The organism is Mesorhizobium sp. B2-4-6 (assembly GCF_006442775.1).
Lineage (GTDB): Bacteria > Pseudomonadota > Alphaproteobacteria > Rhizobiales > Rhizobiaceae > Mesorhizobium.
The window spans coordinates 1-56,809 of sequence record NZ_VFVI01000004.1; the positions used below are offsets into that span (position 1 = coordinate 1).

General features: G+C 64.9%; 51 protein-coding genes (1 of these 51 cut by a window edge). 17 read left to right on the top strand and 34 right to left on the bottom strand.

What is annotated here, in order from left to right:
- Positions 1-105: 105 nt before the first annotated feature.
- The 6 genes from FJ957_RS13015 to FJ957_RS13040 all read right to left on the bottom strand — a co-directional run bounded on the left by FJ957_RS13015 (position 106) and on the right by FJ957_RS13040 (position 6,526).
- Complete coding sequence (locus FJ957_RS13015; protein ID WP_140659687.1) at positions 106-1,104, bottom strand: ABC transporter ATP-binding protein; 999 nt, start codon at positions 1,102-1,104, stop codon at positions 106-108.
- 15 nt (positions 1,105-1,119) lie between these two features.
- Positions 1,120-2,181 carry a Gfo/Idh/MocA family oxidoreductase gene (locus tag FJ957_RS13020; RefSeq protein ID WP_140831923.1) on the bottom strand — a complete coding sequence of 354 codons (1,062 nt, stop codon included), beginning with the start codon at positions 2,179-2,181 and terminating at the stop codon, positions 1,120-1,122.
- Positions 2,178-3,017: a carbohydrate ABC transporter permease gene (locus tag FJ957_RS13025; protein WP_140659689.1), complete on the bottom strand. Its 840-nt coding sequence runs from the start codon at positions 3,015-3,017 to the stop codon at positions 2,178-2,180. Before FJ957_RS13025 ends, FJ957_RS13020 begins: the two co-directional genes overlap by 4 nt.
- An 8-nt stretch (positions 3,018-3,025) precedes the next feature.
- Positions 3,026-3,955, bottom strand: a complete 930-nt coding sequence (locus FJ957_RS13030) for a sugar ABC transporter permease (protein WP_140659703.1) — start codon at positions 3,953-3,955, stop codon at positions 3,026-3,028.
- 243 nt (positions 3,956-4,198) lie between these two features.
- The gene (locus FJ957_RS13035; RefSeq protein WP_140659690.1) at positions 4,199-5,458 is read right to left on the bottom strand and encodes an ABC transporter substrate-binding protein; all 1,260 of its coding nucleotides are present in this window, start codon (positions 5,456-5,458) and stop codon (positions 4,199-4,201) included.
- Positions 5,459-5,575: 117 nt separating this feature from the next.
- Positions 5,576-6,526 carry an N-acetylmuramic acid 6-phosphate etherase gene (locus FJ957_RS13040; protein ID WP_140831925.1) on the bottom strand — a complete coding sequence of 317 codons (951 nt, stop codon included), beginning with the start codon at positions 6,524-6,526 and terminating at the stop codon, positions 5,576-5,578.
- 200 nt (positions 6,527-6,726) lie between these two features.
- On the opposite strand from FJ957_RS13040, the gene FJ957_RS13045 reads away from it, so the two are divergent.
- From FJ957_RS13045 to nagA, 4 genes are read left to right on the top strand one after another with little or no spacing between them, the layout of a single operon-like run.
- A complete protein-coding gene (locus FJ957_RS13045; protein WP_140659692.1) occupies positions 6,727-7,608 on the top strand; it encodes an N-acetylglucosamine kinase in 882 nt (293 codons plus the stop codon).
- Between the two features lie 43 nt (positions 7,609-7,651).
- Positions 7,652-8,431, top strand: a complete 780-nt coding sequence (locus FJ957_RS13050; RefSeq protein WP_128259892.1) for a GntR family transcriptional regulator — start codon at positions 7,652-7,654, stop codon at positions 8,429-8,431.
- Positions 8,428-9,459, top strand: a complete 1,032-nt coding sequence (locus FJ957_RS13055) for an SIS domain-containing protein (protein WP_140831927.1) — start codon at positions 8,428-8,430, stop codon at positions 9,457-9,459. Before FJ957_RS13050 ends, FJ957_RS13055 begins: the two co-directional genes overlap by 4 nt.
- Positions 9,456-10,616 carry an N-acetylglucosamine-6-phosphate deacetylase gene (gene nagA, locus FJ957_RS13060; protein WP_140831929.1) on the top strand — a complete coding sequence of 387 codons (1,161 nt, stop codon included), beginning with the start codon at positions 9,456-9,458 and terminating at the stop codon, positions 10,614-10,616. Before FJ957_RS13055 ends, nagA begins: the two co-directional genes overlap by 4 nt.
- A 65-nt stretch (positions 10,617-10,681) precedes the next feature.
- Here nagA and FJ957_RS13065 read toward each other — a convergent pair whose 3' ends face one another.
- From FJ957_RS13065 to FJ957_RS13130, 12 genes are all read right to left on the bottom strand, one after another.
- Positions 10,682-12,208, bottom strand: a complete 1,527-nt coding sequence (locus tag FJ957_RS13065; protein WP_140831930.1) for a malonyl-CoA synthase — start codon at positions 12,206-12,208, stop codon at positions 10,682-10,684.
- 155 nt (positions 12,209-12,363) lie between these two features.
- Positions 12,364-13,101: a GntR family transcriptional regulator gene (locus FJ957_RS13070; RefSeq protein WP_246685837.1), complete on the bottom strand. Its 738-nt coding sequence runs from the start codon at positions 13,099-13,101 to the stop codon at positions 12,364-12,366.
- A 258-nt stretch (positions 13,102-13,359) separates the two neighbouring features.
- The gene (gene rpe, locus FJ957_RS13075) at positions 13,360-14,037 is read right to left on the bottom strand and encodes a ribulose-phosphate 3-epimerase (protein ID WP_140831933.1); all 678 of its coding nucleotides are present in this window, start codon (positions 14,035-14,037) and stop codon (positions 13,360-13,362) included.
- Positions 14,038-14,426: 389 nt separating this feature from the next.
- Positions 14,427-18,302, bottom strand: a complete 3,876-nt coding sequence (locus FJ957_RS13085; protein WP_140831935.1) for a DUF11 domain-containing protein — start codon at positions 18,300-18,302, stop codon at positions 14,427-14,429.
- 11 nt (positions 18,303-18,313) lie between these two features.
- Positions 18,314-20,275, bottom strand: coding sequence for a hypothetical protein (locus FJ957_RS13090; RefSeq protein ID WP_140831937.1), 1,962 nt, complete (start codon positions 20,273-20,275; stop codon positions 18,314-18,316).
- Between the two features lie 365 nt (positions 20,276-20,640).
- On the bottom strand, positions 20,641-21,573 hold the full coding sequence (locus FJ957_RS13095) for an alpha/beta hydrolase (RefSeq protein ID WP_140831939.1): 933 nt from the start codon (positions 21,571-21,573) through the stop codon (positions 20,641-20,643).
- 214 nt (positions 21,574-21,787) lie between these two features.
- Positions 21,788-22,570 (bottom strand): carnitinyl-CoA dehydratase, encoded by a 783-nt coding sequence (locus FJ957_RS13105; protein ID WP_140831942.1) that lies wholly within the window; start codon positions 22,568-22,570, stop codon positions 21,788-21,790.
- On the bottom strand, positions 22,563-24,641 hold the full coding sequence (locus tag FJ957_RS13110) for an acetate--CoA ligase family protein (RefSeq protein ID WP_140831944.1): 2,079 nt from the start codon (positions 24,639-24,641) through the stop codon (positions 22,563-22,565). Before FJ957_RS13110 ends, FJ957_RS13105 begins: the two co-directional genes overlap by 8 nt.
- A 64-nt stretch (positions 24,642-24,705) precedes the next feature.
- Complete coding sequence (locus tag FJ957_RS13115) at positions 24,706-25,869, bottom strand: acyl-CoA dehydrogenase (protein WP_140702167.1); 1,164 nt, start codon at positions 25,867-25,869, stop codon at positions 24,706-24,708.
- A gap of 4 nt (positions 25,870-25,873) precedes the next feature.
- A complete protein-coding gene (locus tag FJ957_RS13120) occupies positions 25,874-27,022 on the bottom strand; it encodes a carnitine 3-dehydrogenase (protein ID WP_246685838.1) in 1,149 nt (382 codons plus the stop codon).
- 5 nt (positions 27,023-27,027) lie between these two features.
- A complete protein-coding gene (locus FJ957_RS13125) occupies positions 27,028-27,654 on the bottom strand; it encodes an HD domain-containing protein (protein WP_140831946.1) in 627 nt (208 codons plus the stop codon).
- A 14-nt stretch (positions 27,655-27,668) separates the two neighbouring features.
- Positions 27,669-28,592 (bottom strand): 3-keto-5-aminohexanoate cleavage protein, encoded by a 924-nt coding sequence (locus tag FJ957_RS13130; RefSeq protein WP_140831948.1) that lies wholly within the window; start codon positions 28,590-28,592, stop codon positions 27,669-27,671.
- 131 nt (positions 28,593-28,723) lie between these two features.
- Between FJ957_RS13130 and FJ957_RS13135 the strand changes: the two genes are divergently transcribed.
- Positions 28,724-29,704 (top strand): GlxA family transcriptional regulator, encoded by a 981-nt coding sequence (locus FJ957_RS13135; RefSeq protein ID WP_140659951.1) that lies wholly within the window; start codon positions 28,724-28,726, stop codon positions 29,702-29,704.
- 123 nt (positions 29,705-29,827) lie between these two features.
- Here FJ957_RS13135 and FJ957_RS13140 read toward each other — a convergent pair whose 3' ends face one another.
- Both FJ957_RS13140 and xylA read right to left on the bottom strand, forming a co-directional pair.
- A complete protein-coding gene (locus FJ957_RS13140) occupies positions 29,828-30,031 on the bottom strand; it encodes a hypothetical protein (RefSeq protein ID WP_140702175.1) in 204 nt (67 codons plus the stop codon).
- A 170-nt stretch (positions 30,032-30,201) separates the two neighbouring features.
- Positions 30,202-31,527, bottom strand: a complete 1,326-nt coding sequence (xylA, locus tag FJ957_RS13145; RefSeq protein ID WP_140831950.1) for a xylose isomerase — start codon at positions 31,525-31,527, stop codon at positions 30,202-30,204.
- Positions 31,528-31,640: 113 nt separating this feature from the next.
- Here xylA and FJ957_RS13150 point away from each other — a divergent pair, with 113 nt between their 5' ends.
- On the top strand, positions 31,641-32,003 hold the full coding sequence (locus tag FJ957_RS13150) for a nuclear transport factor 2 family protein (RefSeq protein WP_140831952.1): 363 nt from the start codon (positions 31,641-31,643) through the stop codon (positions 32,001-32,003).
- A 227-nt stretch (positions 32,004-32,230) separates the two neighbouring features.
- Here the strand turns inward: FJ957_RS13150 and xylB are convergent, their stop codons facing one another.
- The 3 genes from xylB to FJ957_RS13170 all read right to left on the bottom strand — a co-directional run bounded on the left by xylB (position 32,231) and on the right by FJ957_RS13170 (position 35,819).
- Positions 32,231-33,685: a xylulokinase gene (gene xylB / locus FJ957_RS13160; protein ID WP_140831954.1), complete on the bottom strand. Its 1,455-nt coding sequence runs from the start codon at positions 33,683-33,685 to the stop codon at positions 32,231-32,233.
- A gap of 82 nt (positions 33,686-33,767) precedes the next feature.
- Positions 33,768-35,087 (bottom strand): tetratricopeptide repeat protein, encoded by a 1,320-nt coding sequence (locus FJ957_RS13165; RefSeq protein ID WP_181180571.1) that lies wholly within the window; start codon positions 35,085-35,087, stop codon positions 33,768-33,770.
- Positions 35,088-35,195: 108 nt separating this feature from the next.
- Entirely contained in the window at positions 35,196-35,819 is a 624-nt protein-coding gene (locus tag FJ957_RS13170; RefSeq protein ID WP_140831957.1) for a LysE family translocator, read from the bottom strand.
- A gap of 332 nt (positions 35,820-36,151) precedes the next feature.
- On the opposite strand from FJ957_RS13170, the gene FJ957_RS13175 reads away from it, so the two are divergent.
- From FJ957_RS13175 to FJ957_RS13200, 6 genes are all read left to right on the top strand, one after another.
- Positions 36,152-36,820, top strand: coding sequence for a L,D-transpeptidase (locus FJ957_RS13175; protein WP_246685848.1), 669 nt, complete (start codon positions 36,152-36,154; stop codon positions 36,818-36,820).
- 164 nt (positions 36,821-36,984) lie between these two features.
- Positions 36,985-38,151, top strand: coding sequence for a diphosphate--fructose-6-phosphate 1-phosphotransferase (locus FJ957_RS13180; RefSeq protein ID WP_140831961.1), 1,167 nt, complete (start codon positions 36,985-36,987; stop codon positions 38,149-38,151).
- 14 nt (positions 38,152-38,165) lie between these two features.
- The gene (locus FJ957_RS13185) at positions 38,166-38,912 is read left to right on the top strand and encodes an MBL fold metallo-hydrolase (RefSeq protein WP_140831963.1); all 747 of its coding nucleotides are present in this window, start codon (positions 38,166-38,168) and stop codon (positions 38,910-38,912) included.
- Positions 38,913-39,098: 186 nt separating this feature from the next.
- Complete coding sequence (locus FJ957_RS13190; protein ID WP_140831966.1) at positions 39,099-40,637, top strand: DegQ family serine endoprotease; 1,539 nt, start codon at positions 39,099-39,101, stop codon at positions 40,635-40,637.
- 111 nt (positions 40,638-40,748) lie between these two features.
- Positions 40,749-41,360, top strand: a complete 612-nt coding sequence (locus FJ957_RS13195; protein ID WP_140831968.1) for a molybdopterin-dependent oxidoreductase — start codon at positions 40,749-40,751, stop codon at positions 41,358-41,360.
- A 23-nt stretch (positions 41,361-41,383) separates the two neighbouring features.
- Positions 41,384-42,130 (top strand): ferredoxin reductase, encoded by a 747-nt coding sequence (locus FJ957_RS13200; protein WP_140831970.1) that lies wholly within the window; start codon positions 41,384-41,386, stop codon positions 42,128-42,130.
- 13 nt (positions 42,131-42,143) lie between these two features.
- Here the strand turns inward: FJ957_RS13200 and FJ957_RS13205 are convergent, their stop codons facing one another.
- The 5 genes from FJ957_RS13205 to FJ957_RS13225 are packed head-to-tail and all read right to left on the bottom strand — an operon-like array spanning position 42,144 to position 46,646.
- Positions 42,144-43,616, bottom strand: a complete 1,473-nt coding sequence (locus tag FJ957_RS13205; RefSeq protein ID WP_140831972.1) for a nucleotidyltransferase family protein — start codon at positions 43,614-43,616, stop codon at positions 42,144-42,146.
- Complete coding sequence (locus FJ957_RS13210; protein ID WP_140831974.1) at positions 43,616-44,293, bottom strand: glycosyltransferase family A protein; 678 nt, start codon at positions 44,291-44,293, stop codon at positions 43,616-43,618. Before FJ957_RS13210 ends, FJ957_RS13205 begins: the two co-directional genes overlap by 1 nt.
- The gene (locus tag FJ957_RS13215; protein ID WP_140831976.1) at positions 44,293-45,045 is read right to left on the bottom strand and encodes a glycosyltransferase family A protein; all 753 of its coding nucleotides are present in this window, start codon (positions 45,043-45,045) and stop codon (positions 44,293-44,295) included. Before FJ957_RS13215 ends, FJ957_RS13210 begins: the two co-directional genes overlap by 1 nt.
- A gap of 46 nt (positions 45,046-45,091) precedes the next feature.
- Entirely contained in the window at positions 45,092-45,844 is a 753-nt protein-coding gene (locus FJ957_RS13220) for a glycosyltransferase (protein ID WP_181180563.1), read from the bottom strand.
- The gene (locus FJ957_RS13225; RefSeq protein WP_246685839.1) at positions 45,813-46,646 is read right to left on the bottom strand and encodes a serine kinase; all 834 of its coding nucleotides are present in this window, start codon (positions 46,644-46,646) and stop codon (positions 45,813-45,815) included. Before FJ957_RS13225 ends, FJ957_RS13220 begins: the two co-directional genes overlap by 32 nt.
- Before the next feature lie 15 nt (positions 46,647-46,661).
- On the opposite strand from FJ957_RS13225, the gene FJ957_RS32225 reads away from it, so the two are divergent.
- Entirely contained in the window at positions 46,662-46,865 is a 204-nt protein-coding gene (locus tag FJ957_RS32225; protein WP_246674204.1) for a hypothetical protein, read from the top strand.
- Positions 46,866-46,926: 61 nt separating this feature from the next.
- On the opposite strand, the gene FJ957_RS13230 is transcribed toward FJ957_RS32225, so the two are convergent.
- Positions 46,927-47,436: a PqqD family protein gene (locus FJ957_RS13230; protein ID WP_246685840.1), complete on the bottom strand. Its 510-nt coding sequence runs from the start codon at positions 47,434-47,436 to the stop codon at positions 46,927-46,929.
- Between the two features lie 534 nt (positions 47,437-47,970).
- Between FJ957_RS13230 and FJ957_RS13235 the strand changes: the two genes are divergently transcribed.
- Together FJ957_RS13235 and FJ957_RS13240 are read left to right on the top strand one after the other, a co-directional pair.
- Positions 47,971-48,177, top strand: a complete 207-nt coding sequence (locus tag FJ957_RS13235) for a DUF680 domain-containing protein (RefSeq protein WP_140831980.1) — start codon at positions 47,971-47,973, stop codon at positions 48,175-48,177.
- Positions 48,178-48,247: 70 nt separating this feature from the next.
- Complete coding sequence (locus tag FJ957_RS13240) at positions 48,248-48,481, top strand: DUF680 domain-containing protein (protein ID WP_140831982.1); 234 nt, start codon at positions 48,248-48,250, stop codon at positions 48,479-48,481.
- 94 nt (positions 48,482-48,575) lie between these two features.
- Here the strand turns inward: FJ957_RS13240 and ugpC are convergent, their stop codons facing one another.
- From ugpC to FJ957_RS13265, 5 genes are all read right to left on the bottom strand, one after another.
- A complete protein-coding gene (gene ugpC / locus FJ957_RS13245; RefSeq protein ID WP_140650743.1) occupies positions 48,576-49,688 on the bottom strand; it encodes a sn-glycerol-3-phosphate ABC transporter ATP-binding protein UgpC in 1,113 nt (370 codons plus the stop codon).
- A 33-nt stretch (positions 49,689-49,721) separates the two neighbouring features.
- Complete coding sequence (locus FJ957_RS13250; protein ID WP_140831984.1) at positions 49,722-51,386, bottom strand: alpha-glucosidase; 1,665 nt, start codon at positions 51,384-51,386, stop codon at positions 49,722-49,724.
- Positions 51,387-51,390: 4 nt separating this feature from the next.
- On the bottom strand, positions 51,391-52,545 hold the full coding sequence (locus FJ957_RS13255) for a carbohydrate ABC transporter permease (protein WP_140831986.1): 1,155 nt from the start codon (positions 52,543-52,545) through the stop codon (positions 51,391-51,393).
- A 1-nt stretch (position 52,546) separates the two neighbouring features.
- The gene (locus FJ957_RS13260) at positions 52,547-53,560 is read right to left on the bottom strand and encodes a sugar ABC transporter permease (protein ID WP_140831988.1); all 1,014 of its coding nucleotides are present in this window, start codon (positions 53,558-53,560) and stop codon (positions 52,547-52,549) included.
- A gap of 166 nt (positions 53,561-53,726) precedes the next feature.
- Complete coding sequence (locus FJ957_RS13265) at positions 53,727-55,082, bottom strand: ABC transporter substrate-binding protein (protein WP_140831990.1); 1,356 nt, start codon at positions 55,080-55,082, stop codon at positions 53,727-53,729.
- Between the two features lie 360 nt (positions 55,083-55,442).
- On the opposite strand from FJ957_RS13265, the gene FJ957_RS13270 reads away from it, so the two are divergent.
- Both FJ957_RS13270 and FJ957_RS13275 read left to right on the top strand, forming a co-directional pair.
- A complete protein-coding gene (locus FJ957_RS13270) occupies positions 55,443-56,465 on the top strand; it encodes a substrate-binding domain-containing protein (protein WP_140831991.1) in 1,023 nt (340 codons plus the stop codon).
- Positions 56,466-56,779: 314 nt separating this feature from the next.
- Positions 56,780-56,809: the 5' end (the start) of a DUF417 family protein gene (locus FJ957_RS13275; protein ID WP_140831993.1), read on the top strand. The gene runs 459 nt beyond the window's last position; 30 of the gene's 489 nt are visible here — the first part of the coding sequence; its start codon is at positions 56,780-56,782; the stop codon falls past the right edge of the window.

The following is a 56,809-nucleotide window of genomic DNA, read 5'->3' on the forward strand; positions in this document are numbered from 1 at the left end:
CAGCCATCGCATCAAGAAATGCGCCTGGAACGACGACTATCTCATCAATGCGATCACTCATATGCGATAGCCCTGCCCTCCGGAGGGAGAGGAAAGAAACTCCGCCTACTTCAACACCTTCCCACCCGCCCCGAACCGATACGTCTTCGCCGCATCCGGCGTCGCATAGAGCGTCGCGCCCGGCTCGGCGTTGTAGACGCCGAAGATGCGCACCGTGATCAGCCCGGCCTTCTCGCAGTCGAGATAGAGGTTGGTGTCGGCGCCGAGATGCTCGGCATGCACGACCGTGCCTTTCCAGGCGCCGGACTTCGTATCGACCGTCAGATGCTCCGGCCGCACGCCGACGGTCTTGGCCGTCTCGCCGAGCCTGGCGCCGTCGATGAAATTCATCTTCGGCGAGCCGATGAAGCCGGCGACGAATTCGTTGGCCGGCGAATTGTAGAGCTCCATCGGGCTGCCGATCTGCTCGATGCGGCCGGCATTGAGCACGACGATCTTGTCGGCCAGCGTCATCGCCTCGACCTGGTCGTGGGTGACGTAGATCATCGTCGCCTTCAGCCGCCGGTGCAGCTGCGCGATCTCCAGGCGGGTGTTGACGCGAAGCGCGGCGTCGAGGTTCGACAGCGGCTCGTCGAAGAGAAAAAGCTTCGGCTCGCGCACCACGGCGCGGCCGATGGCGACGCGCTGGCGCTGGCCGCCCGACAGTTCCGCCGGCCGGCGCTCGAGATAGGGCTCTAGCGACAGCATCGCGGAAGCGATCTTGATGCGCCGCTCGATCTCGGCCGCCGGCGTGCCGGCCTGCTTCAGGCCCAGCGCCATGTTGTTCTTCACCGTCAGATGCGGGTAGAGCGCGTAGGTCTGGAACACCATGGCGATGCCGCGTTTCGCGGGCGGCGTGACGGAAACGTCCGCGCCGTCGATCAGCACACGGCCGGAGGTCGAGTCCTCGAGCCCGGCGATGACGCGCAACAGCGTCGATTTTCCGCACCCGGACGGGCCGACGAAGACGACGAACTCGCCGTCCGTCACCTCGAGGTCGATGCCCTTCAGAACCTCGACCGGCCCGAAAGCCTTCTTCACATTCTCGATCTTCAGCGAGCCCACGGCTTCGTTCCTGTTCTAGAGTTTGACGACGTTGCCGCTGCGCACGCTCTCGTCGGCGGCGAGGCAGACGGCGAGCGATTTCACGGCATCATCCATGTGGCGGGTGAGGTCGATATTTTCGCGGATGGCCTTGAGCAGGAAGGCTTGCTCCAGATCGCAGAGCTCCTGATGCCCCGGCTCGCCTTCCATCGACAGCAGCTGGTCTTCCCTGGCGAATTTACCGTCCGGTCCGGTCTCGGCGCTGTGCAGCCGGATCGTCGAGGTCTTGGTGTGGGTGTCGATGTCGTCGGACTTGACGCCCTCCTTCATCACGATCGACACACAGCCCTTGGGCGACATCACGTCCTTCACGAAGAAGGCCGTCTCCGAGACCATCGGGCCCCAGCCGGCCTCGTACCAGCCGACCGAGCCGTCCTCGAACAGAACCTGCAGGTGGCCGTAATTGTACATCGACGGCGCCACCTCGTCGCTCAGCCGCACCCCCATGCCGCGCACTTCGACGGGCTTCGCATCGGCGATCTGCAGCATCACGTCGAGATAGTGCACGCCGCAGTCGACGATCGGCGAGGTCGTCTGCATCAATTGCTTGTGCGTCCCCCAGGTATGGCCGGAGGATTGCTGGTTGAGGTTCATGCGGAAGACATATGGCCCGCCGAGCTTGCGCGCCTCGGCGATCAGCCGCACCCAGGACGGATGGTGACGCAGGATATAGCCGATCACCAGTTTCCTGCCGTTGGCCTTGGCGGCGTCGACGACGCGCTTCGCGTCGGCAACCGTCGTCGCCAGCGGCTTCTCGACGAAGACATGGCAGCCGGCCTCGAAGGCCCTGACCGCATAATCGGCATGGCTGTCGGAATAGGTGGCGATCGCCGCGACGTCTGGCTTCTCGTCGCGCAGCGCGTCCACGAAGGAGCGTCTGATGCCGTAGCTCCCGAGCCCCTCCGGCAGCGGCACGTCGGAACGGTTGACGAGTGCGGCGATCTGGAAGCCTGGATTGGTGTGGTAGGCGAGCGCATGGCTGCGGCCCATATTGCCGAGTCCGGCGACGACGACGCGAAGGGGTTCTTCCGAGCTCACTTGACGGCCCCCGACGTGATGCCGCGGATCAGCTGCCGCGAGAAGATGACATAGAGGATCAGCACCGGCAGGATCGCCAGCGACAGCGCCGCCAGGATCGCGTTCCAGTTGGTGACGAACTGGCCGAGAAAGAGCTGCGCGCCGAGCGTCACGGTCTTGGTCTCTTCCGAAGGTGCCAGGATCAGCGGGAACCACAGATCGTTCCAGATCGGGATCATTGTGAAGACGGCGACGGTCGCCATCGCCGGCCGCACCAGCGGCAGCACAAGGCGGAAGAAGATCGTGTATTCCGAGAGCCCGTCTATGCGGCCTGCGTTCTTCAGGTCGCTGGACACCTGCTTCATGAATTCGGACAGGATGAAGATCGCCAGCGGCAGCCCTTGCGCCGTGTAGACCAGGATCAGCGCCGTCAGCGTGTTGACCAGCCCGCTCGCCACCATCAATTGCAGGATGGCGACGGTGCCGAGCCTGATCGGGATCATGATGCCGAGCGCCAGGTAAAGACCCATCAGCGTGTTGCCGCGGAAGCGGTATTCCGACAGCGCGAAGGCGGCCATCGCCCCGAACAGCAGCACGAAAAACAGCGAGGCGACGGTGACGATGAGGCTGTTCTGGAAATAGTGGAAGAAATCGCCCTGGCCGAACACCGTGGTGTAGCCGATCAGGTCGAAGGTCTTCGTCGTCGGCGGCGTCAGCGGCGCGCCGAAAATGCCCGCGCGAGACTTGAACGAATTCATCACCACCAGGATCACCGGGAACAGCGCGATCGCCGTGTAGGTCAGCAGGATCGCATGCGCGCCGATGGTGCGGGGAAGCGAACGGGTGGCTGTGCTCATGGCGCGCCTCAGAACTGGTAGCGACGCAGGCGCGTCTGCACGAGGAACAGGTAGACGCAGACGCCGGCGAGGATGATCAGGAACATGATCGTGGCGATCGCGGCGCCCATGTTGGGGTCGCCGACCTGCAGCTGGAAGCCGAAGAAGGCGCGGTAGAGGAAGGTGCCGAGGATGTCGGTCGAATAGTTCGGTCCGGCGAGCGCGCCTTGCGCGGTGTAGATCAGGTCGAAGGCGTTGAAATTGCCGACGAAGGTCAGGATCGAAATGATGCCGATCGAGGGCAGGATCAGCGGCAGCTTGATCTTCCAGAACTGCGCCATGCCGGTGACGCCGTCGCATTCGGCCGCCTCGATCACCTCTTCGGGGATCGACAGCAGCGCCGCGTAGATCAGCATCATCGGGATGCCGACAAATTGCCAGACCGACACCAGGCTGAGCGCGGTAAGCGCATATTGCTCCTTGCCGAGCCATGGCGTGAACAGGCTCTTCAGGCCGACGAAATCGAGCAGATGCGGCGCCACGCCCCACAGCGGCGACAGGATCAGCTTCCAGGCGAAGCCGACGATGACGAAGGACAGGATCGTCGGCACGAAGATCGCCGTGCGGTAGAAGGCGGTGAAGCGCAGCCTGGGGCTGGAAAGCAGCGCCGCGAGCAGGATGCCGATCGGGTTCTGCACCAGCATGTGGATGATGAAGAACCAGACATTGTTCCGCAGCGCGTTCCAGAAATTCACCGACCAGTTCGGATCGCCGAACAGCGTGCGGAAGTTGCCCAGTCCGACAAAGACCTGGGACTGGTCTATGTTGCGGAATAGCGAGAGCTGCAGCGTGCCGAACAGCGGCAGGATCATGAATGCGGTGTAGACCAGCACCGCCGGCGCCAGGAAGACGCCGACATGCCAGCGGATCGGTCTTTTCGGTCGCGTTTCTGCAGCCATGAGTTCGGTAGCCATGAGTTCGGTTCCCCGCCGTCTCTGGGTTCCAGTTCAGGTGATGCTAGCTGATGCCCCGATGCACGGCTTGGCTGTCCCCTTCGAGGAGAAAGACAAGGCCAGCGACAGATCGGCTCCGTCTTCCCCGCAAGGTGAGGGTAAGACCGGGAGGCTGCGCCGACAATCGCTATCTGGAACTGTTTGAATGCCGGCCGGGCTCGCGCCCGGCCGGCATCGCAATCGATGCTCCTACTTCGCCGGCTTGTACCAGCTGTCGAGGCCGTCCTGCAGCTTCTTGGCCGCGGCTTCCGGCGTGTCGGTGCCGTTGATCACATTGGCCGATTCCACCCAGGTCTCGTTCTCGAGGTTCGGCGTGCCGCGCGACAGGATCTGGTAGGTCGAGCGGATCGTCGACTTGCACTTGTCGCGCCAGGAAACGAACTCCTGCGCCAGCGGGTCTTCCATCTTCACCGGCGAGGAGTTCAGGCTGAAGAAGCCCGGCAGCGCGTTGGCGTAGATGGTGGCGAAATCCGGCGAGGCCACCCAGGACAGGAACGTCTTTGCCGCGTCCGCGTGCTTGGAAGCAGCGTTCAGGCCCATGCCGATGTCGGTATGGTCGGAGATGTAGCAGGTGTCGCCGGCCTTCTCGACCGGCGGCGGGAAGGCACCCATCTTGAACTGAGCCTGGGTGTTGAACAGGCCGATTTCCCAGGATCCGGCCGGGTAGATGGCTGCGCGGCCGAGCGTGAACAGGTTCTGGCTGTCCGGATAGGTCTGCGCCTCGAAGCCGTCGCCGAGATACGGCTTCCACTTGGCCAGTTCCTCATACGGCGCGACCCAGTCCTTGTCGGTCAGCTTCTGCTCGCCCTTGATCAGGGCCGCGCGGCCGTCCTCGCCCTTCCAGTAGTTCGGGCCGATGTTCTGGTAGCCCATGGTCGCGGCTTCCCAGAGGTCCTTGGTGCCCATCGCCATCGGGATGTAGGTGCCGTCGGCCTTGATCTTGTCGAGCACGGCGAAGAACTCGTCGCGGGTCGTCGGCACCTTGAGGCCGAGCTTTTCGAAGGCGTCCTTGTTGTAGATGAAGCCGTGGATGACCGAGGCCATCGGCACGCAGAAGCTCGACTTGCCGTCGTCGGTCTGCCAGGCGGACTTGGCGACGGGCGAGAAGTTCTCCATGCCCGGCAACGAGCTAAGGTCGGCGAGGTTGCCCTTCTTGAACAGCTCGAGCGACTTGTCGAAGGGGCGGCAGGTGATCAGGTCGCCCGCCGAGCCGGCGGCGAGCTTGGCGCCGAGGGCCGCGTCATACTCGGTCGGGGCCGAAGGCGCAAACACCACCTTGATGCCGGGGTTCTTGGCCTCGAACGCCGGGATCAGCTTGTCCTTCCAGATGGTCAGGTCGTCGCCGCGCCAGCTTTCGATGTTGAGCGTCACGTCCTCGGCCAGCGCCATCCCGGTCGTGCCGAGGATGCTTGTGCCGAGCAGAAGGGCTGTCAGTAGTTTGGTCTTCATCTTCAGTCTCCCTGTTGACCTTTTTCAGGTTCCGTTTTGATGAGAACAGAGGCTCAGCGCCCCTTGCTCCCCTCGCAAGCCCGTTTCACCCCGATGGAAATCGGGATGAAACAGGCCCTACTTCTTTGTTAGGGCATGATCTTTTCCGAAAAGCGGGTTCCACTTTTCGGGATCATGCCCCAGCGCGGAAAGCGCCGGCCGAAGTTTCTGGCCGGTTCCTTCCAGTATCTTCTCGGCCGCGTCGGCGTTGGCGGCGCCGGCGGCGAGCAGAATGGCGGTCTTGACGACGCCACCGCTTTCCTCGAGCAGGCGGGCCGCGTCGTCGCGGCTCTTGCCGCTGATGGCGGCGACCATGCGCACGGCGCGGTCGCGCAGCTTGATGTTGTCGGCGGTCAGGTTGACCATGTAGCCGTCATGGACATGGCCGAGATGGATGGCGGTCAGAGTCGACAGCATGTTGAGCGCGATCTTCTGCGCGGTGCCCGCGCCCATGCGCGTCGAGCCGGCGATCAGCTCCGGAGGCGTTTCGAGCAGGATGGCGACGTCGGCTTGCTTGAACAGCGCGGCGCCCCGGTTGTTGGCGATGGCGATGGTGGCAGCGCCCCGGCGCCGCGCGTCCTGCAGCGCCTGGACTGCATAAGGGGTCGAGCCGCTGGCGGAAATGGCGATCAGGCAGTCGCCCTTGCCAATATCGGCCGCTGCGACGGCCGCCGCCGCTTCCCCGGTGTCGTCCTCCGGGCCGCCGGCCAGCGTGCGGAAGGCCTCGTCGCCGCCGGCGATCAGGATGGCGATGCGGTCGCGCGCAATGCCGAACGTGCCGGGCAGTTCCAGCGCATCGGCCAGCGCCATAAGGCCAGAGCTGCCGGCCGCCGCATAGGCGAGCCTGCCGCCGCTCTTCAACTGCTTCGCGATGAGTTCGGCGGCAACGGCGATTGCCGGAATGGCGCCGTGCACGGCCTTGCTGGCCTCGATCTGGGCATTGGCCAGGAACGCCAGAATGGCTTCCGGAGCCTGGACATCCAGCCCCTCGGCATTCTGGTGGAGCGCTTCCGTGCGCGTCTCGGCCATCCGTTTTCCTCCCAACTGAGCGAACAATACCAAAAAAATACCACTTGTCCACACGCATTAACGAATTTCAGGCAAAGGAAGTCGCTTGCCGGCAAATTACCGTGGGTTTTCAATAAAATACGCCTTAATCTTTTTGAACCGAAATTAACTCTTGGCTATTGGTATTTTATTGGTATTATCCCGGCCGAGGAGAAAATCGCGTGAAATTCGTGCTTGGCATCGATGGCGGCGGCACCAGCTGTAGGGCTGCCCTTGCGACCGTCGACGGCGCTGTCGTCGGCCGCGCCAAAAGCGGCGCCGCCAACATCCGCACCGACCTCACCGGCGCCCGCGCCAACATCGTCGAGGCGGCCAGGCAGGCTTTCCTCGCCGCTGGCCACGATCCGGAGCTGATCCCGCGGACACCTGCCATCCTTGGTCTGGCCGGCGCCAATGTCGGCACCTACCGGCAGCAGCTCGAGGCGATCCTGCCTTTCAGCCAAAGCCGTGTCGAAACCGATGCCGAGATCGCGCTCGAAGGCGCGGTCGGTTCCGGCGACGGCGCCATGGCCATCCTGGGCACCGGCACAGCCTATATGGCGCGTAAGGGCGGAAAATCGCGCGCCATCGGCGGCTGGGGTTTCCAGGTCGGCGACCAGGGCAGCGGCGCCCGCATCGGCCGCGACCTGCTGGAGCAGACGCTGCTTGCCTATGACGGCATTCGTCCCGGCTCGCCCTTGACGGACGCCATGCTCGCCGTCTTTCGCAACAATCCGGAAGACGTGGTCGAATTCACCACCAACGCCAAGCCGGGCGATTTCGGCGGCTTCGCGCCAAAGGTCTTCGACCATGCCGAAAAGGGCGATCTCGTCGCCAACTGGATCCTCGGCAAGGCGGTGGCCGATGTCGAGGCTTCGCTCGGCGCGCTCGATCTCGCCGAAGATGCCCCGCTCTGCCTGCTCGGTGGCCTCGCGCCGCTTTACGCGCCGCGACTGTCGGCGCGCTATCAGGCGCTGCTGAAAGCTCCGCTCGACGACGCGCTCGGCGGCGCCGTGCAGATGGCCTTGCGCGTCTTCGCCAAGGGTTCGGAGGTCGGCCGATGAGCGCCGCCGACCAGATCTTCGCCATGCTGCCGGAGGCGCCGCGATGAGCGCCGCCGACCAGATCTTCGCCATGCTGAAAGAATCCTCGCAGAGCGGTGCGCCGCTTTACCTGCAGCTCAGGCGCAGCATCGAGGAAGCGGTCAATCGCGGCCTGATCGGTCCTGGCGATGCGCTGCCGTCCGAGCGTGACATCGCCAGCAAGGCCGATATCTCGCGCGTCACCGTGCGCAAGGCTGTGCAGGACCTGGTAAAGGGTGGCATCCTCGTGCAGCGTCATGGCTCGGGCACCTTCGTCGCTCCGCGCATGGAGCGCGTCGAGCAATCCCTGTCGCGGCTCACCTCCTTCACCGAGGACATGGCGCGCCGCGGCATGAACGTGCGCTCCGTCTGGCTCGACCGCGGCCTCTATGCGCCGTCGCCGGATGAGATGATGGTGCTGGGCCTGTCCTCGACCGAGCTGGTGGCGCGCGTCGCGCGCCTGCGCATCGCCAACGACACGCCGCTGGCGATCGAGCGCGCCGCGCTCTCGGCCAGCGTCCTGCCCGACCCCGAGGCGATCGGCTCCTCGCTCTATGCGGCGCTGGGCACGACCGGCAATCGCCCGGTACGCGCCGTGCAGCGCATCTCGGCCACTAATCTCGGCGACGCCGATGCGCGCCTGCTGGAAGTGCCGCCGGGGGTTGCCGGTCTGCAGATCGAGCGCATTTCCTATCTGGCGAGCGGCAAGGTGATCGAGTTCACCCGCTCGGTCTACAGGGGCGACGCCTATGATTTCGTCGCGGAACTCCGGCTGACTGGGCCGGGAGAGGAGATCCGGCCATGATGGCAAACACCACCCACATGCGGCGCGAGATCGATGAGATCCCTGAAGCCGCCGCCCGTCTTCTCGGCGGCTCGGCCTCGGCGCTGGCCGAGGCCGGTCGTGGCCTGCGCGAGCGCGACCCGCATTTCGTCGTCACCGTGGCGCGCGGCTCATCCGACCATGCGGCGACCTTCATGAAATATGCCGTCGAATTGACGGCGGGTCTTGCGGTCGCCTCGGTGGGGCCGTCGATCGCGTCCATTTATGGCGCGAAGCTCAGGCTGCGCGGCTCCGCATGCCTGGCGATCTCGCAGTCGGGCAAAAGCCCCGATATCGTCGCCATGGCCGAAACGGCAAGAGCCGGAGGAGCGCTCACTGTCGCCATCACCAACACGGCCGACTCGCCGCTGGCGCGCGCCTCGGACTATGCCATCGACATTCTGGCGGGGCCGGAACGCTCCGTCGCGGCCACCAAGACCTTCGTCAATTCGGCCGTCGCCGGCCTTGCGCTGATGGCGCATGCGACCGACGACCAGCCGTTGCTGAAGGCGCTCGCCGGCCTGCCTGGCCATTTCGAGAAGGCGATCGCCTGCGACTGGATGGCGCTCGCCGGAGCGCTGGAAAATCCGCAGTCGCTGTTCATCCTCGGCCGCGGCCCATCCTTCGCGATCGCCAGCGAGGCGGCGCTGAAATTCAAGGAAACCTGCGCCATGCACGCCGAGGCCTACAGCGCCGCCGAGGTCATGCATGGGCCGTTGGCGCTGGTCGGACCCGGCTTCCCGGTTCTGGCGCTTGCCGCGCGCGATGCGTCCGAACCCTCGGTCGCCGAGGCGGCCGACGGGCTGACGGCCAAGGGCGCGGCCGCCTTCATCACCTCCGACAAGGCGAAGGCCGCGAAACTCCTGCCGCATGTCGCCACCGGCCACCCGCTGACCGACCCGCTGCCGCTGATCGTGTCCTTCTACGGCTTCGTCGAGGCGTTCGCGCGCCATCGCGGCCTCGACCCCGACACGCCGCGCAACCTGCGCAAAGTGACGGAAACCGTATGAGCGACCGTTTCGCACTCGCCGGCGCCCGCATCTTCGACGGCGCCGACTGGCATGACAACGCCGCCCTTGTCGTCAAGGGCGACGCGGTCGAGGCCATCCTGCCCGCAGGCGCGATTCCGTCCGGCGTTCCGGCGGTCGAGACCGGTGGTGGCCTGCTGGTTCCTGGTTTCGTCGACATCCAGGTCAATGGCGGCGGCGGCGTGATGCTCAACGACCATCCCGACGTCGCCTCGATCGAGACCATCTGCCGGGCGCACGCGCCCTTCGGCACCACAGCACTGCTGGTGACGCTGATCACCGACACGCCGGCGATCACCGCCGCCGCCATCGCCGCCGGCGCCGAGGCGGCGCGGGAAAAGGCGCCGGGCTTCCTCGGCCTGCATCTGGAAGGGCCGCATCTCTCCGTAGCCCGCAAGGGCGCGCATGATCCGGCGCTGATCCGGCCGATGACCGATACCGACCAGGCGGCGCTCATTGCGGCGTGCAAAGAGCTTCCGGTGCTGCTTACCACGATCGCCCCGGAATCGGTCGAACCGTCCCGTGTCACGGCGCTGGCCAAGGCCGGCGTCGTCGTCAGCCTCGGCCATAGCGATACCGATTATTCGACCGCCAGTGCCTTTGCCGGCGCCGGCGCCACGATGGTGACGCATCTGTTCAACGCCATGAGCCAGATCGGCAACCGCGAGCCGGGTCTGGCGGGCGCTGCGATCGACACCGGCGGTCTGTACGCCGGCATCATCGCCGACGGCATCCATGTCCATCCCGCGACGATGATCCTGGCGCTGCGCGGCAAGCAGGGGCCGGGCAAGATCGTGCTGGTCACCGACGCCATGGCAACGATCGGCACCGACATGACGTCGTTCACGCTGAACGGCCGCACCATCTACCGCAAGGACGGCAGCCTCAGGCTTGCCGACGGAACGCTTGCCGGCGCCGATCTCGACATGATTTCCGCCGTCCGCTTCGTCCACCGCGTCGTCGGCCTCGACCTCGACGAGGCCTTGCGCATGGCCTCGCTCTATCCGGCCGAGGCTATCGGCCAGGCGCATCGGCTCGGCCGTTTCGCCAACGGCACCGCCGCCGACATTGTTGGCCTGTCGGAGGGGCTGGATGTCAGGAACGTCTGGATCGGCGGCAAGAAGGTTTTTGGGGCGTAACCTCCGCGATTTTCGTCATCCTAGGGTCTGCGCGCGTCGCTCCGAGGCCTGCGGCTCGACAATCGTTAGCCGGCTACGCGCGCCGCATAGATATCCTTGTACATCTCGCGCAGCACGTTCTTCTGCACCTTGCCCATCGTGTTGCGCGGCAACTCGTCGACGAAGATCACCTGCTTCGGATGCTTGTATTTCGCCAGCCGGCCGGCGATGGCGCCGGCAATGTCGGCCGCGCTGATCGCCGATCCCGGCTTGCGCACCACGACCGCGGTGACGCCTTCGCCGAAATCCGGATGGGCGACGCCGATCACCGCGCTTTCCCCTACGCCATCAAGCGCGTCGATCTCGCTCTCGATCTCTTTCGGATAGACATTGTAGCCGCCCGAGATGATCAGGTCCTTGCCGCGCCCGACGATGTGGACATAGCCGTCGGCATCGATCAGGCCGAGGTCGCCGGTGATGAAGAAGCCGTCGTCGCGAAACTCGGCCCTGGTCTTTTCGGGCATGCGCCAATAGCCGGCAAAGACGTTCGGGCCCTTGACCTCGATCATGCCGATCTCACCCTGGGCCAGCGGCCTGGCCGTCTCGGGATCGGTGACGCGCAGCGAGACGCCGGGCAAGGGGAACCCGACCGTGCCGGCGCGCCGCTCGCCGTCATAGGGATTGGACGTGTTCATGTTGGTCTCGGTCATGCCGTAGCGCTCGAGGATGGCGTGGCCAGTGCGCTCGCGCCAGGCCTTGTGCGTCTCGGCGAGCAGCGGCGCCGAGCCGGAGATGAAGACCCGGATGGCGCTGGCCGCTTCGCGCGTCAGGCCGTGCTGCTGCAACAGCCGTACATAGAAGGTCGGCACGCCCATCAGCGCGGTCGCGCGCGGCATCAGCGACAGGATGCGCGCCGGGTCGAATTTCTGCTCGAAGAACATTGTCGCGCCGGCCATCAGGATGACGTTGGTGGCGACGAACAGGCCGTGCGTGTGGAAGATCGGCAGCGCATGGATCAGCACGTCGTCGGCGCCGAAGCGCCACTGCTCCACCAGCACGCGGGCATTGGAAGCAAGGTTCTCGTGGCTGAGCATCGCGCCCTTGGAACGGCCGGTCGTGCCGGACGTATAGAGGATAGCGGCAAGATCGTCCGGCCCGCGCGCGACATCGCTGAAATCCGTCGCCTGCCGCGAAGCCTGGCTGGCGAGCGTTCCCTGCCCGTCGCGGCCGAGCGTGAGCACCGTCGCGCCGATCGATGCGGCAAGCGGCTCGACGCCCGAAAGACGGTCCGGATCGCACACGATCAGCCTCGGCTCGGCGTCGCGGAAGAAATAGTCGAGCTCCGGCAGCGTGTATGCGGTGTTGAGCGGCAGGAAGACCGCGCCGGCGCGCAACGAGGCGAGATAGAGCAGCGCCGCCTCCGGGCTCTTCTCGACCTGGACGGCGACACGGTTTCCGGGCTCGACGCCTGCCTGCACCAGCGCATGCGCCAGTTGCGCCGACTCCGCCAGCATGTCGCCATAGGTGATCGAACGGCCGTCATCCGTCTCCATCAGCAGCCGGCCCGGCGCCGGCATATGGGAACGGAAAGCGCCGAAGAGATGATTGGTCATGAAAATGTCCTCTAGAACAATTCCAGGAAAAGTGTGTGCGGCTTTCCGTCCTGAATTGCGTCAAAACAGGAAATAGAGCGCACGCCGAATGGCCCAGGCGTTGCGCTGCCGAGCGAATACCAGATTTGGCGGCTGGAGCAAAAACGGCGCGGCAGTTATCTGCGGCGCCCTTTGCTTACGCCGGCCTTCGGATCATAACCCTGCGCGAGGCGTTCCATGCACATCGCCGCGGTGAGGCGGTAATGATTGAGAAGCGCCTCGACCGCGCCGTCGGCGTCGCCATCCAGCGTGCGCTCGGCAATTATCCGGTGCTCGCCAAGATCGTCGCGTCCCATGCCCGGCTCGTTTTGCGAAATCAGGCGGTAGCGCGAAGCCTGATCGGAAAGCTGATCGCAAAAGCCGATCAACCAATGCGACCGGCACGCCGCGATCAGCGCGCGATGGAAGGCGCGGTGCAGCTTCTCCCATTCCGGATTGTTGGTTGCCGGGTCTTCCGGCAGGCGGCGCTCGGCGCGCGCGAGGCGGTGCAGGGCCAGCACCAGCTGCTCTTCCCATTCGGCGGTGCGGTGCGCAATGGATTCGCGCAGCGCTTGCTCCTCCAGCCAGCAGCGCGTACGCGTCAACTCCTCCAGCTCCGCGGCGCTGACCGGCATCAGGAAGAAGCCGCGCTGGTCGTGACGTCCGAGCAGGCCCTCGGCGGCCAGGCGGTTGAGGGCCTCGCGCACCGGCGAGGCGCCGGCGCCATAGCGGGAAACGACCCATTCGACACGCAGTTTCGTCTCGGACTCCAGAGCTCCGCGCAGCAAGTCGTCGCGGAGTTGCTGGTAGACCGAACTGGCAAGCGTGCTTTTGGCGCTCTTGCTCTCGCCCGGCTCGGTGTTTCCGTTTGTCAATCGAACTCCTGTTGCTTTGCCCCTGGTTTGCCAGGGCCCCGCGGCGAAGCAATTCCCGTACATGTATCATACAGCCGGGCAACGGCGCCTCAAGCGGAAGATGACGATATTCGACTTTAAGACAAGGCAGGCCCTCTATTCATCGAATAAAGTAGAATCTCGGGGAAAAGCCGATATTCCCGCGTCGCCTCATATATCGAACAGTCGTTCAATTGTCGCGGTTATGCAACTCCGGCGAAAGGTGGGGCAGTTATACGTTTAACTGGCGGCCCTGTCGGCGGTCGTTCGAATTGCTTCGATATTTGCCCTGTAGGCTTCGACGCTGCCGCCCTTGAAGACAGCGGCGCCCGCCACCAGCACATTGGCGCCGGCTGCGGTCACCAGCGGCGCCGTTTCGGCCGAAACGCCGCCGTCGATCTCGATGTGGATTGGCCGGCTGCCGATCAGCGCCTTGACCCGTTTCACCTTGTCGACGATCGCCGGGATGAAGGCCTGTCCGCCGAAGCCCGGATTGACGGTCATGATCAGGATGAGGTCGAGCCGGTCGAGCACATACTCGATCGCCGTTTCCGGCGTCGCCGGGTTGAGCGAGACGCCGGCCTTCTTGCCAAGGCTCTTGATGGTCTGCAGCGAACGGTCGAGATGCGGGCCGGCCTCGGCGTGAACCGTCATGCCGTCGCAGCCGGCTTCGGCGAAGGCCGCCAGGTAAGGATCGGCCGGCGCAATCATCAGATGGCAGTCGAAGAAGGCCTTGGTGCGGTTGCGGATCGCCTTGATCACCGGCGGGCCGAAGGTGATGTTGGGCACAAAATGGCCGTCCATCACATCGAGATGGATCCAGTCGGCGCCGGCCGCCGCGACGGCCTCGACCTCATCGCCGAGCTTGGAGAAATCCGAAGCCAGCACCGATGGCGCGATCAGGGTCTTCTTGCTCATGGCGCAAATTCTCCCGGCAGTCCTGCGCGCGTGGCCGCGCCTGTCAGGGCGATTGCCTAGAGCAATTCCAGGAAAAGTGCGAGCGGTTTTCCGTCCGGAATCGCGTCAAAACAAGGAGATAGAGGGTTCGCCGTTTCCGTGAAACGGTGAAACGCGCTAATGCATGTCGCGCAGAAGTGTGCAGCGGCTTTGCGATAACCACATGCATGAAAACAAAGGCTTAAAGCGCGTCGCCTGAATCCGCTTCAGCGACGCGCTAGACCATGATCCGGCCAAGGGGAAGCATGTTTTCGACAGGCGCATCGGCCCGCTTGCCACAGGGCTGTCTTCGATGTGGAAAAGCAAACCCGCCGGATCGCTCCGGCGGGTCTGGGTTTCCGGCCGCAAGATTACGGCTTGAAGTTCTGGATGTTGGCGCCCGCCGGATCCTGCGGCACGCGCCGCGGCTGGCGCTGCGGCACCAGTTGCTGCAGCACGTTCGGGTTGAGCAGGATGCCGGGGTTGATCTCGATGCCCGGCCGCCTGCGGATCGGCGTGCAGTCCGGGAACCGTCCGGTCGTGCCGACCGGGCAGCGCCGCTTGGTCAGCACCGGCTGGCACTGGCCGTCGATGTAGCGCGAGCCCGGCGCGCATTCCTGTTGCGGCTTGCGGCAGGCGCCGTCGCGGATTTCGGTCCCGCGCGGGCAGACGCAGTCGCCCCGCTTGTTGTGGACCTGACCGCGAATGGTGCACTGCTCCTGCTTCGGCTTTGGCGGCCTGCAGGCTTTGCCCTGCACCTCCAGGCCATCCGGGCAGGCGCAGTTGCCGTTGGCGTCGCGCACCTGGCCGCGGATCGGGCATTGCCTCGACACGATCGGCCGGCAGGCGCCGTCACGGACTTCCGTGCGGCTCGGGCAGACACAATCGCCATCGGCATTGCGGGACTGGCCCCGGATGCGGCACTGGGCGGGCGGCTGCCTGTCGGGCACGCAGGCCTTGGCCACCCGGTCGAGATGTGTGCCGTCCGGGCAGGTGCAGCCATTGCCGTTCGAAGTCGGCACCGCGCCGCGCACCGTGCATTTCGGCGGGATGACCTGGCACACGCCGTTGACGAGTTCGCCGCGGCGGCAGACGCAATTGCCGTCCTGGTCGCGGTACTGGCCGGGACGCAGCGTGCATTCCGGCTCCTGCGGCTCTTCGCCCCGCACGCATTTGCCGTTTTCCAGCTCCGTGCCGCGCGGGCAGACGCAACGTCCGTCCGCTGTCCGGATCTGGCCCTGCAGCAGGACGCAGCGCGGCGGCACGGGCAGCGGCAAGAGCTTGGTGCCGCCGCCTGAGCACTGGCCATTGCGGAAGGTGGTGCCGTCCGGGCAGGCGCAACGGCCGGCCGAGTTCAGCACCAGCCCACCCGAGCACTGTTTCTTCACCTCATGCCTGATGGTGAAGGGGTGGCATGAATAGGCCTTGCCGCGGTCGCCCTGGCTGGTGGTCAGGTCGTGCGACAGCACGTCGCCGCCGCCTTGCACCGGCGTGTTCGGAGGAAGCACGCCGACGCAGTTCTGGCCGTTGACCGAACCCTGCAGATCGGCAAGACGCCCGTCCTCGGGAAGGATCACGGTGACGTGGTGGGTGCGGCTTTCGCCTGCCCCCAGCGTCAGGTCGGCGATGCAGGATAGAGGCAGCGTCGTCGGCTCCGGCGAGCAGCCGAAGGGCGGATCGATCGAGGTGATCTGAACGCCTTCCAGCCGGCCGAGCCCTTCCACGCCGATCGCATCGCCGATGCGGACCGGACCGGAGAAGGGGTTCGGCCCATCATTCGTGATGGTGATCTCGAACGAGCAGGGTTCTCCCGGCTGGCACTCGGCATCGCCGGTCTTCTCGACGCGGATGGCGGAAGTGCCGCCGCCCTTCGCGCAGGCCTGGCCGATCGGGTAGACGATGTCGTCGCCCGGCGCCGGCCCATAGGAGCCGCGCGCGCAGTTTTCGAACGCGCCATTGCCGCTCACCGTCACGTCGAAGTGCCTGGAGGTTCCGGGCGTCATCACGGCGCCGGGAATCTGGCACGACAGCGTGTTGGCAGGCACCGGTCCGCAGTTCCATTCCGGGCCGTCCGGGGCCACAGTCTGGATCTGCACCGGAGCGCCGCCCGACACCAGGGCCGCGGCATCGTTGACCCGCACCGGTCCGGTGGGAGCCGCGGTGCCGGCATTGCTGATGGTGATGCGGCAAGCGACCATTCCGGCGCGCACGAGCTGATCGCCGCCGCAGGTCTTGGTGATGCGCAGGCCAGGCTGGCGGCCATTCGGATGGCGGATGCGCTCGATGGCGCAGGCCTTGTTGTTGGCGAGGTCGACCTCGCCGGGAATGGCCTTCACCTCGGCGCAGTTCTCCACCGTGTCCGGCCGGTAGTTTGCCGGCATCACCGCCTTGACGACGATCGGCGTCGAGGCGCCCGGAGGCAGCGAGATGCCGGCATTGTCGCAGCGGAACTGTCCGGGCCCGTTCGGTCCGCAGCTCCAGGGCGGGCTCGGCCCGAAGGTCGACGAGGTGGGCGCACCGCCGGGGTAGGTGTCGATCACCGTCAGCGGCCCGTTATAGGTGTTGCTGCCGTTGTTGATGACGTCGATCACGAAGAAGCACACGCCGTCCGGCGTGCAGACCGGTACGCGGGCGCGCTTCTTCAGGATCAGGTCGACGTTCTTTTCGACCGGCGGATTGCACTGCGGATCGCGATCGCCACGGCGGCAGATCGGGATCGAAGCGCAGCCGCGGTCGTTCTGCTGGCTGCCGAACAGCGGCTTGCCGCTGGCTTGGTAGTCATAGGCGGCGCAGTTGCGCAGCACGCTGCCCTGCCACCCGCCCGCCGGCTTGAATCCAAGCTTGAGGTTGACGGAAGCGCCGGGGTTGAGCGTGGTCGGCGGATAGGTGCAGGTCATCGGCGTCGTGCCGGGCACGCAGACCCAGGGCGCGTTCGGCCCGGAGGCCAGCACGGAGCCTGCCGGCAGCGTCACCTCGTCGAGCACGATCTTGCCGTTATAGGGCGCGTCGCCGACATTGGTGACGGTGATGGTGAAGTCGCAGCCGCCGGCCATCGTGCAACGCGGCACGTCGGCATGCTTCTCGACCTTGAGGTCCGGCTCCTTGTCTTTCGGCGGGCATCTCAGATCACGCGGGATGACGATGTCGATGACCTGCGTGCAGCAGAGCCCCCAGCCTTCCTTCGGCCCGGCATAGGTTTCGATGCCGGTGACGACGAGATGGATGGCCTCGCCGGGCGAGGCGCCGATGATCTTCCAGTTCAGCACGCCGCCGCCGACCGGTACCTTTTGCGTGTCGGGAACGATGGTGATGCCGGGCGTCGTCGTCGACACCTGCACCCGCTTGCCGCCCATCTCCGGGCCGACCGGCATGTGGTAGATGAAGGCGCCGCCGCCGGGCACGCAGTCGACCGTGCCGTGCTCGACCTTGAAGCATTCCTTGCCGGGAGGTGGCGGCGGGTTGCACTTGGTGACGTCGATATGGATCGTTGTCTTGGCACCGGTCAGGAAGTCGCCGTCGTCCGGCTTGCTCGGGTCCTGCGACGGGATGACGGTCCCCGGGCCGCCTCCCATTGTCACCTTGATCTGACCCTGGTTGTCGACATTGGCCGGCGCGGGAAACGCCGCCAGGTCGATCTTGGCCAGGATGCGGAAGGTGATGGTGCGTTCGTTCGGCGCGCCCGAACCGTCGAGATCCTCGGCGGAAATCCGGAGATCGGAAACCGTCGCCGTATCGTCGGGGTTGGCCGAGCTGCTGATCGTGGCCGCCGGCAGCGCTCCGCCGCCGGCGTCCGTGCCGTCGCCGGTCACATTCACGTTGACGATCTTCAGGCCGTGCGCAAGCTGGTCCTTGAAGTCGATCCTGACGTTCTTCAGTGCGTTGGCCAAAGCCGGATTGGCGAAGGCTTGCCCATTGCCGCGCAGGCCGAAGGTCAGCGTATAGTAGACATAGTCGCAGCCGCGCTGGCCGCCCGTCTTGGTGAAGAAGGGCACGATGCGGCCGGGCTCGGGATTGACGATGCGCGGATTGTCCAGGTCGAGCCTGGGCTCCGGTCCGGCGACTTCAGTGAGCTTGGCCGGCGCGGTGTCTTCGGCAAGCGCCGGCAGCGCCGGCATCATGGCGACCGCGATACCGGCCGCCATCAGCCAGCGCGCGCCGCGCCTGGCGTATGACAGGGGTTTCATGATCGTCTCCATGACGGTTTTCGTGTTGCGCGAAGCGAGGTGGGAAAGGGCGAGATTTGTCATCTGTCCCTCCCTCAACGTTCGCAGCTGACGGCTGGCGTTCTGAGCGGCAGCGTCATCTTGCAGCAAGGGTAGTAGCCGCCCTTGTCCTGGTCGGACCTGCGATAGAAGCAGAGCCCGACATTGACGGTGTCGCCAGGATCATGGCCGGTGATGTCGACCGCGTAGGGCTTGCCCGGAACATGCGACATAGGGGTCGATACCCCGACACCGGGCGTCCTGGACTGCGCCTTGATCGAATCGCCGCCAAAGCCGGCATGGTCATGGAGATAGAGTTCGGCGCGAAGTCCGCGCGGCGTGCAATAATAGTGCACATCCTCGACGTCGACGCAGGGCGGCAGATTGCCGGGCGGCGGGAAGTCGGGCGGATAGAGCGGAGGCAGATAGCCGCCGGGGATTTCCTCGTAATAGCCGGCGCGGCCCTCGCAGGGGCGCCAGACCCTTATGTCGCCGACATGGCCTTCGACCTCCGGGTCTTCGAAATAGCCGTCGAAGTCGACGAACCACGAGCCGAAGGGCGGAACGTTCGCCGGCTTGACCAGCGCGCTCGGCGTCAACTGCACGCCGTGCACGGCAAGCGGCCCGCCGGCGGCGAGGCGCTCGGCAAGCTCGGGATTGTCGCGCAACTTGTCGCCGGTGTTGACGACGGTCTCGGTGCAGACGCTGGTGTCGATATTGCCGTCGGCGTCATAGCCATATTGCAGGTCGACGCCACCGGCCGACTGGCGGTTGCTTTGCGGAAAGCCGACCGCGTATTCCTGCGGCACCTCGACCCATGCCGATTCCGTCGCCGGATCGTCCGGGTCCTCGCGCCAGTAGCGGATCAGCTCGCCTTTGCCGGAATCGGCGAAGCGGCTGTAATCGTAACGGTTTTCGACCGGGCCGCGCTGGGCGAGGTACATGAAGCCCTTGTTGTCGAAGGCGATGTCGGTGACGGCGTAATCCTTCTCGGCACTGACCGTCAGTTCCCAACGCGGATCGCCGGCGAACGTGCCGTCGCGCGCGATGCCGACCGACCATATCTCGGATTTTTCGCCGACCGAATAATAGAGCCGGCCGCCATGATAGGAGACCGCCCAGACACGGCGCTCGTCCTGCGTATAGCCCCAGGTCTCGGGGTCTTCGGTATCGAAGGCCGCGCCCTGGATGTCCATAACCGCGCCATCGTCGGCGACGGGGCCAAGCCCATGCGCCGGGCGGCCGGCGACACCATGGTCGTACGTGTCGATCAGATGGCCGGTGGCGTCGATCCGATGGATCAGGCCGGTGTCGAGATCCGAGGCGAAGAACTGGCGGTGGATGGGATCGAAGGTGAGGTTGCCGATGCCCGGCCCGCTGTTGGTGTCGATGTCGGCGAATTTCGAGACGGCGCCGGTGATGCCGTCGATCTTCCAGATCGCGCCTGGTCCGCCGCCATTCTCGGTGCCGAACTGGCCGTCCATGAAGGTGGCGCCGACGGCGCCGCGACGCTGCCGCTCCGGACGCCCGTCGTCGTCGGCGTCCGGCGTGACGATCTCGACGCCATGCAGCGAGGTCGCGGCGGCATAAAGATTGGGAATGCCCGACGGAACGCCATCACGCACGCCATCGTCATAGGTCAGTCCGAACACCTCGCCGATCTGCCCAGCCGTCACCTCGAAGGGCGGCGGCGTGAAGACGAGCTGACCCGAGGCAGGCCCGCCGAGATGCGAGACGTCGAAAATGCGCAAGGACGCCCGCGAGGTGTCGATGAAGGTTTCGTCGACCGGGTCGGTGCCGGGCGGCAAGCCCTGATCGAAATCGGGGATTATGGTGCCGGGGAAGCCGGTGACCGCCATCGATCCGGGATAGATGATCTGCGTTTCCTGCGCCTTCGCAACGCCGCCGAGCCAGAGGCTGGCGGACAGCGCCACGGCAAGAATTCCACGGGTCGTTGCTATTGCGCGGCGCAGACGGCCGCCACGAGAACGCACGAACGAGCCGCGACCGCCAGACATTGAACTCCCCCCGAAGCCGCAGGAAGGAACATCCGGTCTTGTCGCGCCAACCAGGGCAAGGCGCGGCGTTGCGGCACGTTCTTCCCCGATCGAATTGTCTGCTTTCCTCCTGGTGAGGATACGCCTGCGCCTATGCATGGTCAACGGAATCAGCCGAAAGCCCAGCGCGTCGACCCCTTCCCGAGGGCGGTGATCGCGCTGGACTCCCGTTGTTCCCGGAGACCGCGGAGTCTCTGGGTTTCTGGTCATGGGGCTTTCCCTTTCCGGGCCGCAACATTGCGGCGCCTGGCCATCAGTCGCTGTCAGGCAGGGAAAGGTTCATTTGCGGATGGCGGAGCGGAAAGCGTTCCCGGGCCGCCGGGGCGTTACCAGATCCAGCTGCCCCGGCCGAGCGCCGATACCGCCTCGACAATGCGGGTGAAGCTCGTCCGTGCCCGGCCGACCATGTGCCGGGCTCGGAGATAGCCGTGCACAAGGCCAGGCTCCTCGAACCAGGTGGCGCGTCCGCCGGCCGCGACGATGCGGTCGCGATAGGCCTCGCCGTCGGAAGACAGCGGGTCGCACTGGGCGGTGATCAGCACCGTCGGCGGCAAATTGGCGAAATCGGCGTCGGCGAGCGGGTAGAGCGTGATATCGCCGGTCCGGTCCACGCCGCCGGTGCGGATATGCTTGTAGAAATCGAGGTCGCGCACCGTCAGCATAGGCGCCTCGGCATGGGTGACGTAGGAGCCGCGCGAATGGTCGCCGCCAAGGCCGGGATAGATCAGCATCTGGCCGGTCGGCTTCTTCGCATGGCCGCGCGTCGCATGCGCTGTCGCCGCGCAGAGATTGCCGCCGGCGCTGTCGCCGCAAAGCACGACAGGGCGGTCATAGGTCCTGGCGGCCCATTCGAAAGCGTCCATGGCGTCGTCGAAGGCGGCCGGATGCAGATTTTCCGGCGCCAGCCGGTAATCGACCGAGGCCACCTCGAAGCCGCTGCGGGCGCAAAGCTCGGCGCAGACGTCGTCATGGCTGTCCAGCCCGCCGAGAATGAAGCCGCCGCCATGGAGATAGAGCACCATGGCGGCATTGTTCGGCGTGGCGTTGCGATAGATGCGGATCGGTATGCTGTTGGCGATGCTTGTCGTCTCGGCGGTCACGCCTTGCGGATAGTCGGCAAAGAACTCCCGGCACATCCGGTCATAGATCGCACGCTGCTGGATGATCGTGTAGTCGATCGTGTCCGGCGGATAATAGGAATTGGTCTTCTCGATGAAGGCCCAGGTCTCGGCATCGATTAGGGTTTTGTAGTCGGTCATGTGAGACGACCAACTTTCGGTGATGGCGCCCAGGCCCCCCTCTCTGTCCTGCGGGACATCTCCCCCTCAAGAGGGGAGATTGGCAGCTTCAAGCCCTCGCGTCTCCTTGCAATGTTGGCGATTGGCGAAAGTCTTCGCGACACCCAATCTCCCCCCTTGCGGGGGAGATGCCCGGCAGGGCAGAGGGGGGTGCCTCGCGCCGTCATCTTTGACGTTATCGTCCCTTCCAAACCGGGTCGCGCTTTTCCGCGAACGCCCGGAACCCCTCCATATTGTCTTCGGAGCCATAGAGCGCGTCAACCGTCGGCAACTGCCGGCGTGTCACCTTGTTCATCGCGTCCTGGAAGGTCAGCGCCTCGGCCACGCGCGCCGTCTCCTTGATCGAGGCGAACACCAGCGGCGGGCCGCTGGCCAAGAGCCTTGCGATCTCCCAGACGCGCTCTTCGAGCTTGTCCTTGGGCAGCACTTCGTTGACCAGGCCCCAGCGATGCGCCTCGGCGACATCCATCCAGCGGCCGGTGAACAGGAGGTCCATGGCGATGTGGTAGGGGATGCGCTTCGGCAGCTTGATGGTGGCTGCGTCGGCCAGCGTGCCCGCACGGATCTCCGGCAGCGCGAAGGAGGAATGGTCCGAGGCGTAGATCAGGTCGCAGGACAGCGCCAGTTCGAAGCCGCCGCCCACCGCCATGCCGTTGACGCAGGCGATCACCGGCTTGTTGAGGTCGCGCAACTCCTGCAGCCCGGCAAAACCGCCGACGCCGTAATCGCCGTCGACCGCGTCGCCGGCGGCGGCCGCCTTCAGGTCCCAGCCGGCGCTGAAGAACTTGTCGCCTGCGGTCTTGACGATCGCGACGCGCAGGTCGGGATCGTCCCGGAACGCCCTGAAGGTCTCGCCCATCAGCCGCGATGTCTTCAGGTCGATGGCGTTGGCCTTCGGCCGGTCGAGCGTGACCTCGAGGATCGTGCCCTCGCGGCGGGTCGTAATGATTTCAGCCATTCTTCTTTTCTCCAAGCACCAGCAGGGCATCCGCGATCCAGGCGCCTTTGCCTTCGGCGCAGACGATCAGCGGGTTGATGTCGAGTTCCTCGATCTCGCCTTCGTTCTTCTGGACGAAGTCGGCAATGCCGGCGATGGCGTCGATGGCCGCCTGGACATCGGCCTTCGGCCGGCCGCGATAGCCTTCGAGGAGCGGATAGAGCTTCAATCCGCGCAGCGCCGCCTCGATGTCGTCGCGCGTCGCCGGCAGCATCAGGGTCACGCTGTCGCGCAGAAGCTCGACCAGCACGCCGCCCGTGCCGAGCGTCATCACCACGCCGAACATCGGATCGCGGGTGAAGCCGACGATCAGCTCGGCGACGCCGTCGCGCACCATGCGCTCGGCATAGAGCCCGGTGCCGAGCGGCAGAAGGTCATGCGCGGCGGCGCTGACGGACTCGGCGTCCTTGAGGTTCAGCCTGACGGCGCCGACTTCCGACTTGTGCGTGACGCCGAGCGCCTTCAGCGCCACCGGGAAGCCCAGCGTCATCGACGAGATCACCGCCTCGACCGCGTTGGAAGCGCGTTCGCCCTTCGGCACCGGCAGGCCGGCCTTGATCAGCCTTTCCTTGGCTTCGGCCTCGTCCGGCGTCACGTGTCTGGCTTCCGACGCGCCCGCCGCCGTGGTGTCGACCGGCTGCGCCTGCGGCTCGCGCCATGCCCAGCCGATGAAGGCGGCGGCCTGCGCGGCGTCCATGGCCTCCGAAATGCCGAACAACGGCACCATGCCGCGCGCCATCAGCCCGGCGGTGTATTCCTCCGGCAGGTTTTCCGGCAGCGACGAGACGATCGCGCCTTGCGCCTTGTTGGTCTTCAGCGCCGCCTCGAAGGCGCGCAGCGTCGCCCACCAGTCGACGTCCGAGCAACGGTCGGGGCGCGGGAAGTCCAGCACCAGCATGTTGAGGTCGAAACCGCCCGACACCATGGCGGTGAAGGTGGCCGTCATCGCCGGCTCGTTGTTCCAGATGAAGGTGTGGTAGTCGAGCGGATTGGCGACCGCGACCAGCGGTCCGAGCGTCGATTTGACATGGGCACGGTGCTCGGCCGCCAGGGCCGGGAAATGCACCCAGCGCCCCTCGGCGCTGTCGGCCATCACGGAAGCCTCGCCGCCTGAGCAGCTCATCGAGGACAGCTTGTAGCCGGGCAGCGGCCCGGTGATGTGCAGCAGCTTCAGCGCCTCGATGAAGGCCGGGATGGAATCGACACGCGCAATGCCGAGCCGCTTCAGGAACGCGCCGGATGCGGCGTCCGAGCCGGCCAGCGAGGCGGTATGCGAGACGGTCGCCTGCCGCGCCTGCTCCGAGCGGCCGACCTTCATGGCGATGATCGGCTTCTCCAGCTCGCGGGCGCGCGCCGCCAGCTTTTCGAAGCCGGCTACCGAGTCGAAAGCCTCGATATGCAGGCCGAGCGAGGTGACGCGCTCGTCCTCGATCAGGCCGAGCGCCATTTCCGACAGGCCGGTCTGCGCCTGGTTGCCAGCCGTCATCAGGAAGGCGATCGGCAGGCCACGCTTCTGCATCGTCATGTTGATGGCGATGTTGGACGACTGGGTGATGATGGCGACGCCCTTGCCGCCCTCGGCCAGGCGGATGCCGCCATGCTGGTCGGGCCACAACAACGCGCCGTCGGCATAGTTGATCAGGCCATAGCAGTTCGGGCCGATGATCGGCATCCGGCCGGCGGCGGCAACGAGCTCGGCCTGCAGCCGCTCGCCGTCCTCGTCATAGGCTTCGGTCTCGAGGAAGCCGGCAGCGAAGCAGACGGCGCCGCCGGCGCCGCGCTCGGCCAGCGCCTTGATCACCTCGATGGTGAGATGCCGGTTGACGCCGACGAAGGCGGCGTCCGGCGCGCCGGGCAGGTCGGCGACGGAGCGGTAGGCCTTGCGGCCGGCGACCTCGTCCTTGGTCGGATGCACCGGCCAGATTTCGCCGGCAAATCCCATCTTGATCGATTGCGCCACGACGGCGGCGGCCTGCGCCCCGCCGAACACGGCGATCGATTTCGGGCGCAGGAGACGTTCGAGTTTATGCATGGCCATCTTTTCGTTTGAGCGCGATCTTTCCCCAAAACCGTTCCCGGTTTGGGGTAATCATGCTCTAAGCTCCGAACGGACGCAGCAGCGCCCGCGAAATAATATGTCGCTGAATCTCCGACGTGCCTTCCCAGATGCGCTCGACGCGGGCATCGCGCCAGATGCGCTCCAGCGGCAGGTCGTCCATCAGACCCATGCCGCCATGGATCTGGATGGCTTCGTCGGCGACAAAGGCTAGCATCTCGGTGGCCTTCAGCTTGGCCATCGCCATGTCCTGGTCGGTGACGGTGCCCTGATCGTACTTCCAGCCGGCTTCGAAGACCATCAGGTCGGCCGCCTTTAGCTCCGTCGCCATGTCGGCGAGCTTGAAGGAGACACCCTGGAACTTGCCGATCTGCTGGCCGAACTGCTGGCGCTGCGCGGCATATTCGATGGCGTGCGACAGCGCGCGCTCGGCGCGGCCGAGGCAGGTTGCGCCGACCTGCAGGCGCGTGGCCCCCAGCCACGAATTCGCGACGTCGAAACCCTTGTGCACCTCGCCGAGCACTTGGGAAGCCGGCAGCCGGCAATCGTCGAATTCGAGGATCGAATTGGTGTAGCCGCGATGCGAGACGTTACGATAGCCGTCGCGCACCGAAAAACCCTTGGTGCCCTTGTCGACGAAGAAGGCGGTGATCTTCTTGCGCTTGCCGCGCGGCGAATCCTCTTCGCCCGAGGCCATGAAGACGATGGCGAAGTCGGCGATGTCGGCATGCGAGATGAAATGCTTGGTGCCGTTGAGCACCCAGTCCGAGCCGTCCTGCACCGCGGTCGCCTTCATGCCGCGCAGGTCGGAGCCGGCGCCCGGCTCGGTCATCGCCAAGCAGTCCCATTTCTCGCCGCGAATGCAGGGGAAGAGGTATTTCTCGCGCTGCTCCGGCGTGCCGGCGAGCAGGATGTTGGAGGGCCGCGCCACGCAGGTCCAGTGCAGCGCGTAGTTGGCGCGGCCGAGCTCCTTCTCGTAGAGCAGCCAGCTTACCGTGTCCAAGCCCGCGCCGCCGACATCGGCCGGCATGTTGGCGGCATAGAGCCCGGCCCCGATCGCCTTGGCCTTCAATTCGTCGATCAGCTCGCGGCGCAGCACGCCGGTGCGCTCCACCTCGCGCTCATGCGGATAAAGCTCGTTCTCGACGAAGGCCCGCGTCGTCTCGACGATAAGCTTCTGTTCTTCCGAAAGACCGAAATGCATCGCCTCAGCCCTTCTTCTTGCTCTTCTTCGCCTTGTCGGCCTTTGCGGGCTTCCCGGCTTTTGTCGGCTTTTCAGCCTTTGCCGGCTTCGCGGCTTTCTTCGCCGGCTTTGTCGCCTTGGCCTTTGCGATGGCCCCGGCTGGGGCCTTCTTCGCCGCCAGCTTGGCGAGCTGCTTTGTATAATCCTTGTGCAGCGCGCCGGCGCCCCAACCCTTGCCCTTGTTCTGTTTCGACAGCGCTTCCATGATCGCGACCAGATTGTCGTCGCGGATTTTCTCCAGCTCGCGGATCGACAGGCCATGCGCCTGCTCGTCCGACTGCGTGGCGATCAGCTCGACCAGCTCGTCGTTGAACTCCGGCACGTCCATCAGCTTGGTCCACGGCCATTTCAGGCAAGGTCCGAACTGCGCCATGAAGTGGCGCATGCCGGCCTCGCCGCCGGCGACCCGGTATACCTGGAACATGCCCATCTGCGCCCAGCGCAGGCCGAAGGAATAGCGCATGATGTCGTCGAGTTCCTCGACGGTGCAGATGCCGTCCTTGACCAGCCAAAGCGCCTCGCGCCAGGCGGCTTCAAGCAGGCGGTCGCCGACAAAGGCCTCGATCTCCTTGCGCACCACCACCGGCTTCATGCCGATCGAGGCGTAGAGCTCCTTGGCGACCTCGATCGCCTCCGGAAAGGTCTGCTCGCCGCCGACGATCTCGACCAGCGGCAACAGATAGACCGGGTTGAACGGATGGCCGACCACCAGCCGCTCCGGGTGCTTCTTCATCGCCACCTGCATGTCGGTCGGCTTGATGCCGGAGGTCGACGAGCCGACGATGGCGTTGGCCGGCGCATGCGCGTCGATCTCGGCCAGCACCTTGTGCTTGAGATCGAGCCGCTCCGGCACGCTTTCCTGGATGAAGTCGGCATCGGCCACGGCCTCGGCGATGGTCTTGGCGAAGGTCAGCTTGCCTTCCTTGGGCAGGCCGCCGGGCAGCATCTGCCTGTAGGCGCGGCGCGCGCCCTTCATCACCTCGCCCACTTTACGCGACGCTTCCGGATCGGGATCGAAGATCGACACGTCGATGCCGTTCAAGAGCAGCCGCGCCACCCAGCCGGCGCCGATGACACCGCCGCCGATGGCGGCCGCCTTGTTGATGATGCTCATGCTTGTCAGGCTCCGGTTCTCGTCTTGGCTGTATCGGGGTTGGTGAGGGCCACACGCTCGCCGGCGCGGATCACCGCCGGATCGTAGGCCTTGCGGGCGAAGACTTCGAGCACGAAGGGGCGGAAGAACTCGACCGGCAGCGTCTCGTAGTCGGGGTCGAAGCTCGACTGGTCCCAGCGCTCGCAGAACCGGTCGCAGTCGTCGAAATAGAGGTGTCCGGCGAAGCGGTCGCGGGCATGCCGGTTGCCGCCAAGGTGATGTGCGTAATAGAGCCGTTGGAAGTCGCCGTGCTTTTCCACCACCCAGGTGCATTGCTCGCGCACGAAGGGCTTCAGGATCGCAGCCGCATATTCGTCGTGGTTGTAGGGCGCGTAGATGTCGCCAATGTCGTGCAGCAGCGCGCAGACGATCCAGTCGGTGTCGGCGCCGTCCTGCCAGGCCCGCGTCGCGGCCTGCAGCGAATGGCCGAGCCGGGTGATCTTGTAACCGGAAAGCCCTTCGTCGAGCTGCACGAGCGCGTCGAGCAGCCGGTCGCCGGTCCTGGCGGCATAGTCGATCTCATGGGCGGTCAGGAATTCGTAGTCTTCCTTGTCGCCGTCCTTCATCGCGGTGAATTTGACGGTATCAGCCATGACCAACGCCCGCCTTACGCCGCGGCCGCGATCGGTGCCCGCTTGGTGAGATTGAGCTTCTTGCGCACTTCCTCAGGCCCGAGCACGCGCGCGCCGAGATTGGTGACGATGCTCGCCGCGCGTTCGACGAGCTGCGCGTTGGTCGCCAGAACGCCCTTGTCGAGCCACAGATTGTCTTCCAGGCCGACGCGGACATTGCCGCCGGCGAGCACCGCCGCCGCCGCATAGGCCATCTGGTTGCGGCCGATCGAGAAGGCCGACCAGTTCCAGGTCGAGGGCACGTTGTTGACCATCGCCATGAAGGTGTTGAGGTCGTCGGGCGCGCCCCACGGCACGCCCATGCACAGCTGCACCAGCGCATCCGGGTCGAGGACTTTTTCCTCGACCAACTGCTTGGCGAACCACAGATGCCCGGTATCGAAGGCCTCGATCTCCGGCTTAACGCCCAGCGCCGTCATCATGCCGCCCATGGCGCGCAGCATGCCGGGCGTGTTGGTCATGACGTAGTCGGCCTCGGCGAAATTCATCGTGCCGCAGTCCAGCGTGCAGATCTCCGGCAGGCACTGACGCACATGTTCCATGCGGTTGGTGGCGCCGCCCATGTCGGTGCCCTTCTCGTTGAGCGGCAGCGGCGCTTCCGGCGAGCCGAACACCATGTCGCCGCCCATGCCGGCGGTCAGGTTCAGCACCACGTCGACATTGGCCTCGCGGATGCGCTCCGTCACCTCGCGGTAGAGATGCACGTCGCGCCTGGGCTTGCCGGTCTCGGGGTCGCGCACATGGCAATGGACGATCGCAGCACCTGCCTTGGCCGCGTCGATCGCCGAATCGGCGATCTGCTTGGGCGAACGCGGCACGTGCGGGCTGCGGTCCTGCGTGCCGCCGGAACCGGTCACGGCACAGGTAATGAAGACCTCGCGGTTCATCGCAAGCGGCATCTTGATCCTCCCAGATTCGATCGGCCATGCATGCCACCCAAAAGCGGGAGCCGACAATGGCACGGCATGCACAGGAATTCATCAAGAATGCCCGACTTGCCGGAAACTGTTTTGCGTTTTACGAAGGTCTCATGATCAAAAGCGAAAAACCGACCATCTTTCGATCCGAACGCGAGCCACTCAAGGTGACGTTCCTGGTGTTCTCGGGCTCATCGATCATGTGCGTCGCCTCGGCGGTCGATCCGTTGCGCGCCGCCAACCGCATCTCGGGCGAGACGCTGTTCGATTTCAAGCTGGTCTCGGTCACCGGCGAGGCGCCGGTGACCACTTGCGGCCTGCCGGTTGCCGTCAGCGGCCGCTTCGACGCGGCCGAGCCGACCGACATGCTGGTCGTCGTCGCCGGCTTCGGCACCCAGAATTACGCCACCTCGGCATTGCTTGCCGGCCTGCGCAGGGCGGCGCGGGCGGCCCGCGCCTGCGGCGGCGTCGAGGCCGGCACCTGGCTGGTGGCGCGCGCCGGCCTGCTCGAGGGCCGCAGCGCCACCACGCATTGGGAGGACATGGAGGAGTTTTCGACCGCCTTTCCCGGCGTCGACGTGCGGCCGGACCGCTATGTCATCGACGGGCCGGTCTTCACCTCGGGCGGCGCCTCGCCGACCTTCGACCTGATGCTGCATCTGGTCCGCACCCGGCTCGGCATGGCCGCCGCGCTCGATGTGGCGAGCGTCTTCATCTACGACCAAGCCCGCGCCGCGACCGACGCGCAGCCGCTGGTATCGCTCGGCCGGCTCGACGGCTACGACCCGCGGCTTGCCCAGGCGATCCGCCTTATGGAAGCGCATGTCGACCAGCCGCTCACCATCGACGCCGTGGCCAGGCGCGCCGGCGTGACGGCAAGAACGCTGGAAAGCATTTTTCGCAAATCGATCGGCGAGACGCCGGGCGCTTATTATCTGAGGCTGCGCCTCAGCGCCGCCCGCCGCCTCGTCGTCGACACGCGCATTGCCATGGCCGATATCGCTGGGCGTACAGGCTTTTCGTCCGCCGCGGCATTTTCCAGGGCATTTTCGAGAGCGTTCGGCGAGGCGCCGGTCAGGCTTCGCCGAGGGTAGGGCTAAGGAGGCGGCCTTCCGCTCGCTAAGGCGGCGGCTTGCCGCTTCCGCTCGCTATGCGGCGGTCTGCCGCTCGCTCAAGTGGCGGTCTGCCGGTCGCTCAAGCGGCGGTCTGCCGGTCGCTCAAGCGGCGGTCTGCCGGTCGCTGGCGCTGTCCATCTGCGAGCGCATCTGTCTCGCAAGACGGATTTCGAAGCGGTTGCTGACGGCGCGATCCCATTCGGTCTTCACGTCGTTCGTCGGCCGCGGCAATGCCATCAGCCGGTCGATGATCGATCCGGTTTCGCCGGACGAGAGCAGGGCGTCGATTTCGCGTTCATGCTGCATATCGGTTCGCCTCCTTCTTCTTCACCCGCCACAGGAGCCACGTTTATACGAGTTCCGTGACGGCTGTTTGAAGGCAAGAGCGGGGCGATTAAGGGGCGGCTCGGGGCAAAACCTTGTCGTGAAGTTCTGCCCCGCGCGAATGCTATACGGTCGGCATCCCGCCTGAGCGATCAGACGTAGCGGTTGACGATGTTCTCCAGCAGTTCCTGGCGACCGGAGCGCGGCTGCGGCTCGATCTTCTTCTTCACCACGCGTTCGGCGATCTCTTCCAGCGTGCGCTTGCCGGACAGCATCGCTTTGCCTTCGGCTGTGTTCCAGCCGGCATAGCGTTCCGCGAGCGGACCGGACAGCGCCTTGTCCTCGACCATCCTGGCTGCGGCCTTCAGGCCGCGCGCGCAAGCATCCATGCCGCCGATATGGCCGATCAGGAGATCGTCCGGGTCGAGCGACTGACGCCTGAGCTTGGCGTCGAAATTGGTGCCGCCGGTCTTGAAGCCGCCGCCCTGCAGCACCTGGTAATAGGCCAAAGCCATTTCCGGCACGTTGTTGGGGAACTGGTCGGTGTCCCACCCCGACTGGTAGTCGTTGCGGTTCATGTCGATCGAGCCGAAGATGCCAAGCGCATTGGCCAGGGCCAGCTCATGCTCGAAGGAATGGCCGGCGAGGATCGCGTGGCCCTGCTCGATGTTGAGCTTTACTTCCTTCTCCAGCCCGAAGCGTTTGAGGAAGCCGTACACCGTGGCGACGTCGTAATCATACTGGTGCTTGGTCGGCTCCTGCGGCTTCGGCTCGATCAGGATCGTGCCCTTGAAGCCGATCTTGTGCTTGTAGTCGACGACGAGGTTAAGGAAGCGTCCGGCCTGCTCCTGCTCGCGGGCAAGGTCGGTGTTGAGCAGCGTCTCGTAGCCCTCGCGCCCGCCCCACAGCACATAATTCTCGCCCTTGAGCTTCTTGGTGACGTCGATGCATTTCTTCACCGCCGCCGCCGCATAGGCGAATACGTCCGGATCGGGATTGGTGGCGGCACCCGACATGAAGCGGCGGTTGGAGAAGAGGTTCGCCGTGCCCCAGAGCAGCTTGACGCCGGTCTCTTTCATCTTGCCGGCAAAATAGTCGGTGATCTCGTCGAGGCGGGCGGCGCTCTCCGAAAAATCCTTGCCTTCCGGGCGCACGTCGGCGTCATGGAAGCAGAAATAGGGCGCGCCGAGCAGCGAGAACATCTCGAAGGCGACGTCGGCCTTGAGCTTGGCCAGTTCCATCGTGTCGACGCCGCCCGGCTTGGCGAACCAAGGGCGGTCGAAGGTCTGGCCGCCAAAGGGGTCGCCGCCCGGCCATGCGAAAGAATGCCAATACGCGACGGCGAAGCGCAGATGGTCCTCCAGCCGCTTGCCGGCCACCACCTCATCGGGGTTGTAATAGCGATAGGCCAGCGGATTGGTCGAATCCGGCCCTTCATATTTGATTGTCTTGATGTCGCCGAAAAATCCGCTGCTCATGGTTTCCTTCCTCTCCGAGATGGTTTCGCCCGATTACCTCAGGCGTAATTGGTTTGGCGTCCGCGGGGCGCGAAAAGCGTCATGTCGAAACGATCCAACGAAGGATGATGACCATGACCGACCTCAACACGATCGCCCGGAACTACATCGCCGCCTGGAACGAGAGCGATGCGGCCCGCCGCAAGGCGCTGCTCGACGCGGCCTTCACCAAGGATGTCAGCTATCGCGACCCGGTCATGCGGGGCGACGGCCATGCTGGCGTCGCGGCACTGATCGACGGCGTGCAGCAGCGCTTTGCCGGCTTCCGCTTCTCGCTGAAAGGCGAGCCGGACGGTTTCGCCGACCGCATCCGTTTCTCGTGGAATCTGGGACCGGAGGGCGCGGAACCCGTCATCGAAGGCACCGACATCGGCGTTATCGAGGATGGCCGCCTGAAGAGCGTCACCGGGTTTTTGGATAAGGTGCCGGCGCAGTGAGGCTAATTTCGGAGGAGCGGTGCGAGGCACCCCCCTCTGGCCTGCCGCGCATCTCCCCCGCAAGGGGGGAGATTGGCTGTCACGCAGGCCTTCGCCAATCGCAAGCGTTGAAAAAAGTGCAGTGGCGCTGAAGCTGCTGATCTCCCCCCTTGCGGGGGAGATGCGCGGCAGGGCAGAGGGGGGTGCCTCGCGCCTACCCATGCAACTACTAGGTGCCTCGCGCCTGCTCACGCGGTTACAGCCCGGATCGCCGGATAGAGCGCGCGATAGCGCTGATAGGCATCAGCATAAGCCCCACCAAGCCCAGCATCCGGCTCGATCGTCGCATCCGTTGCCGGCGCTGTGCACACGGCCAACGGATCAGCGCCTGTCGCGGCGATCAACCCCAGCCGTGCCGCGCCGAAGGCGGCGCCGAAATCGCCATCGGCGGGAATATCGACCGGCACCTGCAGCGCGGTGGCGATCGCCTTCAGCCAATAGCGCGAGCGCGAGCCGCCGCCGATCGCGGTCACCCGGGTCAGCTCCGTGCCGGCCTTCTTCAGGGCCTCGAGACTGTCGCGGAAAGCGAAGGCGACGCCTTCGAGCACCGCCTGCGTCAGCACCGCGCGGCTCGATTCATGCGCGAGCCCGGTGAAGGAGCCGCGGATGGCGGAATCATTGTGCGGCGTGCGCTCGCCCGAAAGATAGGGCAGGAAGGTGACACCCGTCGGCGCCTTCAGCGCATCGCCGAGTTCACGCGTCAGGTCGCCGGCGCCCTTTCCGGTGATTTCCGATAGCCAGTTGAGCGAATCGGTGGCCGACAGGATGACGCCCATCTGGTGCCATGTATTGGGCAGCGCATGGCAGAAAGTGTGCACCGCGCTTTCCGGGTTGGGCAAATAGGAGGCGTTCGCCGCAAACAACACGCCCGACGTGCCGAGCGACACGAAAGCATGCCCGGCGCCGACCGTGCCCATGCCGCAGGCCGAGGCCGCGTTGTCGCCGGCGCCGCCGGCAATCGGGATGCCCGCCGCGACGCCCCATTTTGCGGCCAGTTCGCCGCGCAGCCCGCCGGCCTTGGCGGTGCCTTCGACCAGCGAGGGCATGTGCTTTTCGTCGAGCGACGTCGCCGCCAGCAATTCGGCCGACCAACTGCGCTTGCCGACATCGAGCCACGAGGTGCCGGCCGAATCCGACATTTCGGATATATGCTCGCCAGTCAGCCAGAGCCGCAGATAATCCTTGGGCAGCAGCACCTTGGCGACGGCGGCGAAGATCTTGGCTTCGTGTTCCTTCACCCAGGCAAGTTTCGGCGCGGTGAAGCCCGGGAAAACGATGTTGCCGGTGAGCTTGCGGAAGCGCGGATCGGCATCGAGCGCGGCCGCCTCGACATGGCTGCGCGTGTCGTTCCACAGGATGCAGGGGCGCAGCACCTTATCCGATGCATCGAGCAGGGTGGCGCCATGCATCTGGCCGGAAAGGCCGATGCCCTTGACCGCGGCCAGCTCTTTCGGATGCGAAGCCTTGAGTTCGGCAATCGCCGCCTCGCAGGCCTCGATCCAATGCGCCGGATCCTGTTCCGACCAGCCCGGATGCGGCCGCGAGACATCGAGCGATCCGTGGCCGGAGCCGATGACCTTCTGGCCGTCGTCGATCAGCAGCGCCTTGACGCCCGATGTGCCCAGGTCGAGGCCGAGATACATGATTTCCTCCCAATGCCGTTAATTTTTTCGGATCTCGAAAAAATCTGGCTTGGCCAGTTTTTAGGGCAAGATCCGTCCCGGGTCAATTCTCTGACAAATCGGCGGCGCGCCGCATGAACAGCGCCGACAGCGGGCTTTCCGGCCGCGCCAGCTGTCGCTCGGCGGTCAACGCCCGCGCGAGCGCCGTGTCGCCGGCGCGCAGGACGGCCTCGATCAGCGTCAGGTCGATCACGTCGCGCTGCGCATGACTGCCGCCGAAACGATGCGCGATCGAGCGGATCGGCCGGATCAGGCGCGCTGCCTCGGCGTGATTGCCTTCGCCGAAGGCCTTGATCGCAAGCGTCAGCGGATGTCCGACATCGCGCGTGAAGGCGGCGTTGTCGTCGCTGCCGCGCATCGCTTCGCGCTGCGCCTCGAGCAGCGTCTTGGCCGGCGCCTCCAGTCCGGCGCCGACAAAGGCCATCATCGCATGCGCGTCGTTGAAGGCGTAATTGCCGGCGGCGGCTTTCGGGATCCAGTTGGCGGCGAGCGCCGCCCAGCGGTCGCCGACATCGACGCCGCCCAGGGTGAGGCGCCACAGGATCGCCGAGGCATCGACCATGTTGAGCGCCAATGTCGAGCGGTCGCCATAGATCGGCCCGTCATAGAGCTTGAGCACCTCGTCGGTTTCGCCGAGATCGTAATGGAACAGCGCCAGGTGCCACCAATTGTGGATCTGGAGGAAGCTCTCCTTCGTCCATGCCTCCGGATTGGCGCGCATCCAGGCAATGCCGTCTCGTTGTCGGCTTTGCATCTCCATGACATGCGCGACCGCATGCTGCGCCCAGCCATCGCGCGGTTCGATCTCCACCGCCTGCCGGCCGAAGGATTCGGCGCGGGCATAGTCGCCCATCTCCTCCAGCCCGAAGGCCTGCATGCCGAGAATGGCGTGGTAGCCCGGCATGGCTTTTTGCCAGGCCGGCAGCGCACGGCCGATGCGGTCGCGCAGCATGCGCGCATTGCCGGTGAAGAAGTCGATCTGATGCCCCACCTGCAGCGCCAGCGCGTCGTGCGGAGTATCGATCGCGATGTCCTCGAGGATGCGCGCGGCTTCATGCCAGTGGCCATTGGCGAGATGGCCGAGCGCCGCGACATGCGCCTGTTCGCGCGTGGTGTCGGCAAGCGGCCGCGCCGCCGCATGACAGGATCGCACGACGGCCATCGCCTCCCGCTCCGTGGCAAGGCCGAACAGATAGCCTTTGAACACATGCGCCATCACGAAGCCGGGATCGTCGGCGATGGCGCGGTCGATTGCTGCGACCGGGTCGCCGACGAAGCACTGCAGCTCATGCACGGCGCGGGCATAGGACGAAAAACCGGCTTCGGTCGCGCCCGAGTGAGCCAGCCCGAATGCGTCCTTCATCATTACGTCCTCGTTATCGACGATTTTTCGGTCGGGATCCGATCCTAGAGCAACCCGCACCAACCCGCCAACCGCGCAGATGTGATCTGCCTCGCTTTTGCCCTAGGCCTAGCTGCTGGAGCGCATCGCCACCGCGGCGACGCCGGCGCCGACCAGCAGGGTGCCGCCGGTGCGGTTGAGGATGCGGATCGCCTTCGGGTTGCGCACGATCGCGCGGGCCCTGGATGCGATCAGCGCGTAGCCGAAGGCGTTGGCGAAAGCCAAGGTCAGGAAGGTCGTCTCGAAGATCAGCATCTGCGTCCAGAAGTCGGCGTGCCGGTCGAGGAACTGCGGCAGGAAGGCGACGAAGAAGGTGATGCTCTTCGGGTTGAGCGCCGTCACCAGCCAGGCATGCGCCATCATCCTTGCCGCCGAGACCGCGTCGGTGCGCGGCTCGGCCTTCAGCGCGCCGCCGGCGCGGAACAGTTTTATGCCGAGATAGATGAGATAGCCGGCGCCGACCGCCTTGAGCACGGTGAACACCGTGGCCGAAGCCGCGAGTAGCGCGCCGATGCCGAGCATCGACAGCGTCATGGCGGTGAAGTCGCCCAGCGCCACGCCCACCGCCATAGGCAGCGCGGTGCGCCAGCCTTGCCCCAGCGCGTAGGAGACGACCAGCAGGATCGTCGGGCCTGGAATGACGAGAAGTATGGACGAGGCGGCGGCGAAGGCGGCCCAGTTTTCGAAGGACATTTCCCTGCTCCTTGAGCGCAAAGAAAAGGATAAATCCTGGGATCGCCGGGAATGTAAAGGGGCCGTTGGACAAATCTTCGGCGCCCGTGCCGCAGGCCCATCGGTCGCCGCAACGGTTCGTTAAGGTTAAGCCCGGCTTCTGGTCTTTCACCCTTTTTCAACCATGAGTGGCGAAAATGCCTGCGATCCGGCCGGACCGTGCTTCCCGCCGGCAGCCTAGGGTTTGGTGCATGCGCGAGTTGCCGCAAAGTCTGACGCCGCCTTCTAGCGGCGCCGCAATCGATACTGAAATTCAGCTTTCCCGCCGCGCCGTGCTTTCCGGCGCTGGCGCCATGGCGCTGCTCGGCCTGGCCGGCTGCAGCACCACCGACACGCTCGACCTGCCGCAAATGCAGCTCGACAACACCGTCACCGGTTCCGTGCCGCCCATGCGCCCGGCGATCAGCGTCGACAGGAACATCACCGGCCCCGACGTCATGTACGCCTCGCTCACCGATGGCGGTTTCCAGGTGCCGGAGGTGCCTTGGCAGAAGGTCAAGCCGCAGTTCCGCCGCCAGATCGTCGTCGACAAGACCGGCGAGGCGCCCGGCACCATTGTCGTCCACTTGCAGGAGCGCATGCTCTATCTCGTCCAGCCGGGCGGCGACGCTATCCGCTATGGCGTCGGCATCGGCAAGGACGGCTTCCGCTGGTCCGGCCGCGCCAACATCCAGTACGGCAAGGAATGGCCGGTGTGGACGCCGCCGCCGGAAATGATCCAGCGCAAGCCGGAACTGGTGAAATGGCAGGGCGGCCAACCCGGCGGCCTCACCAACCCGCTCGGGGCGCGCGCGCTCTACATCTACCAGAACGGCAAGGACACCGGCTACCGCATCCACGGTTCGCCCGAATGGTGGAGCATCGGCCAGGCGATGTCGTCGGGCTGCGTGCGCCTGATCAACCAGGACATCATCGATCTCTACAGCCGGGTTTCCAAGAAGAACCCGGTCGTCGTGGTCTGATCTTTTCGGGGCGGCCGACCGGCCGCCCTCTGTTCCAGCTTGAGCATGATCCGTTCCGAAAACCGGTTTCCACTTTTCGGGATCATGCTTCCCACTCCCCCGTTGCGCGATGCGGCAAGACAGGCGAAGGTGCCCTGAAAACCTTCGCCTCGGGAGTAGAAAACATGGCCGGAACTTTCGTCATCGCACAGGGCGGCGGCCCGACCGCGGTCATCAACCAGACGGTCGTAGGCGCCACGCTGGAAATCCGCAAGCGTCATCCCGGCGCCAGGGTGCTGGGCTCGATCCACGGCGTGCGCGGCATCCGCGACGGCAATTATGTCGACCTCTCCGCCATCCCCGAGGACCAGCTGCGGCTGATCGCCGGCACGCCGAGCGCCGCCCTCGGCTCGACCCGAGACAAGCCGGACGCCGCCTATTGCGAGGTCATCCTCAGCGGCCTGAAGAAGGCAGGCGCCGACGCCTTCATCTATATCGGCGGCAACGACACGTCGGGCACGCAGCAGATCCTGACCGATGCCGCCGGTGGCTCGATCGCCTTCGTGCACGCGCCGAAAACCATCGACAACGACCTCGAGGAGAACGACCACACGCCGGGCTTCATCTCGGCGGCCGAGTTCGTCGCCGGCGCGTTCCTGTCGGTCGATCTCGATTTCCGCGCGCTGCCCGGCATCTATGTCGGCATCGTCATGGGCCGTCACGCCGGCTTCCTCACCGCAGCCGCTGCCGCCTGGCAGCTCGATCCCGACAGCGGCCCGCATCTGGTCTACGTGCCGGAGCGCGCCTTCTCGGCAAAGCGCTTCATCGATGAAGTGCGCGAGAAGCTGGATCGCCACAAGCGCTGCATCGTCGCCGTCTCGGAAGGCGTCAGCACCGCCGACGGCAAGGCGTTGGTCGAAAGCCTGGTGCCGCCGGCCAAGCTCGAGCGCGACCAGCACGGCAACGTCAAATTGTCGGGCAGCGACCTGCCTGCGGCGCTCGAACGCGCTCTGGCCGAAGGCCTGCCGGGCAAGCGCGCGCGGGTCGACGCGCTGGGCTACATGCCGCGCGGCTATGTCGGCGCGATCAGCGCCGTCGACGCCAAGGAAGCCTTCGACGCTGGCGCCTTCGCGGTTGCCGTCGCCGGCGAAGGCGGCGGCTCGGTCGCGATCCAGTATGACGGGTCGAAGACCGTGCTGAAGAAGGTGCCGCTGAAGGCGGTGGCCGGCAAGACCCGCCACATGCCCGACGATTTCATGCAGCCGGACTTGAACCAGCTTTCGGAAGCCGGCATGGCCTATCTCAAGCGGCTGGTGCCGGAAAAGTACAAGATCGGGAAGCCGTTCGTCTGATGGGTGGCGGCCCGATGCCCGAGCTTGAGGTTGGCGACTGGTTCGGCAAGGCAAAAGTCGATGCCGTGACGACGATGCTGACCGAACCCTTCGTGCATGATTTCGTGCGCGCCAATATCTGGCATCTCAAGGGCCGTGACGCCGATCTTCTCGTCGACACCGGCATGGGCATTCGCCCGCTGGCGCCTCAGATCGACACGCCGGCCGGCAAGCCGCTCATCGTCGTCGCCACCCATATCCATCTCGACCATGTCGGCTCGCTGCATGAGTTCCCGCTGCGCATGGGGCCGAAGATGAGCGCTGCGCGGTTCGACGACATGGATGACGCTGCCACCTACGCGTATATGTTCCACAATCTCGACGGCGCCGTCTCGAAGCTGCCGGCGCCGGACTGGAAGGCGGCTGACTATCGCATTCCTCCCGCCCCGCTGACCCGTGCGCTCGACGAGGGCGATATCGTCGAGCTCGGCGACCGGAAATTCCGCGTGCTGCATCTGCCTGGACATTCGCCGGACTCGATCGCGCTTTTCGACGAGGCCGACGGCCTCTTCTTCGCCGGCGACGCCATCTATGACGGCATGCTGATCGACGACCTGCCGGATTCGGACCGCACGGCCTATTGCCGCACCATGCAGCGCCTGCTCGACCTGCCGATCCGCTTCGGCCATGGCGGCCACGGACCGAGCTTCGATGCCGCCCGCATGCGCGAAATGGCCTCGTCCTATCTGCGCCGCCGGGAGCGGTTCGTAAGCGCCCTCTGAATTAAATCTTCGTAAGGTCGCCCCAAAACCCTAATTATGGCAACTAGGCGTCCTAGATGCGTGTCTGTCGAGACGGCCGGCTGCCATGCACGGCGAGACAGGCAAATCCGGTCATCGGCACGTCGACGGACGATCCCGTGGGAGCGCCCGCGACGCCGGATCAACGCTCGCCCGGACAGAACGACCATGTCACCCTCAAGCATCCTTCGCAGACATCGCGTCGCCGCCCTGTTGGGCGCCGCGCTGATCATTTCGCCTGTCATCGTCTCCTTCGCCCAGAGCAATGCCGGCCTCAGCACCGTGGCCGCGACGACGCAGACGCCGGTCGCCGGCATCACCGCTCCGAACGGCTCCTTCGCGCCGGTCATCGCCGTCACCAAGCCGGCCGTCGTCACCATCACTTCGGTCATGAAGGCACAGCCACAGGACGAGGGCTCGCCGCTCGGCGGCAATGCGCCTTTCGACCAGTTCTTCCAGCAGTTCTTCGGTGACCAGGGCATGCCGATGCCGAAGGCGCCGCCGCAGCAGCAGGGGCAGCGCGCCGAGGCGCTTGGCTCCGGCTTCATTGTCGGCGCGGACGGCACGATCGTCACCAACAACCATGTCGTCGACGGCGCGAGCTCGATCAAGGTGACCCTCGACGACGGTACCGAGCTTCCCGCCAAGCTCGTCGGCCACGACGCCAAGAACGATCTGGCGGTGCTCAAGATCAAGGCCGACAAGCCTCTGCCGACCGTCAAATGGGGCGATTCCGACAAGCTGATGACCGGCGACCAGGTATTGGCGATCGGCAACCCGTTCGGCATCGGCACCACGGTTACCGCCGGCATCGTTTCGGCGCGCGGCCGCGACCTGCATAGCGGACCGTTCGACGACTTCATCCAGATCGACGCGCCGATCAATCACGGCAATTCCGGCGGCCCGCTGGTCGACGTCAACGGCAATGTCATCGGCATCAACACGGCGATCTATTCGCCCAATGGCGGCAGCGTCGGCGTCGGCTTTGCCATCCCGTCGGACCAGGCTGAGAAGGTCGTCGCCAAGCTGATGAAGGGCGGCGACATCGAATACGGCTATCTCGGCGTGCAGATCCAGCCGGTCACCCAGGATGTCGCCAGCGCCATCGGCCTCGACCATCCGGGCGGCGCGCTGGTCTCGGCGGTCACGCAAGGCTCGCCTGCCGCCAAGGCGGGCATTGAGACCGGCGATGTCATCACCGGCTTCGCCGGCCAGGAGGTCAAGGATCCGAAGGATCTGTCGCGCGCCGTCGCCGATGTGTCGCCGGGCGCCAAGGAAACGCTCGATGTCTGGCGCAAGGGCAAGGCGATGCAGATTTCGGCCGATGTCGGCCGCAACAGCGACGATCAGAAGACCGCGTCGAACGGCAATGAAGGCGGCAGTCCGTCGGCCGGGCAGAACCTGCGCGTCCCGTCGCTCGGCCTCGGCCTGACCGACCTCACGCCCGACATCCGCGACCAGCTCAATCTGGCGGGCAACCAGCGCGGCGCCGTGGTCGAGCGGGTCAATCCGGACAAGGCGGCTTCGGTCGCCGGCATCCAGCCTGGCGATGTCATCGTCGGCGTCGACCAGATGCCGGTGAAGACCGCCAGGCAAGCCAACCAGGCGATCGCCGAGGCAGGCAAGTCCGGCAAGAAGTCGGTGCTTTTGCTGATCGATCGCGGTGACGCGCAGATCTTCGTGGCGGTGCCTTTCGCTGCCGGCTGACAATCATGGCGACCTGCCGGAAACCGGCAGGTCGCCGAGATTCCTGTTGCCCGTGGCGATATCTTCGAGAACACTGCGCCGATCGTTTCTGCCGGCGCAGGAGATGTCTCGATGGTCACGCGTGGTTTCTTTTCCGGACGGCGTCCTCCTTCCGACACCGACGCGCGCATTCCGCCTGGCCAGTATCTGGAGCAGGGTTTCCCGGTTCTGTCGGCCGGGCCGACGCCGCGGGTGCGCGCCGAGGACTGGTCCTTCACCCTCAAGCAGGGGCCGCGGCCGATCAAGAAATGGAACTGGGCCGAATTCAACGCACTGCCGCAAAGCAAGATGACGCGCGACATCCATTGCGTCACGGCCTGGACCAAGTTCAACACGCCGTGGCAAGGCGTGATGATCGACGACATCCTTGCCGATGCCGGCATCGAGCCGCCGACCGCCTATACGCTGGCGCTGTCCTTCGACGGCTATTCCACCAATGTCCCGACCAAGGACCTCGTCACCGGCAAGGCGATGGTGGCGCTGCTCTATGAGGGCAAGCCGATCACATCAGATCATGGCGGGCCGGCCCGGCTCCTGGTGCCGCATCTCTATTTCTGGAAATCGGCCAAATGGGTGAACGGGCTTCAGTTCACCGAGCGCGATGAGCCGGGCTTCTGGGAACTGCGCGGCTATCACATGTATGGCGATCCCTGGCGCGAGCAGCGCTATTCCAGTGACCCGTGAGGGGCATCTGTGAGCAGCAATCGATGACCGCCGAGCCGTCGCCGCAATCGCTTTGGCAGGCAGCCACGATCACCCGCATCGAAAAGCGCACGCCGCGCGTCACCAGCTTCTGGTTCCAGCCGTCGCGGCCCTTCGCCCATCTTGCAGGGCAGCATGTCGACATCAGGCTGACGGCGCCGGACGGCTATCAGGCGCGCCGCTCTTATTCCATCGCTTCGGCGCCGGAAGCAGGTGGCGGCATCGAGCTCGCGATCGAACGGCTCGACGACGGCGAGGTCTCGCCCTTCTTCCACGACGTGGCGGCGGTCGGCGACGAGATCGAACTGCGCGGGCCGCTGGGCGGCCATTTCATCTGGGAGGAGAGCGACGGCGGGCCGATCCTTCTGGTGGGCGGCGGCTCGGGCGTCGTGCCGCTGATGGCGATGCTGCGCCATCGCACGCTGCGCAACAATGCGGTGCCGGTCGCGCTGGTGTTCTCGGCGCGGGTCTGGGACGAGGTGATTTTCGGCGACGAGCTGATCGGCCTCGACGATCGTCGCGACGGATTCGATCTGGTGCTGACGCTGACACGCGAGCCGGCGAGGAGGCCCTCCGACTATTCCCGGCGCGTCGACGCCCGCATGATGGCGCAGGCCATCGAGCGTCTGCCGAAGACGCCGAGGCTCGCCTATGTCTGCGGCTCGAACGCATTCGTGTCGGCCGCCGCCGACGCGCTGATCGGCGCCGGCGTTCCGGCGGGGTTGATCCGCACCGAGCGTTATGGCGTCTGAGGCGAGCCTCGTCTCATCCGGGTCGGGAGAATCTTGCCGAAACGAGCTGGAAAGGCAGCGCGCCATAGATGGCGACGGCTTGCTCGTTGTCCCAGACGCGAAACTGTCGTGACGGCCGCGCCTCCAGCACCAGGGTCCGTCCCGTCCGGTCAAGCTTCACCTTGCCGCGAAAGCGCAGCATCCGCTCGCCGCCGGAACGGCTGATCGCCATCGAGCGCAGCCGGGCCACATGCCGGCCGCCCGCATTGATCTCCATTTCGATGCGTCGCCTGACCGGCGGAACGACGATGCGCACGACGAGATCGAGCATCATCTCGCCGACTTCGCCCTGCGGTTCATCCAACGCCTGCGAAAGCACGAACGGCGCCGGCCCGCCGGCAGCCTTCGCGGTCATCGACTTGCCGCGCCACACGATGTTCGGCTCGGTCTGCTTCAGCCGGCCTTTCTTGCGCCGCAGGCGCAGCTGCTTAGCAAATCCCCGCGACAGCCAGGTCAGCGCGCCGAAATCGGTGCGCGGCTTGGCCTGCAGGACGGATGACAGGCGCGCCGCGCCGCGCCGGTCGGCCATGTCCACCACCTGCGCCAGGACAGCTTCCGGCACCGCGATGCCGATCTCCAGCGCGAGGTAGGAAAGCGCGACCGCCGCGGCGACGGCGAGGCCGCGCCTGGCGATGACGTCGAGGAATAGCGCCCAGTCGACATCGCCGCCCTCGATGGCCACGGTGCAGTCGACCAGCCAGTCGCTATGCGTATGCGCGTCGAGGCCGCCATGCGCGATGGCCAAGGCGATGCGGTCGGCGGGCGAAGGAACGACCACGCTGACGTCGCTGAATTTGGCGGCAATCGCGCGGCGCCAGATCGCGAGGTCGTCCTCGGCGTTCTGCTGCGAGCCGTCATAGGCGAGCTGATGCAGGTCGATGTCGCCGTAATTTCCCTTGAAGAAATTCATCGAGCGCAGAGATGCCAGCCTTGTGCGCAGATATTGCGGGGAAACGCCGGTGGCGATCTGCCAGCCGCGGTCGCGCAGCACATCGAAAGCCGGCTGCATATCGTCGGGTCGCACCAGTATATCGATGTCGTGCGCCACGCGCCCGCGCTGCGCGGCGGCGTCGAGCGCAATGCGGCTGGCGCCCTTGATCAGCATCACCGTGCAGCCGCCATCGACCATCGCCTTCAAGGCCGGCTCCGCCTCGCGCATGGCCATGCGCGACTTGGTCCACAGCATCTTCTGCAGGCCGACCAGGCGCGGATAGGCGGCGTGGCCGGCAAGCTTGCGTCCGAACCTGTCGGAAATCGCGGCAAGCAGCCGGTGTTCCCTGAAGGAGACATGGTCGATGTCGTTCTCGTCCAGCCACCTTTCGGCGCAAAGGCGCGCCGCTTCTTCATCGGGCAGAAGCGCTGCCTTGAGCAATTGGTCGAGCGAGCCGGTCGGCCAGGACCAGCCATAGTCTGGAAAACGCTTGCCGATGCGACGAATCTTCGCCATCAGCTGGAACTGGCCTTGCTTTGCGCCCGTCGCAGCATGGCGAGCCGAGCCACTTCCAGGTAGCCGCGGTCGCGTGCCGCATCGCGCCCGTAGGACAGGCTTCCCGGCCGGATCCGCCGCAGCGCCAGGACGTCAGGCATCATGTCGAGGACAAAACCGCTTTCCCGCGCGCGGGCGATCCAGTCGATCATCTCGCCACGGCCGCCCGGCGGGTCGATCATCGGTCCGACGCTCTGCGCGGCCGCTCGGCGCATCAGCATCGTCGAGCGCGACCAGCCGGGCGTTGCGGTCGGGGCCATCGCGTAGGGCTCTCCGTCGCGGAAACTGCGTATATGGGTGAAGACCCCCGATGTCCCGGGAAGCCGTTCGAGATGGGCAAGCTGAGCAGCGATCTTTCCGGGCAGCCAAAGGTCGTCGGCATCGAGCGTGGCGATGAAGGGCGTCGACAGCGCGGCGATGCCGCGGGTGGTCGCGCTGCCCGGCCCGGCATTGTCCTGGCGCAAAAGCTTGAGCGGCAGGTCGATGCCGCCGACAGCGGCGGCGAGATCGTCGGTCGAGCCGTCATCGACCACCACGACCAGTTCGGGCCGTAGCGTCTGCGCCGCCACCGATCGCAGCGTCTCGGCGATCGTGGCGCTGGCGTTGTAGACCGGAATGACGACGCCGTATCCGCTCATCACATGAACCGCCAGTCCGCGAGTTTCTTCAGTTCGAAGATGCCTTCGATCGGCTTGAGCGACGGGTCGGCCCTGCGGCGCTTCATCGACTTGTAGATCGCGCGCATGAACTCGCGCGACTGGACGTCATCCTGCCTCGTCATGTTGCCGGCGTGCCGCCGGTAATAAAGCGCCAGCGTGTCCGGGAGCAGGTATCGGGGGCCGACCTCGAAGCTGCGCAGCAGAAAGTCCGTATCTTCGGCCTGGACGAAGTCCTCGTCGAAACCGCCGAGCCGTTCGACCAAACGGCGCGAGAAGATCGCGGCCGACAGATGAATGCCGCGAATGGTGATGCTGTTGCAGTCTGGTGCCGGCTCCAGCGTCTGGTCATCGATCCTGTCGACCAGCATCATCCTGGAATAGGTGAGATCGAGAGCGCGATCCTTTCGGAAAAGCTCTATGTCGGCGGCGAAGCGCCCTGGTGGCGAAATGTCGTCGGAATCCAGAAAGGACACCAGCTCGGCCTCCGGCTCGAGCTGTCTCAGTCCGCTGTTGCGGGCCCGGGTCACGCCCATGTTCTCCTGCTGAAACAGCCGGATGCAGGATGCTTCGTCCATCATCGCGCGTACGGCTTGAGCCGAACCGTCGGTCGAGCCGTCGTCGATCACGACGATATCGAGATCGGCGGCGTCGCGCTGTCTGAGCAGCGAGCGGAGTGCTGCGCCGACGTAAGTCTCGCGGTTGTGTACCGGCATGATCACGGAGAGCTTCATCTGTGCCCCCCGAACTGTCTTGTGTGGTCCAGCCCCCCGGCGTCCATCACATACCCTGCCAGTTGGGTGGGCTCTTGTACTCGAAAATGCCCGGAGCCTCGCGCAGCGACGGATCCGCCTTGCGCCGTCGTATCGATTTGTGGATCGCCCGCAGATGGTCGCGGAGCCTGCCGTCATGCTGCCGTGTCGCGTTCCCTGCATGACGCCGGTAGTAGATCGCGACGTTGTCCAGCAGCTCGTAACGGGGATCCGTTTCGAAGACGCGCAGCAGATAGTCTGTGTCCTCTGACAACTTGAACTCCTCGTCGAACCAGCCGATGCGATCGACAAGCGCCCGGCCGAACAGGGCGGTGCACAGCGAGAGCCCGCGAAGCGTCATGATACGGCTGTTCGCGGCCGGCTCCAATGTCTCGTCGTCGATCCGGTCGACCAGCGCCATCAGCGAGTAGGTCAGATCGAGGCCGGGACGCGTTTCGAAATGAGCGAGGTCGGCCTTGAATCGGCCGGGAAGGGAAATGTCGTCGGAATCGAGGAAGGACACGAAGCCGGCGTCCGCCGGCAATTGCCGCAGCCCGGCGTTGCGGGCGCCGGCAACACCCATATGCGTGTGTTGGAACAGGCGTATGCAGGGGTTCTCGTCCATCATCGCGCGAACCGCCTCGGCCGAACCGTCCGTCGAGCCGTCGTCGATCACGATGATGTCGAGGTCGACGGCGTCGCGCTGCCTGAGCAGCGAGCGCAGAGCCGGGACGACGAAGCGCTCGCGGTTATAGACCGGCATGATCACGCTCAGCTTCATCGGGCGCCCGCGCAAGGAAATCCGCAATCGTGTCGGCGATCTCCTTCGGATGCGTCCCGAGGTAAAGCCGGTAGCATGGCAGCAAGCGTGTGAGATCGCTGAAGAAGCGAAACCCGCTTTCCCGCTCGCCAGGCATCTGGGCAATGCCGGAGGGTGCCAGCGCGATGAGGGCATCCTTGCGCGAAATCGGTGCGATCGAACTCGTCTTTCCGCCACTGATATGTGGCACCATCAACGCAGAAATGTCCAGACTCGCGCGTACTGGCCGAGGCGCGATCTCGTTAATGTGAAAGGCATGCTTGCCTTGCCAGTTGAGCGGTCGGTCGGTTCCCAGCCGCCTTCCCAGCCCGAGCCGGGCGAAACCCGGCTGATCCTGTTTCAGGATCGAAAACAGCGGTCGCGCGGTCACGCCGCCGGAAAGGTCGATCAGCACATAGTCGTCGCCGACGCTGTCCAGCCCGTTGAGCAGTCCCGCAACGACGGTTCCGGATTTTCCCGCGCCCCCGGCGCCTGCCAGCAGCACGCCCTTGCCATCGAGGCCAAGCGTGCCGGCATGGGCAAGGCGCATGCCGCGCGCGGCGTATTCCCAATGCAGGAAGGCACGCAGCGGCGCCCCTTGCTCCCAGGGCGGAAACGCGTCGGGGGACCGCATCAGCTGGACGCCGATCCGTCGGTCGGGGTCGTAGACCTGCCAAAAATCCAGATCGTGGTAATGATGGCCGCGCAGCCCCGCCTCGGCGAGTCTCTGGGCAAAGCCGTGTTCGGTGAAATGCGCATCGCCCCAGCTTGCCGGCACCGGCATGTCGCCGACGCCTGGATGGCCGACGAAGACATGGCATTGACGGGAGTCGCGCGGATCGCCGCCGGCTTCGATGAAAGCCTGGCCAAGGGCATCCGCGAGCGCGCCGGGCTCGAGATGCGCGATCAATTCCAGCCCTGGCAGGCGGACAGTCCGCTGGACCGGGAATTGCCCGGCCGCGCTCTCGGCGGCGGCGAGGAGGAAGCGGGCGTAGTCCGGTAGGGTCTCGAGCGTGACGCGTGGCATGGTCTGTTCCAGCCTGACCTCGCCCTTCGCCGGTCGCTCAGGAAACCTGCTTGACGGCCGGCCAGCCGAGCGGTTCCTCGACTTCGTGGATCGGATCGACGGTAATGAGGTCGGCAAGGTCGTCATGGACGCTGACATTGAGCGGCTCGCGCGCCGCCGCCAGCGCCGCCGGCAAATCGTCGGAAGAGGGCAGCGGCATTGCGCCGGAAGGCGCTAGCAGCCCAAACTCGACCAACTGCCCAATGAAGGACTCGAACGCGGCGGCGTCGATCCTGGCAGCGCCCGCCGCCGATCGGATCAGCGCTTCGGTGCCGACACCCGAGGCCAGCGCCTGCCATACCTTGCTGCCGGAATCGGAGAAGCCGAAATACTTGCCGTTGGAGAGGTCGAGCACGACAGCCTCGCCGTCAAAGGATTCGAAGACAATGTCCTTGCTCGCAACGGCATAGACGTCGGAAAGAGGCATGTCGTTGACCCCGCTGCAATTCCAGCCGGCGGCTGCGCCGGTCGTGTCGTTGCCTGACCCCTGGACAACGCCTGTAAACACTCGGTCCTTGCTTGGCAAGGCAAGGCGTGCCGGCGCCATCTCGACCTTTCGGGGTTTAGTTCGCGGTTCGAGCCTGGATCTCGAGCGTCGACAGGGGACAGCCGCGGCGCTTTCGACACGAACGCCCCCTTGGCCCTCGGTCGAAACACTGTCCCGATGCGAAGCCGAATCGGCCCGCGGAACGGGGATGGGATGGTTAATAGTATCGAAAAGTGACTATTAGGAGATTCTAAAATCGAACTGAACGGTTCGTTTCTGTTGACGGTGCGTGCAGGACGGTGTGAACGTTCGCCTTCCGATACATTTGGTGAGCCAACCTTATAATCGGATTAAAATATTGATTTAATGGGATAAAAATAAAGTCATAGGCATGCTTATGAAAACTTCAAGATGCGGATTCATGGTCCAGATGGAAAAACTTCGTGATTGGAATCCGGCAGTCGCCTCACCCAAATCAGCGTTGTCCGAACGACGCGATTTCATTCCCAAGACACGCCGCTAGACGGACTGAATTAAGATACTGGAGTAGCAAAAATGAAAAAGATTGTTCTCACTGCCGCAGCCCTTCTGGCAATTTCTGGCAGCGCTTTCGCTGGTAGCGACCATTACAACCCGAACGAAGCCAATCAGGCGGCCGGCAAAGTCGACTCGTCCTACACGGCTTCGGTCCACCAGTCTGCGCCGGCCACTCAGCAGCCTGCCACGACGGGCGCCGACCACAACCTGTTCGGCAACAACTAACAACCGACCTTGAACCGGCGGCGGGCTCGCCCGCCGCATCGGTCGGATTACAAGATTCAGGAGCACTGAAATGAAGAAGATCGTTCTTGCCACGGCCGCTCTGTTGGCCGTTTCCGGCGCTGCTTTTGCTGCGGAAAGCGGCCATACCGGTGACGTAGGCGCCAGACAGCCGGCTCCCGCCGTCGACACCACGCGCACGTCGTCGATCAATACCGACTCGACGGTCTACAAGCTGTTGAACTCGTCGAACGACGTTCACAAGTCGGCCCCTCAGGGCACCGACCGTAACCTCTTCGGCCGCTAACAACTTTAGACGATATACGAACAAAGAGCGGCGGGCCTTGGCCCGCCGTTTTTCTTTTCCGCAACGACCATGCGTCAGCCGGAGCGGTTAAGCGTCAGGCAGCCTTTGCTTCCTCGCGATGCAGCGTGAAGGAATGGCCGTCGGCGTCGAAGATGTGCAGATCGCCGCCGCTGGCGTTGAGCCGCAAGGTCTCGCCGCGCTTGACCTCGACATTGCCCGGCAGCTTGGCCACCAGCGGCAGGTCGGTGCGGCCGATATCGACATAGACGAGCTGAACCTCGCCAAGCTGCTCGATATAGTCGACCTTGCCTTCGAACAGATAGTCCGTACCTGTGGCGATCGCGAGATCCTCCGGCCGCACGCCGAAGCTGACCGCGGCGCCATTCGCCGAGGCCGGCGTCGCGATCGGCACCGTCGCCTTGCGGCCGCCGACATGGCTGACCACGGTCGGATTTCCGGCCTTCTCGATCTTTGCCGGCAATATGTTCATCGCCGGCGAGCCGATGAACTGGGCGACGAACAAATTGCCCGGACGCTTGTAGAGCTCCATCGGCGTGCCGACCTGTTCGATATAACCTTCCTTCAGAACCACGATGCGGTCCGCCAGCGTCATCGCCTCGACCTGGTCGTGCGTGACGTAGATCATGGTGGTGTTCGGCATCGATTCCTTGAGCTTGGCGATCTCGATGCGGGTGGCGACGCGAAGCGCGGCGTCGAGGTTCGACAGCGGCTCGTCGAACAGGAACACCTTCGGGTTGCGCACGATGGCGCGGCCGATGGCGACGCGCTGGCGCTGGCCGCCCGACATCGCCTTGGGCAGGCGGTCGAGATACTTGGTCAGCTGCAGGATCTCCGCCGCCTGGCGCACGCGCTTGTCGATCTCGGCCTTGCTTTCCTTGCCGATCTTCATCGAGAAGGCCATGTTGTCGTAGACAGTCATATGCGGATAGAGCGCATAGGACTGGAACACCATGGCGATGCCCCGCTTCGACGGCGGCACGTCGTTCACCACCTCGCCGTCGATCTTCAACTCGCCCGAGGTGATCTCCTCGAGGCCGGCAATCGACCGCAGCAAGGTGGATTTGCCGCAACCCGACGGCCCGACGAAGACGATGAACTCGCCCGATTTGATGTCGAGGTCGATGCCGTGGAGAATGTTGAGGTTGCCGTATGATTTCTTCACCTGGTTCAGCGTGACATCGGCCATGTTTTCTCCTCCCAATGATTTCCGTTGCAATGTTCAGTCGACACGCCCGAACCAGGCGCCATAACCGCCGAGGCGGACCGGCCCGGTGCCAGTCTGTCCTGAAAAGCCATGCCCGGGCAAGGGTTGCAGGGCGCCTTTGCCGAGATCGATCTCGGCGGCCTTGCCGCCGAGGTTGAAGGCGCAGACGATCCGCTCATTGCCCTCGCGGCGCGTGAAGGCGACGGTGTCGCCATCGCTTTCGATGAAGTCGATGTCACCCTTGGCCAACGCCGGATGCTGGCGCCGGAAGGCGAGGAAGCGGCGGTAATGTTCGAGCAGCGAGCTTGCGTCGCCCTGTTGCACGTCGACGGCCTGCGACAGGTGTTTGCCCGGCACCGGCAGCCACGGCTTGGCGGTCGAGAAACCGCCATTCTTGGCGGTCGCGTCCCACACCATCGGCGTGCGGCAGCCGTCGCGGCCCTTGAACTCCGGCCAGAACCGGATGCCGTATGGATCTTGCAGGTCTTCGAACTTCAGCTCTGCTTCGCCAAGGCCGAGCTCTTCGCCTTGATAGATGCACACCGAGCCGCGCAGCGACATCAGAAGTGCCGAGATCACTTTCAGATAGGCGGTCGGGTCCGCCTCGTTGGCGGCCCAGCGCGAGGCGACCCGCATCACGTCATGGTTGGAGAAGGCCCAGCACGACCAGCCGTCGCTGGCGACCGTGCCGAAGGCCTCCAGCACCGCGCGCACCTTCGCCGCGCTGATCTTCTCCGGCGCCAGGAAGTCGAAGGAATAGCACATATGCACGCGCTTGCCGTCGGCGGTATAGGCGGCGACCACCTCGAGACCGCGCTGCGAGTCGCCGACCTCGCCGACGGCGGCCTGCGCCGGATATTCGTCGAGAAGCGCGCGGAACCGCTCTAGGAAGCCGAGGTTCTCCGACCGGCTCTTGTCGTAGATGTGGTCCTGATAGTTGTAGGGGTTGACCGCCGGCGCCGTCTGGTCGTTGCGCTGTTCCGGCGGCAGCGGCGGATTGTCCTCCAGCCCCTGGCTGTGGAAGTAGAAATTGATCGTGTCGAGGCGAAAGCCGTCGACGCCGCGCTCCAGCCAGAAGCGGGTGATATCGAGCAGCGCATCCTGGACTTGCCGGTTGTGGAAGTTGAGGTCCGGCTGCTCGGCCAGGAAATTGTGCATGTAATATTGCTGGCGGCTGGTGTCCCACTGCCAGGCCGAACCGCCGAAGATCGACAGCCAGTTGTTGGGCGGCGTGCCGTCGGGTTTTGCGTCCGCCCATACATACCAGTCGGCTTTCGGATTGTTACGGCTGGAGCGGCTTTCCTTGAACCAGGGGTGGATGTCGGCGGTGTGCGACAGCACCTCGTCGATCATCACCTTGAGGCCCAGCCGATGGGCTTCCGTCACCAGCGCGTCGAAATCGGCGAGCGTTCCGAACATCGGGTCGACGTCGCAATAATCCGACACGTCGTAGCCGAAATCCTTCATCGGCGATTTGAAGAAGGGCGAGATCCAGATGGCATCGACGCCGAGCGAAGCGATGTAGGGCAGGCGCCGCACGATGCCCTGCAGGTCGCCGATGCCGTCGTCGTTGGAGTCCTGGTAGGAGCGCGGATAGATCTGGTAGATCACCGCGCCCCGCCACCAGTCGCGATCGACGGCGGGGTCTGGTCTCGAAGTCGCCTTCAAAGCCGATTGCATGTCTTCAACCTCCTTTCACCGAGCCGGCAAGCAGCCCGCGGACGAAATAGCGCTGCAGCGAGAAGAACACGATCAGCGGTACGATGATGGTGATGAACGCCGATGTCGTCAGGATCTCCCAGTTGCCGCCGCGCGAGCCGAGCAGCGCGTTGAGCTTGGCCGTCAGCACGATCTGATCGGGCGCCGTGCCGAGGAAAACCATTGCCACCAGGAGATCGTTCCATACCCACAGGAACTGGAAGATGGCGAAGGACGCAAGCACCGGGAAGGACAGCGGCAGCACGATCTTGACGAAGATCTCGAAGTCGCTGGCGCCGTCGATGCGCGCCGATTCCATGATCTCGCGCGGCAGGCCGGCAATGTAGCTCCTGAGCAGGTAGATGGCGAAGGGCAGGCCGAAGCCGGTATGCGCCAGCCAGATGCCGAGATAGGTCTTGGACGGCACGCCGAAGAAGGTGCCGACGCCGTTGTAGAGCTTGAGCAGCGGGATCAGCGACATCTGCAGCGGCACGACCAGCAGGCCGATGATGACGGCAATCAGCAGCGCCCGGCCTGGAAAGCGCATCCAGGCCAATGCATAGGCCGCGAAGGCTGCGATGAGGATGGGGATGATCGTTGCCGGGATGGTCACCGTCAGCGAGTTCATGAACGAGCGGCCGATGCCTTCGGAAAACAGCACGGCATCGTAGTTGTCCGTGGTGAATTTCGGCGGCGCTGAGGAGGCGAAATAGACGCGTTGGCCGCGGTCGCCCTCGAAGGCCTTCGGTGACGACAGCACGAAGCCGCCATCGGCGTTCATCTGCAGCGTGACGCCGTCATTGAGGTCGGCGACAGACCCCGCCTTGTACTGCGTCGGCGCGGAAGATTTCACGCCGAAGGCGCTGATCTCGCGCTTGGGGCCATCGCCGAAGATATTGCCCTCGATGACGTATTTGCCGTCCTTCTGGGTTTGCGCCGACGCCGCGGGAAGCCGCCCGGCCTCGCTCTGGCTGGAACTGGCAAAGGAGTTCCACCAGCCGGCGGCGACGATCTGGTCCTTGTCGCGCAGCGACGAGACGAGAATGCCAAGCGTGGGAATGGTCCAGATCACCACGAAGACGAGCACGGCGATGTGGACGCCGAAGCGGCCGGCGAAGGATTTTCCGGTCCTGGCGGCCATCTCAGTGCCCTCCCGTCTCTTTGTTGGCCTGGCGGATGTTCCAGATCATGATCGGGATGACCGCGATCATGATGATGATGGCGATCGTCGCGCCGCGGCCGAAATCGCCGCCGCCGCGGAACATCCAGTCGAACATCAGATTGGCGAGCACCTGGCTGTTCCATTGGCCGTTGGTCATGGTCAGCACGATGTCGAACACTTTCAGCACCAGGATGGTGATGGTGGTCCACACCACTGCGATCGTGCCCCAGATTTGCGGCACCATGATCTTCCAGAAGATCTGGAACGGGTTGGCGCCGTCGATCACGGCCGCCTCCAGCGTCTCTTCCGGAATGCCGCGCAGCGCCGACGACAGGATGACCATCGCAAAGCCGGTCTGGATCCAGACCAGAATGATCATCAGGAAGAAATTGTTCCAGAACGGCAGCGATATCCACACCTGCGGCTGGCCGCCGAAATACTGGATGATGGCGTTGAGCAGGCCGATCTGCACCTGGCCCTCGCCGCGATACTCGTAGATGAACTTCCAGATCACGCTGGCGCCGACGAAGGAGATGGCGAGAGGCAGGAAGATCAGGCTCTTGGCGATCGTGCCCCACCAGATCTTGTCGGTGAGCACGGCGATGATCAGCCCAAGGAAGGTGCAGGTCGCCGGCACCACCGCCAGCCAAAGCACATTGTTCAGGATCGAATTGCGGAAATCGTGATCGCCGAGCGCCCATTCATAATTGGCGAGGCCGACGAAATTCTCTCCGCCGCGATCGAGAAAGGAGAGCCTCAGCGTCTCGACGACCGGGTAGATCAGATAGATGGTAAGGATGATCATCGCCGGGCCGACGAACAGCCAAGGTCGCACCAGTCCCTGCCGGCGCAGATTGTCGACGGCGGCGGCGCCCGAGACGCCGCGTGACGGGAAGACAAGATCGAGCAGTCTGTTGGCGCCCCAGAAATAGGCGACACAGCCGCCGACGCCGATGATGATGACGAATATGGCCGAGAAAATCTGAGTCGCCATGGGTCCCTCTCCCTGCGCATGACCGGTCAGCCAGGGCTGGCGATCGGATGCACCGACTTTCGGTTATTCGGAACAATCGAAACGCGAAGGCTTCCGGCGTTGACCGCCGGTCGGATCCGGGCCGTGGCCCGGATCCAGGTGGAGGATTAGGAGGATTTCAGGATGCTTACTTGATGGCATCCCAGCTTTTCTGGATGTCGGCGGCGACGTCCTGCGCGGACTTGCCGCCAACCAGGTCGATCATGCCGGTCCAGAACGAGCCCGCGCCGACCTTGCCGGGCATCAGGTCGGACCCGTCGAAGCGTACAGTCGTGGCGCCGACCAGGATCTCGCCCTGCTTCTTCAGCGCGTCGCTGCCATAGGCATCCTTGTTGGCTGACTTGAAGGGGGTGACGAAGCTCTTCTGCGCCATCCACAATTCATGCGCGAGCGGCATCTCGAGGAATTTGATGAACTCGCGCGAGGCCTTGGAATCCTTGGTGATCATCACCAGCGTGCCGGCCACTTCCAGCGGCGTGCCCAATTCCGGCTTGGAGGCGTAAGGCGGGTAGGGGAAGAAGTCCGCGTCCTGGCCGAGCTTCACGTTTTCCGGGAAGAAGGAGGGGATGAACGATGCCTGGTGGTGCATGTAGCACTTGGGCGGCACGGTGAAGAGGCCCTTCGGGCTGTCGCGGAAGTCGGTCGCCGCCACCGCCTTGGCGCCGCCGTCCACCATCTTGTCGTCCGTGGCGATCTTGCCGAAGATGTCGATGGCGTTGACCACGGCCGGGTCGGTGAACGGGATCTCGTTCTTCACCCACTTGTCGTAGACTTCCGGCGGTTGGGTTCTCAGCATGATGTCCTCGACCCAGTCGGTCGCCGGCCAGCCGGTGGCGCCGCCGGAACCGAGCCCGATGCACCAGGGCTTGCCGCCGTCGGCGATGATCTTCTTTTCGAGGTCGGCGAGTTCTTCCTGGGTTTTCGGCACCTTGTAGCCGGCCTCGTCGAAATTGTCGGGCGAGTACCAGACCAGCCCCTTCACGTCGATCTTGTAGGGGAAGGCGTAGAAGCCGGGCTTGCCGTCCTTGCCATTATAGGTCCCGAGCTTGGCCCAGGAGTCGCCGGCGGCGTAATTTTCCTTGATCCAGGCGGCGACGTCGTCGCCCAGCGGGGTCAGCACGCCCTTGGAAGCAAGGTCCTGTATGAGGCCGGGCTGCGGCAGGACGGCGATGTTGGGCGGGCTGCCGGCCTGGGTGTCGATGACGATCTGCTGCTCATAGTTCTCGGACGAGGAATATTTCACCTCCGCGCCGGTGGCCTCGGTGAAATAGTCGAGAACCGAATGCACAAGCGTCTCGTCCTCGCCGCGCCACGGCCCGAAGATCGTCAGTGTCTCGCCCTTGAGATCGACCTTTTTGAGGTCGTCGTAGTTGGCCCAGTGAAACTTCGGATCCTCGCCCGGCTTGAACTTCAGTTCGGCTTGCGCCGGCAGGCTGAGGGTGAGTGCCGCGAACGCCGCACCCAAGAGAAGCATTTTCTTCATCGCAAGTCCTCCCAGTGGTCACAAACAGGACGAAACCTCCATTTCGTCCGCCGACGCCCGCGGAACTGTGACTCAGCGAAAGGGCAACCGCAACCTTTCGAAGAGACTTCCAAAGCGCTTTGGCTATTTTGATCTCGCCATTGAATTGCTCGAGAGTCAAGTGGGAGAGTTTATAAATCGATTTAAATCTCTCGGGATAGAGCGAGAAAGGTGCACTGCAGCATAGCTTTTAGCACCGCAGCAGCAATTTTTTGCTTCAAACGGCGCCTGGGGCCCTCTAAGGTCGTCATGCTAGACGATCTCGCCAACAATCATCGGATCGATTCAAATTTGAAAGCGCTTTGAGGCTGGAGGCCTCCGATGAACCTCAAGCAACTCTCGCATATGCTGTCACTCTCGCAGACCACGGTGAGCCGGGCGCTGAACGGCTATCCCGAGGTGAACGAGGAAACCCGTCGCCGGGTGATGGACGCGGCCAAGCGCCATGGCTACCGGCCGAACCCAAGCGCGCGCCGGCTTGCCACCGGCAAGTCGGGGATGATCGGCTATGTGCTGCCGACGGGCGCCGCCGTCGACATCGATCCGCACTTCGTCGAATTCCTCTCCGGCCTTGGCGACTATGCCCGCGCGCACGAGCTCGACCTCGTGCTTTCGCCTGCCGATGCCGACGACGAGGAAACGACCTACCGGCGCATCGTCGCCAACCGCCAGGTCGACGCCGTCTACCTGTCCTCGCCGCGGCCGGCCGACAAGCGGCTGGCTCTGGTCAACACGCTGGGCATCCCTTTCCTCGTCCATGGCCGCAGCGAAGGCTTCGACTTCGACTACCCCTATCTCGACATCGACAATGAGGGCGCCTTCCACGAAGCGTCGAGACTGCTGATCCAGCTCGGCCACAAGCGCCTGGCGCTGATCAACGGCAACGACCGCGAGACCTTCGCCATCCACCGCGAGCGCGGCGTGCGCCGGGCGCTTGCCGCAAGCGGTCTGACGCTCGGCGGGCGCCACATCCGTTCGGTGGCGATGACCGAGGAGAACGGCTATCGCGCCGCCCGCCGCCTGCTCGAGGAAGATGAGCCGCCGTCGGCGATCGTCTGCTCCAGTCTGATCATGGCGCTCGGCGTCGTGCGCGCCGTGCGAGACCTTGGCCTTACCATTCCAGGCGACCTGTCGCTGGTTGCCCACGACGACGTCTTCCCCTGGCTGCGGCCGGAGAATTTCCCGGTGCCGCTGTCGACGACACGCTCCTCGATCCGCCTTGCCGGCGCGCGTGTCGCCGAGCGCCTGGCGGCGCGCATATCGGGGCTGGAGGAGGGCGCGCGGGGAGAGGTCTGGCCGGTCGATCTCGTGGTCAGGGGATCGGTGGCAGGGGCGCCGGTATAGGGAGCAAATTCAAGCGCTCGAAATGACGCAGTGAGCCGACGTCCTCCCCCGAAGCGCGAGCGGCAGCTTTGCGGGACATTTCGGTCGTTGTTGAGCAAGATCACCCTGCATCCCGGTCAACTCTCAAACAAGCAGGCGCCGGGGCGGCCTATGATGCCGACCAGGGCGGCCCTGTTTCTTCCAGCTTGGGATGTAACGAAATCCCCCTGCCGACGAAGTAAGCTGGACGGCCCCTCAGGAGCCCGCAGCTTGCCAAACCCACTGCCGGCTGCAGCTCCCTAGTATGGCATATCGCTTCCGGCAAAGGACACAGCATGCATAGAGAGTTCAATATCGCTGAGACA

Excerpts from the sequence above, each read along its gene's own strand:
- FJ957_RS13025 (WP_140659689.1), bottom strand. The coding sequence starts at position 3,017 with ATGAGCACAGCCACCCGTTCGCTTCCCCGCACCATCGGCGCGCATGCG.
- FJ957_RS13030 (WP_140659703.1), bottom strand. The coding sequence starts at position 3,955 with ATGGCTGCAGAAACGCGACCGAAAAGACCGATCCGCTGGCATGTCGGC.
- FJ957_RS13035 (WP_140659690.1), bottom strand. The coding sequence starts at position 5,458 with ATGAAGACCAAACTACTGACAGCCCTTCTGCTCGGCACAAGCATCCTC.
- FJ957_RS13040 (WP_140831925.1), bottom strand. The coding sequence starts at position 6,526 with ATGGCCGAGACGCGCACGGAAGCGCTCCACCAGAATGCCGAGGGGCTG.
- FJ957_RS13050 (WP_128259892.1), top strand. The coding sequence starts at position 7,652 with ATGAGCGCCGCCGACCAGATCTTCGCCATGCTGAAAGAATCCTCGCAG.
- FJ957_RS13055 (WP_140831927.1), top strand. The coding sequence starts at position 8,428 with ATGATGGCAAACACCACCCACATGCGGCGCGAGATCGATGAGATCCCT.
- nagA (WP_140831929.1), top strand. The coding sequence starts at position 9,456 with ATGAGCGACCGTTTCGCACTCGCCGGCGCCCGCATCTTCGACGGCGCC.
- FJ957_RS13065 (WP_140831930.1), bottom strand. The coding sequence starts at position 12,208 with ATGACCAATCATCTCTTCGGCGCTTTCCGTTCCCATATGCCGGCGCCG.
- rpe (WP_140831933.1), bottom strand. The coding sequence starts at position 14,037 with ATGAGCAAGAAGACCCTGATCGCGCCATCGGTGCTGGCTTCGGATTTC.
- FJ957_RS13085 (WP_140831935.1), bottom strand. The coding sequence starts at position 18,302 with ATGACAAATCTCGCCCTTTCCCACCTCGCTTCGCGCAACACGAAAACC.
- FJ957_RS13090 (WP_140831937.1), bottom strand. The coding sequence starts at position 20,275 with ATGTCTGGCGGTCGCGGCTCGTTCGTGCGTTCTCGTGGCGGCCGTCTG.
- FJ957_RS13095 (WP_140831939.1), bottom strand. The coding sequence starts at position 21,573 with ATGACCGACTACAAAACCCTAATCGATGCCGAGACCTGGGCCTTCATC.
- FJ957_RS13105 (WP_140831942.1), bottom strand. The coding sequence starts at position 22,570 with ATGGCTGAAATCATTACGACCCGCCGCGAGGGCACGATCCTCGAGGTC.
- FJ957_RS13110 (WP_140831944.1), bottom strand. The coding sequence starts at position 24,641 with ATGCATAAACTCGAACGTCTCCTGCGCCCGAAATCGATCGCCGTGTTC.
- FJ957_RS13115 (WP_140702167.1), bottom strand. The coding sequence starts at position 25,869 with ATGCATTTCGGTCTTTCGGAAGAACAGAAGCTTATCGTCGAGACGACG.
- FJ957_RS13120 (WP_246685838.1), bottom strand. The coding sequence starts at position 27,022 with ATGAGCATCATCAACAAGGCGGCCGCCATCGGCGGCGGTGTCATCGGC.
- FJ957_RS13125 (WP_140831946.1), bottom strand. The coding sequence starts at position 27,654 with ATGGCTGATACCGTCAAATTCACCGCGATGAAGGACGGCGACAAGGAA.
- FJ957_RS13130 (WP_140831948.1), bottom strand. The coding sequence starts at position 28,592 with ATGCCGCTTGCGATGAACCGCGAGGTCTTCATTACCTGTGCCGTGACC.
- FJ957_RS13135 (WP_140659951.1), top strand. The coding sequence starts at position 28,724 with ATGATCAAAAGCGAAAAACCGACCATCTTTCGATCCGAACGCGAGCCA.
- FJ957_RS13140 (WP_140702175.1), bottom strand. The coding sequence starts at position 30,031 with ATGCAGCATGAACGCGAAATCGACGCCCTGCTCTCGTCCGGCGAAACC.
- xylA (WP_140831950.1), bottom strand. The coding sequence starts at position 31,527 with ATGAGCAGCGGATTTTTCGGCGACATCAAGACAATCAAATATGAAGGG.
- FJ957_RS13150 (WP_140831952.1), top strand. The coding sequence starts at position 31,641 with ATGACCGACCTCAACACGATCGCCCGGAACTACATCGCCGCCTGGAAC.
- xylB (WP_140831954.1), bottom strand. The coding sequence starts at position 33,685 with ATGTATCTCGGCCTCGACCTGGGCACATCGGGCGTCAAGGCGCTGCTG.
- FJ957_RS13165 (WP_181180571.1), bottom strand. The coding sequence starts at position 35,087 with ATGAAGGACGCATTCGGGCTGGCTCACTCGGGCGCGACCGAAGCCGGT.
- FJ957_RS13170 (WP_140831957.1), bottom strand. The coding sequence starts at position 35,819 with ATGTCCTTCGAAAACTGGGCCGCCTTCGCCGCCGCCTCGTCCATACTT.
- FJ957_RS13175 (WP_246685848.1), top strand. The coding sequence starts at position 36,152 with ATGGCGCTGCTCGGCCTGGCCGGCTGCAGCACCACCGACACGCTCGAC.
- FJ957_RS13180 (WP_140831961.1), top strand. The coding sequence starts at position 36,985 with ATGGCCGGAACTTTCGTCATCGCACAGGGCGGCGGCCCGACCGCGGTC.
- FJ957_RS13185 (WP_140831963.1), top strand. The coding sequence starts at position 38,166 with ATGCCCGAGCTTGAGGTTGGCGACTGGTTCGGCAAGGCAAAAGTCGAT.
- FJ957_RS13190 (WP_140831966.1), top strand. The coding sequence starts at position 39,099 with ATGTCACCCTCAAGCATCCTTCGCAGACATCGCGTCGCCGCCCTGTTG.
- FJ957_RS13195 (WP_140831968.1), top strand. The coding sequence starts at position 40,749 with ATGGTCACGCGTGGTTTCTTTTCCGGACGGCGTCCTCCTTCCGACACC.
- FJ957_RS13200 (WP_140831970.1), top strand. The coding sequence starts at position 41,384 with ATGACCGCCGAGCCGTCGCCGCAATCGCTTTGGCAGGCAGCCACGATC.
- FJ957_RS13205 (WP_140831972.1), bottom strand. The coding sequence starts at position 43,616 with ATGGCGAAGATTCGTCGCATCGGCAAGCGTTTTCCAGACTATGGCTGG.
- FJ957_RS13210 (WP_140831974.1), bottom strand. The coding sequence starts at position 44,293 with ATGAGCGGATACGGCGTCGTCATTCCGGTCTACAACGCCAGCGCCACG.
- FJ957_RS13215 (WP_140831976.1), bottom strand. The coding sequence starts at position 45,045 with ATGAAGCTCTCCGTGATCATGCCGGTACACAACCGCGAGACTTACGTC.
- FJ957_RS13220 (WP_181180563.1), bottom strand. The coding sequence starts at position 45,844 with ATGAAGCTGAGCGTGATCATGCCGGTCTATAACCGCGAGCGCTTCGTC.
- FJ957_RS13225 (WP_246685839.1), bottom strand. The coding sequence starts at position 46,646 with ATGCCGGTGCCGGCAAGCTGGGGCGATGCGCATTTCACCGAACACGGC.
- FJ957_RS32225 (WP_246674204.1), top strand. The coding sequence starts at position 46,662 with ATGGCCGACGAAGACATGGCATTGACGGGAGTCGCGCGGATCGCCGCC.
- FJ957_RS13235 (WP_140831980.1), top strand. The coding sequence starts at position 47,971 with ATGAAAAAGATTGTTCTCACTGCCGCAGCCCTTCTGGCAATTTCTGGC.
- FJ957_RS13240 (WP_140831982.1), top strand. The coding sequence starts at position 48,248 with ATGAAGAAGATCGTTCTTGCCACGGCCGCTCTGTTGGCCGTTTCCGGC.
- ugpC (WP_140650743.1), bottom strand. The coding sequence starts at position 49,688 with ATGGCCGATGTCACGCTGAACCAGGTGAAGAAATCATACGGCAACCTC.
- FJ957_RS13250 (WP_140831984.1), bottom strand. The coding sequence starts at position 51,386 with ATGCAATCGGCTTTGAAGGCGACTTCGAGACCAGACCCCGCCGTCGAT.
- FJ957_RS13255 (WP_140831986.1), bottom strand. The coding sequence starts at position 52,545 with ATGGCCGCCAGGACCGGAAAATCCTTCGCCGGCCGCTTCGGCGTCCAC.
- FJ957_RS13260 (WP_140831988.1), bottom strand. The coding sequence starts at position 53,560 with ATGGCGACTCAGATTTTCTCGGCCATATTCGTCATCATCATCGGCGTC.
- FJ957_RS13265 (WP_140831990.1), bottom strand. The coding sequence starts at position 55,082 with ATGAAGAAAATGCTTCTCTTGGGTGCGGCGTTCGCGGCACTCACCCTC.
- FJ957_RS13270 (WP_140831991.1), top strand. The coding sequence starts at position 55,443 with ATGAACCTCAAGCAACTCTCGCATATGCTGTCACTCTCGCAGACCACG.